Source organism: Pseudomonas mosselii (assembly GCF_003205295.1).
Taxonomy (GTDB): domain Bacteria; phylum Pseudomonadota; class Gammaproteobacteria; order Pseudomonadales; family Pseudomonadaceae; genus Aquipseudomonas; species Aquipseudomonas mosselii_B.
Window position 1 is genome coordinate 1 of record NZ_QJRP01000016.1, and the last position, 57083, is coordinate 57083.

General features: G+C 64.4%; 49 protein-coding genes (1 of these 49 running past the window's edge). 33 read left to right on the forward strand and 16 right to left on the reverse strand.

Annotated features, from left to right (window positions below):
• Positions 1 to 75 (forward strand): IS3 family transposase (locus DMX06_RS26860; RefSeq protein ID WP_375538105.1); only part of this gene is annotated, 75 nt, incomplete at its 5' end.
• A 115-nt stretch (positions 76 to 190) separates the two neighbouring features.
• Here the strand turns inward: DMX06_RS26860 and DMX06_RS16020 are convergent.
• Complete coding sequence (locus DMX06_RS16020; RefSeq protein WP_084942489.1) at positions 191 to 832, reverse strand: TetR/AcrR family transcriptional regulator; 642 nt, start codon at positions 830 to 832, stop codon at positions 191 to 193.
• A gap of 171 nt (positions 833 to 1003) precedes the next feature.
• Here DMX06_RS16020 and DMX06_RS16025 point away from each other — a divergent pair, with 171 nt between their 5' ends.
• Both DMX06_RS16025 and DMX06_RS16030 read left to right on the forward strand, forming a co-directional pair.
• Positions 1004 to 2104, forward strand: coding sequence for an efflux RND transporter periplasmic adaptor subunit (locus tag DMX06_RS16025; RefSeq protein WP_110738381.1), 1101 nt, complete (start codon positions 1004 to 1006; stop codon positions 2102 to 2104).
• Between the two features lie 6 nt (positions 2105 to 2110).
• Positions 2111 to 5176: an efflux RND transporter permease subunit gene (locus DMX06_RS16030; protein WP_110738382.1), complete on the forward strand. Its 3066-nt coding sequence runs from the start codon at positions 2111 to 2113 to the stop codon at positions 5174 to 5176.
• A gap of 65 nt (positions 5177 to 5241) precedes the next feature.
• On the opposite strand, the gene DMX06_RS16035 is transcribed toward DMX06_RS16030, so the two are convergent.
• Together DMX06_RS16035 and plsB are read right to left on the reverse strand one after the other, a co-directional pair.
• Entirely contained in the window at positions 5242 to 5931 is a 690-nt protein-coding gene (locus DMX06_RS16035; RefSeq protein WP_096049485.1) for a DUF4197 domain-containing protein, read from the reverse strand.
• A gap of 65 nt (positions 5932 to 5996) precedes the next feature.
• Positions 5997 to 8486 carry a glycerol-3-phosphate 1-O-acyltransferase PlsB gene (gene plsB / locus DMX06_RS16040; RefSeq protein WP_110738383.1) on the reverse strand — a complete coding sequence of 830 codons (2490 nt, stop codon included), beginning with the start codon at positions 8484 to 8486 and terminating at the stop codon, positions 5997 to 5999.
• A gap of 228 nt (positions 8487 to 8714) precedes the next feature.
• On the opposite strand from plsB, the gene DMX06_RS16045 reads away from it, so the two are divergent.
• A complete protein-coding gene (locus DMX06_RS16045; protein WP_011535295.1) occupies positions 8715 to 8924 on the forward strand; it encodes a cold-shock protein in 210 nt (69 codons plus the stop codon).
• 64 nt (positions 8925 to 8988) lie between these two features.
• Here the strand turns inward: DMX06_RS16045 and DMX06_RS16050 are convergent, their stop codons facing one another.
• From DMX06_RS16050 to DMX06_RS16070, 4 genes are all read right to left on the reverse strand, one after another.
• Positions 8989 to 9366 carry a hypothetical protein gene (locus DMX06_RS16050; RefSeq protein WP_110738384.1) on the reverse strand — a complete coding sequence of 126 codons (378 nt, stop codon included), beginning with the start codon at positions 9364 to 9366 and terminating at the stop codon, positions 8989 to 8991.
• Between the two features lie 17 nt (positions 9367 to 9383).
• Positions 9384 to 10196 carry a putative RNA methyltransferase gene (locus tag DMX06_RS16055; protein WP_110738385.1) on the reverse strand — a complete coding sequence of 271 codons (813 nt, stop codon included), beginning with the start codon at positions 10194 to 10196 and terminating at the stop codon, positions 9384 to 9386.
• Entirely contained in the window at positions 10196 to 11347 is a 1152-nt protein-coding gene (gene dapE, locus DMX06_RS16060; RefSeq protein ID WP_110738386.1) for a succinyl-diaminopimelate desuccinylase, read from the reverse strand. The genes DMX06_RS16055 and dapE overlap by 1 nt, the downstream gene beginning before the upstream one ends.
• A 200-nt stretch (positions 11348 to 11547) precedes the next feature.
• Positions 11548 to 14139 (reverse strand): glycosyltransferase, encoded by a 2592-nt coding sequence (locus DMX06_RS16070; RefSeq protein ID WP_110738388.1) that lies wholly within the window; start codon positions 14137 to 14139, stop codon positions 11548 to 11550.
• A gap of 288 nt (positions 14140 to 14427) precedes the next feature.
• On the opposite strand from DMX06_RS16070, the gene tcdA reads away from it, so the two are divergent.
• Positions 14428 to 15237, forward strand: coding sequence for a tRNA cyclic N6-threonylcarbamoyladenosine(37) synthase TcdA (gene tcdA / locus DMX06_RS16075; protein ID WP_110738389.1), 810 nt, complete (start codon positions 14428 to 14430; stop codon positions 15235 to 15237).
• 88 nt (positions 15238 to 15325) lie between these two features.
• On the opposite strand, the gene DMX06_RS16080 is transcribed toward tcdA, so the two are convergent.
• From DMX06_RS16080 to DMX06_RS16095, 4 genes are all read right to left on the reverse strand, one after another.
• A complete protein-coding gene (locus tag DMX06_RS16080; RefSeq protein ID WP_110738390.1) occupies positions 15326 to 15736 on the reverse strand; it encodes a SufE family protein in 411 nt (136 codons plus the stop codon).
• A complete protein-coding gene (locus DMX06_RS16085; RefSeq protein ID WP_110738391.1) occupies positions 15733 to 16938 on the reverse strand; it encodes a cysteine desulfurase in 1206 nt (401 codons plus the stop codon). Before DMX06_RS16085 ends, DMX06_RS16080 begins: the two co-directional genes overlap by 4 nt.
• Positions 16939 to 17029: 91 nt before the next feature.
• Positions 17030 to 18064, reverse strand: a complete 1035-nt coding sequence (gene dapD, locus DMX06_RS16090) for a 2,3,4,5-tetrahydropyridine-2,6-dicarboxylate N-succinyltransferase (protein ID WP_110738392.1) — start codon at positions 18062 to 18064, stop codon at positions 17030 to 17032.
• A 42-nt stretch (positions 18065 to 18106) separates the two neighbouring features.
• Positions 18107 to 18454: an ArsC family reductase gene (locus DMX06_RS16095; RefSeq protein ID WP_110738393.1), complete on the reverse strand. Its 348-nt coding sequence runs from the start codon at positions 18452 to 18454 to the stop codon at positions 18107 to 18109.
• Positions 18455 to 18734: 280 nt separating this feature from the next.
• On the opposite strand from DMX06_RS16095, the gene DMX06_RS16100 reads away from it, so the two are divergent.
• Positions 18735 to 20381 carry a Na+/H+ antiporter gene (locus DMX06_RS16100; RefSeq protein ID WP_110738394.1) on the forward strand — a complete coding sequence of 549 codons (1647 nt, stop codon included), beginning with the start codon at positions 18735 to 18737 and terminating at the stop codon, positions 20379 to 20381.
• On the opposite strand, the gene DMX06_RS16105 is transcribed toward DMX06_RS16100, so the two are convergent.
• From DMX06_RS16105 to map, 4 genes are all read right to left on the reverse strand, one after another.
• Entirely contained in the window at positions 20382 to 21119 is a 738-nt protein-coding gene (locus tag DMX06_RS16105; protein WP_110738395.1) for a hypothetical protein, read from the reverse strand. It abuts the gene before it with no gap.
• 121 nt (positions 21120 to 21240) lie between these two features.
• Entirely contained in the window at positions 21241 to 22434 is a 1194-nt protein-coding gene (gene dapC / locus DMX06_RS16110) for a succinyldiaminopimelate transaminase (RefSeq protein ID WP_110738396.1), read from the reverse strand.
• A gap of 21 nt (positions 22435 to 22455) precedes the next feature.
• Entirely contained in the window at positions 22456 to 25158 is a 2703-nt protein-coding gene (locus tag DMX06_RS16115; protein WP_110738397.1) for a [protein-PII] uridylyltransferase, read from the reverse strand.
• A gap of 25 nt (positions 25159 to 25183) precedes the next feature.
• Complete coding sequence (map, locus tag DMX06_RS16120; protein ID WP_050704409.1) at positions 25184 to 25966, reverse strand: type I methionyl aminopeptidase; 783 nt, start codon at positions 25964 to 25966, stop codon at positions 25184 to 25186.
• Between the two features lie 350 nt (positions 25967 to 26316).
• Here map and rpsB point away from each other — a divergent pair, with 350 nt between their 5' ends.
• The 23 genes from rpsB (at position 26317) to ispD (ending at position 52386) form a co-directional block, all read left to right on the forward strand.
• Positions 26317 to 27054, forward strand: coding sequence for a 30S ribosomal protein S2 (gene rpsB / locus DMX06_RS16125; protein WP_028690678.1), 738 nt, complete (start codon positions 26317 to 26319; stop codon positions 27052 to 27054).
• Between the two features lie 185 nt (positions 27055 to 27239).
• The gene (tsf, locus tag DMX06_RS16130; RefSeq protein WP_050704410.1) at positions 27240 to 28103 is read left to right on the forward strand and encodes a translation elongation factor Ts; all 864 of its coding nucleotides are present in this window, start codon (positions 27240 to 27242) and stop codon (positions 28101 to 28103) included.
• 177 nt (positions 28104 to 28280) lie between these two features.
• Positions 28281 to 29024 (forward strand): UMP kinase, encoded by a 744-nt coding sequence (gene pyrH, locus DMX06_RS16135; protein WP_028690676.1) that lies wholly within the window; start codon positions 28281 to 28283, stop codon positions 29022 to 29024.
• Positions 29021 to 29578, forward strand: coding sequence for a ribosome recycling factor (frr, locus tag DMX06_RS16140; RefSeq protein ID WP_110738398.1), 558 nt, complete (start codon positions 29021 to 29023; stop codon positions 29576 to 29578). The genes pyrH and frr overlap by 4 nt, the downstream gene beginning before the upstream one ends.
• A gap of 16 nt (positions 29579 to 29594) precedes the next feature.
• Positions 29595 to 30350, forward strand: coding sequence for a polyprenyl diphosphate synthase (gene uppS, locus DMX06_RS16145; protein ID WP_110738399.1), 756 nt, complete (start codon positions 29595 to 29597; stop codon positions 30348 to 30350).
• Positions 30350 to 31165 carry a phosphatidate cytidylyltransferase gene (locus tag DMX06_RS16150; protein ID WP_050704411.1) on the forward strand — a complete coding sequence of 272 codons (816 nt, stop codon included), beginning with the start codon at positions 30350 to 30352 and terminating at the stop codon, positions 31163 to 31165. The genes uppS and DMX06_RS16150 overlap by 1 nt, the downstream gene beginning before the upstream one ends.
• Positions 31162 to 32352 (forward strand): 1-deoxy-D-xylulose-5-phosphate reductoisomerase, encoded by a 1191-nt coding sequence (gene ispC / locus DMX06_RS16155; RefSeq protein ID WP_110738400.1) that lies wholly within the window; start codon positions 31162 to 31164, stop codon positions 32350 to 32352. Before DMX06_RS16150 ends, ispC begins: the two co-directional genes overlap by 4 nt.
• A gap of 42 nt (positions 32353 to 32394) precedes the next feature.
• A complete protein-coding gene (rseP, locus tag DMX06_RS16160; protein ID WP_110738401.1) occupies positions 32395 to 33747 on the forward strand; it encodes an RIP metalloprotease RseP in 1353 nt (450 codons plus the stop codon).
• Between the two features lie 75 nt (positions 33748 to 33822).
• The gene (gene bamA, locus DMX06_RS16165) at positions 33823 to 36183 is read left to right on the forward strand and encodes an outer membrane protein assembly factor BamA (RefSeq protein WP_110738402.1); all 2361 of its coding nucleotides are present in this window, start codon (positions 33823 to 33825) and stop codon (positions 36181 to 36183) included.
• A 44-nt stretch (positions 36184 to 36227) separates the two neighbouring features.
• Positions 36228 to 36731 carry an OmpH family outer membrane protein gene (locus tag DMX06_RS16170; RefSeq protein ID WP_023629834.1) on the forward strand — a complete coding sequence of 168 codons (504 nt, stop codon included), beginning with the start codon at positions 36228 to 36230 and terminating at the stop codon, positions 36729 to 36731.
• A gap of 1 nt (position 36732) precedes the next feature.
• Entirely contained in the window at positions 36733 to 37788 is a 1056-nt protein-coding gene (gene lpxD / locus DMX06_RS16175; RefSeq protein WP_110738403.1) for a UDP-3-O-(3-hydroxymyristoyl)glucosamine N-acyltransferase, read from the forward strand.
• A 112-nt stretch (positions 37789 to 37900) separates the two neighbouring features.
• Entirely contained in the window at positions 37901 to 38341 is a 441-nt protein-coding gene (gene fabZ, locus DMX06_RS16180) for a 3-hydroxyacyl-ACP dehydratase FabZ (RefSeq protein ID WP_003252314.1), read from the forward strand.
• A complete protein-coding gene (gene lpxA / locus DMX06_RS16185) occupies positions 38338 to 39114 on the forward strand; it encodes an acyl-ACP--UDP-N-acetylglucosamine O-acyltransferase (protein WP_028690667.1) in 777 nt (258 codons plus the stop codon). Before fabZ ends, lpxA begins: the two co-directional genes overlap by 4 nt.
• A gap of 1 nt (position 39115) precedes the next feature.
• Complete coding sequence (lpxB, locus tag DMX06_RS16190; RefSeq protein WP_110738404.1) at positions 39116 to 40243, forward strand: lipid-A-disaccharide synthase; 1128 nt, start codon at positions 39116 to 39118, stop codon at positions 40241 to 40243.
• A 1-nt stretch (position 40244) separates the two neighbouring features.
• The gene (rnhB, locus tag DMX06_RS16195) at positions 40245 to 40868 is read left to right on the forward strand and encodes a ribonuclease HII (RefSeq protein WP_110738405.1); all 624 of its coding nucleotides are present in this window, start codon (positions 40245 to 40247) and stop codon (positions 40866 to 40868) included.
• 167 nt (positions 40869 to 41035) lie between these two features.
• Positions 41036 to 44560, forward strand: coding sequence for a DNA polymerase III subunit alpha (gene dnaE, locus DMX06_RS16200; protein WP_110738406.1), 3525 nt, complete (start codon positions 41036 to 41038; stop codon positions 44558 to 44560).
• A gap of 105 nt (positions 44561 to 44665) precedes the next feature.
• Positions 44666 to 45613, forward strand: coding sequence for an acetyl-CoA carboxylase carboxyltransferase subunit alpha (locus DMX06_RS16205; RefSeq protein ID WP_110738407.1), 948 nt, complete (start codon positions 44666 to 44668; stop codon positions 45611 to 45613).
• 156 nt (positions 45614 to 45769) lie between these two features.
• Positions 45770 to 47053, forward strand: a complete 1284-nt coding sequence (gene tilS, locus DMX06_RS16210; protein ID WP_110738408.1) for a tRNA lysidine(34) synthetase TilS — start codon at positions 45770 to 45772, stop codon at positions 47051 to 47053.
• A 270-nt stretch (positions 47054 to 47323) separates the two neighbouring features.
• Positions 47324 to 48952 (forward strand): CTP synthase, encoded by a 1629-nt coding sequence (locus DMX06_RS16215; RefSeq protein WP_110738409.1) that lies wholly within the window; start codon positions 47324 to 47326, stop codon positions 48950 to 48952.
• A 3-nt stretch (positions 48953 to 48955) separates the two neighbouring features.
• The gene (gene kdsA, locus DMX06_RS16220) at positions 48956 to 49801 is read left to right on the forward strand and encodes a 3-deoxy-8-phosphooctulonate synthase (protein ID WP_110738410.1); all 846 of its coding nucleotides are present in this window, start codon (positions 48956 to 48958) and stop codon (positions 49799 to 49801) included.
• A gap of 152 nt (positions 49802 to 49953) precedes the next feature.
• Positions 49954 to 51243 carry a phosphopyruvate hydratase gene (gene eno / locus DMX06_RS16225; RefSeq protein WP_050704422.1) on the forward strand — a complete coding sequence of 430 codons (1290 nt, stop codon included), beginning with the start codon at positions 49954 to 49956 and terminating at the stop codon, positions 51241 to 51243.
• A 157-nt stretch (positions 51244 to 51400) separates the two neighbouring features.
• Complete coding sequence (gene ftsB / locus DMX06_RS16230; protein WP_011535259.1) at positions 51401 to 51682, forward strand: cell division protein FtsB; 282 nt, start codon at positions 51401 to 51403, stop codon at positions 51680 to 51682.
• Positions 51679 to 52386, forward strand: a complete 708-nt coding sequence (ispD, locus tag DMX06_RS16235) for a 2-C-methyl-D-erythritol 4-phosphate cytidylyltransferase (protein ID WP_110738411.1) — start codon at positions 51679 to 51681, stop codon at positions 52384 to 52386. Before ftsB ends, ispD begins: the two co-directional genes overlap by 4 nt.
• Before the next feature lie 103 nt (positions 52387 to 52489).
• Here ispD and DMX06_RS16240 read toward each other — a convergent pair whose 3' ends face one another.
• A complete protein-coding gene (locus DMX06_RS16240) occupies positions 52490 to 53392 on the reverse strand; it encodes a LysR substrate-binding domain-containing protein (RefSeq protein ID WP_110738412.1) in 903 nt (300 codons plus the stop codon).
• Positions 53393 to 53499: 107 nt separating this feature from the next.
• On the opposite strand from DMX06_RS16240, the gene DMX06_RS16245 reads away from it, so the two are divergent.
• The 4 genes from DMX06_RS16245 to truD all read left to right on the forward strand — a co-directional run.
• Complete coding sequence (locus DMX06_RS16245; protein WP_012270857.1) at positions 53500 to 54612, forward strand: S-(hydroxymethyl)glutathione dehydrogenase/class III alcohol dehydrogenase; 1113 nt, start codon at positions 53500 to 53502, stop codon at positions 54610 to 54612.
• A gap of 10 nt (positions 54613 to 54622) precedes the next feature.
• Positions 54623 to 55471 carry an S-formylglutathione hydrolase gene (fghA, locus tag DMX06_RS16250; RefSeq protein ID WP_110738413.1) on the forward strand — a complete coding sequence of 283 codons (849 nt, stop codon included), beginning with the start codon at positions 54623 to 54625 and terminating at the stop codon, positions 55469 to 55471.
• Positions 55472 to 55582: 111 nt separating this feature from the next.
• Complete coding sequence (gene ispF, locus DMX06_RS16255) at positions 55583 to 56056, forward strand: 2-C-methyl-D-erythritol 2,4-cyclodiphosphate synthase (protein WP_028690655.1); 474 nt, start codon at positions 55583 to 55585, stop codon at positions 56054 to 56056.
• Positions 56053 to 57083: the 5' portion of a tRNA pseudouridine(13) synthase TruD gene (gene truD / locus DMX06_RS16260; protein WP_110738414.1), read on the forward strand. The gene runs 28 nt beyond the window's last position; 1031 of the gene's 1059 nt are visible here — the first part of the coding sequence; it begins with the start codon at positions 56053 to 56055; its stop codon lies beyond the right edge, outside the window. Before ispF ends, truD begins: the two co-directional genes overlap by 4 nt.

Sequence of the window (57083 nt, forward strand, 5' to 3'; positions counted from 1 at the left end):
AACCAAGAACGCATCAGTCTCAGACTGAATGGCTTGAGTCCGGTAGAATTCCGAACCCAAGCGCTGGCCGCATAGCGCTACCTGTCCAACTTTCGGGGGTCAGTTCACGTAAAGGCGAAAAGGTGACTAAATGTCGACATCGCCTACGAATTAGCATGCAAAAATCAAAACAATCACCCCCGAACCCGAACTACCCCCTGAAAGCCCGAACAAAAACCCCAACAGCCTCCCGCACATGCGCCTCAGCCTCATCCCCACTCAGCGCCTGCGCACATCCCAGCAACAACCGATAATCCGGCGCCCCCTTCACCAGGCAGAAGAAATGCTCCGCCGCCCGCAACGGGTTGTCGATCCGCAGCAACCCCCGCTGGTCGACACAGTGCAGCAGCGCCGCCATCCCGGCCATCACTCGCTTCGGCCCCGCCTCGTAGAAATACTGCCCAAACCCCGGATCCTGGCTACCGAGGGCAAAGATCAGGCGACTCAGCTTGACCGCCTCGTCACTGCTGATCAGCGCCTGGAACCCCCGGGCAATGTTCAGCAGCACATCCTCCACCGCCACCCCTTCCGGATACTCGAACATCAAGTCAGGCAGCTGGTTCTGGCAGGTGGACATGACCGCCGCGCCAAACAGCGTCTGCTTGTCGGTGAAATGGCTGTAGACGGTGAGCTTTGAAACACCTGCCGCCGCAGCGACCGCATCCATGCTGGTGTTGGCATAGCCAAGGCTGAGGAACAGGTGCTTGGCGGCTTCGAGGATGGCCTCGCGCTTGGCCAGGTCCTTGGGCCGGCCGGGGCCGATGGGTGCGTCGTTGGACATGAGGGACCGCATTCAGTGTGAAAGGGGCACATCTTACCGGGTCGTGAGGCCGTCGGCTGCAGCGTACGTCGCAACGCAAATATGGGTTTTCTCTGAAACGCCCGCTTCCCCGGCAAGGTTCGCTGACTTAATATACTCGTCAGTATAAATATTCGATGCGCCCTCTGCCAAAGGTCATTCATCATGTTGCGTCGTGCGTTGTCCCTCGCCCTGCCGGCAGCCGCCGTGCTCTTGCTTTCCGCCTGCGGCCAGGAGGCCGCGCCACCCGCCGCGCCGCGCCCGGCGCTGGTGGTCCAGCCGCAACCGGCGCAGGCCTCGGCCGACAGTTATCCGGGCGAGGTGCGCGCGCGCTTGGAGCCCGAACTGGCGTTTCGCATCGGCGGCAAGGTCAGCAAGCGCCTGGTGGAAGAGGGGCAGCGAGTCAAGGCCGAGCAGCCGCTGGCCGAACTCGATCCCCAGGATGTGCGCCTGCAACTGGAGGCCAACCGCGCCCAGCTGGCGGCGGCCGAGGCCAACCTGGCGCTAGTGCGTGCCGAACGCGACCGCTATCAGAAGCTGCTGGACCGGCAGATGGTCAGCCACTCCCAGTTCGACAACGCCGAGAACCTCTACCGTGCCGGCCAGGCGCGGCTGAAGCAGGCCAAGGCCGAGTTCGAAGTGGCCGGCAACCAGGCCGAGTACGCGGTGCTGCGTGCGCCCCAGGCCGGGGTGATCGCCAAGCGCCAGGTCGAGGTGGGCCAGGTGGTGGCCGCCGGGCAGACCGTGTTCACCCTCGCAGCCGACGGTGAGCGCGAAGTGGCCATCGGCCTGCCCGAGCAGCAGTTCGCCCGCTTCGCCGTCGGCCAGACGGTGAGTGTGGAGTTGTGGTCGCATCCGAACCGACGCTTCGAGGGCCGCATTCGCGAGCTTTCCCCGGCGGCGGACCCGCGTTCGCGGACCTTTGCCGCACGCATCGCCTTCACCTCCAACGACACGCCGGCCGAGCTCGGCCAGAGTGCCCGGGTGTTCATCGAGCATGCCGAACGCTCGCCGCTGGCGGTGCCGCTCTCGGCGGTGACCGCCGAGGCCGGCCAGGCCTATGTCTGGAAGGTGGGCAAGGACAACCGCCTGGAGCGTGCTCAGGTGCGCCTGGGCGCCTATGGCGCCGACAGCGTGCCGGTGCTCGAAGGGCTGCAGGCCGGCGACTGGGTGGTCGCCGCGGGTGGTCATGTACTGCGCGAAGGGCAACAGGTGCGGCCTGTGGACCGTAGCAACCGTGAAGTGAACCTGGCGGCCAAGGAGTAAGTCCCGATGGGTTTCAACCTTTCCGCCTGGGCGCTGCGCAATCGCCAGATCGTGTTGTTCCTGATGATCCTGCTGGCGGCGATTGGCGCCATGTCCTACACCAAGCTGGGGCAGAGCGAGGATCCACCCTTTACCTTCAAGGCCATGGTCATCCGCACCCTATGGCCCGGGGCGACCGCCGAGGAAGTGTCGCGCCAGGTCACCGAGCGCATCGAAAAGAAGCTGATGGAAACCGGCGAGTACGAGCGGATCGTCTCGTTCTCGCGGCCCGGTGAGTCCCAGGTCACCTTCATGGCCCGCGACTCGATGCATTCCGCGGACATCCCCGAGCTGTGGTACCAGATCCGCAAGAAAGTCGCGGACATCAAGCACACCCTGCCGCCCGAGGCGCAGGGGCCGTTCTTCAACGACGAGTTCGGCACCACCTTCGGCAACATCTATGCCCTGACCGGCGCCGGCTTCGACTATGCGGTGCTCAAGGACTACGCCGACCGTATCCAGATCCAGCTGCAGCGGGTCAAGGACGTGGGCAAGGTCGAGCTGATCGGCCTGCAGGACGAGAAGGTCTGGATCGAGCTGTCCAACGTCAAGCTGGCCACCCTGGGCGTGCCGCTCGCCGCCGTGCAGCAGGCGCTCAGCGAACAGAACGCGGTGAGCACCGCAGGCTTCTTCGAAACCCCTAGCGAGCGCCTGCAGCTGCGGGTCAGCGGGCGCTTCGACAGCGTCGAGCAGATTCGCCAGTTCCCCATCCGCGTAGGTGACCGCACCTTCCGCATCGGCGATGTCGCCGACGTGCAGCGCGGTTTCAACGATCCACCCGCGCCGCGCATGCGCTTCATGGGCGAGGATGCCATCGGCCTGGCGGTGTCGATGAAGGACGGTGGTGACATCCTGGTGCTCGGCAAGGCCCTGGAAGGCGAGTTCGCCCGCCTGGCGCAGAGCCTGCCGGCGGGCATGGAACTGCGCAAGGTGTCTGACCAGCCGGCGGCGGTGAAGGCCGGGGTCGGCGAATTCGTGCAGGTGCTGATCGAGGCCCTGGCGATCGTCCTGCTGGTGAGTTTCTTCTCCCTGGGCCTGCGTACCGGCCTGGTGGTTGCGCTGGCGATTCCGTTGGTACTGGCCATGACCTTTGCCGCCATGCACTACTTCGGCATCGGCCTGCACAAGATCTCGCTGGGGGCGCTGGTACTGGCCCTGGGCCTGCTGGTAGACGACGCGATCATCGCGGTGGAGATGATGGCGATCAAGATGGAGCAGGGCTACGACCGGCTCAAGGCGGCGAGCTATGCCTGGACCAGCACGGCATTCCCGATGCTCACCGGTACCCTGATCACCGCCGCCGGCTTCCTGCCGATCGCCACGGCGGCTTCCAGCACCGGGGAATACACCCGCTCGATCTTCCAGGTGGTGACCATTGCCCTGCTGACCTCCTGGGTCGCCGCGGTGGTGTTCGTGCCCTACCTGGGCGAGCGCCTGCTGCCGGACTTGGCCAAGCTCCACGCGGCCCGGCACGGCACTGATGGGCACGCCCCCGACCCTTATGCCACACCGTTCTACCAGCGCGTCAGGCGGGTGGTGGAGTGGTGCGTGCGGCGGCGCAAGACGGTGATCGTCCTGACCATCGCCGCGTTCGTCGGCAGCATCCTGCTGTTCCGCTTCGTGCCGCAGCAGTTTTTCCCGGCCTCCGGCCGGCCGGAGCTGATGGTCGACCTGAAGCTGGCCGAAGGCGCTTCGCTGAACAACACCGCCGAGCGGGTCAAGCAGTTGGAGGCGCTGCTCAAGCAGCAGGACGGCATCGCCAATTACGTCGCCTACGTCGGCACCGGCTCGCCGCGTTTCTACCTGCCGCTGGACCAGCAACTGCCAGCGGCGAGCTTTGCCCAGTTCGTGGTGCTGGCCAAGTCGCTGGAGGACCGTGAGCGTCTGCGCAGCTGGCTGATCGGCACCCTTGACCAGCAGTTCCCCGACCTGCGCTCGCGGGTCACGCGCCTGGAAAACGGCCCGCCCGTGGGCTATCCGGTGCAGTTCCGCGTCACCGGCGAGCACATCGAGAAGGTCCGCGCCCTGGCCCGCGAGGTGGCGGCCAAGGTGCGCGAGAACCCCCATGTGGTCAACGTGCACCTGGACTGGGAGGAGCCGAGCAAGGCGGTCTACCTGGATATCGACCAGGACCGCGCCCGGGCGCTGGGGGTGAGCACCGCGCACCTGTCGAGCTTCCTGCAGAGCTCGCTGACTGGCAGCAGCGTCAGTCAGTACCGCGAGGACAACGAGCTGATCGAGATCCTTCTGCGCGGCACCCCGCAGGAGCGGCGCGAACTGGGTAGCCTCGGCAGCCTGGCGGTGCCCACCGACAACGGCCAGAGCGTGGCCCTGTCGCAGGTGGCGACCCTGGAATACGGTTTCGAGGAAGGCATCATCTGGCACCGCAACCGCCTGCCCACTGTCACCGTGCGCGCCGACATCTACGACAAGGAGCAGCCGGCGACCCTGGTCAAGCAGATCCAGCCGACCCTGGCCCAGATCAAGAGCGAGCTGCCCGACGGCTACCTGCTGGAAGTGGGCGGCACGGTGGAGGATTCCGAGCGTGGCCAGCGCTCGGTCAACGCCGGCATGCCTTTGTTCATCGTGGTGGTGCTGAGCCTGCTGATGATCCAGCTGCGCAGTTTCTCGCGGATGTTCATGGTGTTCCTTACCGCGCCCCTCGGGCTGATCGGCGTGACCCTGTTCCTGCTGGTGTTCCGCCAGCCGTTCGGCTTCGTCGCCATGCTCGGGACCATCGCCCTGGCGGGGATGATCATGCGCAACTCGGTGATCCTGGTAGACCAGATCGAACAGGATATCGCTGCGGGCATGGAGCGTTGGCAGGCGATCATCGAGGCCACGGTGCGGCGCTTCCGGCCAATCGTGCTGACCGCGCTGGCGGCGGTGCTGGCGATGATTCCGCTGTCGAGAAGCGTGTTCTACGGGCCGATGGCGGTGGCGATCATGGGCGGGTTGATCGTCGCCACGGTGTTGACCCTGCTGTTCCTGCCGGCGCTGTATGCGGCGTGGTTCAGGGTCAGGAAGGACTGAAACATCGCGGGTCAAGCCCGCTCCCATGGTGGGAGCGGGCTTGACCCGCGATCGGAACCGACACCTCAGAGCGCGCCGAACACCTTCTTGGCCAGGCTGGTCGCGGCACCGGCCGGGTTCTGGCGAATGCTTTCTTCCTGCTTGGCGATCATCTCGAACAGCCCGTCCAGGGCTTTCTCGGTCACGTAGCTCTCGATGTTGGCGCTCTTGGCGTCAACCACGCCCAGGCCTGCGGCCTGCCCGGCAAAGTTGTTGTACTGCTGGGCCAGGCCGACCTTGTCGGTGGCCTGCTTGACGATCGGCAGGAACTTGGCACGGATCTGCTCGCGGCTGCTCTTGTTCAGATACTGGGTGGCCGAGTCCTGGCCGCCGCTGAGGATGCCCTTGGCATCGGTCACGGTCATCTTCTTCACCGCGTCCACCAGGATCGCCTGGGCTTGCGGCACCGCAGCCTCGGCGGCCTTGTTCATGCTGGTTTCCAGGGCTTCGACCTGTTCACCCTTGCCGAACATCTTCATGGCCTTGGCGGCCTTGCCGAGGTTGCCCGGCAGTTCGATGCGCACGTCGGGGTTGTTGCTGAAACCGCCGGGGGTGCTCAGTTGCTTGACGGCGATCTGCGCACCTTGGGTGAGGGCGTCCTTCAGGCCGCCGGAGGCGTCGCTCTGGGACAGGTCGCCGAGCGACAGGGCCAGGGCGTTGGCCGACAGCAGCAGGCCGGCGCACAGGGTGGTGAAGCGCAGGGAGGAGCGGATCATGGGGATTTCCTTATGGGCAGAAATGAGCAGGTTCAGCGTACCGGGTAGAGGGTGATTGGGCCAGTTCACTCAGTCGCCCCAGGCTCCGGCGTTTCATCGCGGTGCAAGGCCACCTGGCGGATCGACAGGCGCAGCTCTGCCGACAGCACGCGCTTGGCCACGCCTTCGGCCAGCTCGGCGAGCTTGTCGTGGTAGCCCAGCTTGCCATTGCCGTCCGGCTGCAGCACGCCCTCGCGCACCAGGGTCTGGATGAAGTGGCGGAACAGGGTCTTGTCGAAGAATTCCGGGGCGTTCAGTCCATGCAGGATCGACAGGCGCTGGGCCATCATCACGCACATCTCCTCCAGCTCTTCGGCGCTCAGCGTGTGTTGGCCGCTGTTGAGCAGCAACGAGGTGGCCATGTAGAAGCGCTGCAGGGTCTGGGTGATGGTGCGCGCGAGCAGAGTCAGCAGGACGAACTGCCGCGAGCTGGGTGCTGGACGCATGTAGATGTCCTGCTCCCTGCGCAGCAGCCCCTGCTCGACCAGCGCCGTCAGCCATTGGTCGATCACCTCGTCCAGTTGCTCGGGCGTCCAGCGCAGGAACAGCTCGGCCTGCAGGTACGGATACAGCGCCCGCACGTACTGGCCCAGCAGTTCGCGGCTCATGCGCGAGCTGCTGAGGAAGAAGCTCGCCAGCAGCCCCGGCAGGGCGAAGATGTGCAGTACGTTGTTGCGGTAGTAGGTCATCAGCACCGCGTTGGCTTCGTCCAGGTAGAGGATGCGACCCAGCGCGTCCTTCTGCTCGGCCAGCAGGTCCATGCCCAGCACATGCTCGATCAGCGCCTTGCCGTCGCCATCGGGCAGCGTGGTATGCGGCGAGTAGGGCACCTGGCGCAGCAGGGCCAGGTACAGGTCGAGCACGCGGGTCAGGGCGCGTTCGTCCAGGGCCAGGCGGCTGGTCGACAGCAGGGCCAGGGCCACCAGGTTGACCGGGTTGATCGCCGCGGCTTCGTTCAGGTGACGGGCAACCGTCTCGCCCAGGCGGGTGGTGGTGTCGTTGAGCCAGGCCGGGCGGAACTGCGGGCCGAGCGGCTGATCGCGCCAGCCGGGCTGCTGTTCGTCGAGGAAACTATTGAGGCGGATCGGTTCGCCGAAGTTGACGTAGACCTGGCCGAAGCGCTGCTTGAGCGCGCCGATGACCTTGAAGATGTCGAAGATCGACTCTTTCTTCTTGCTGGCGCCGCGCAGCTCGCCCAGGTAGGTGCGGCCTTCGAGCACACGCTCGTAGCCGATGTACACCGGAACGAAGACGATTGGCGTACGCGAGGAGCGCAGGAAGCTGCGCAGGGTGATCGCCAGCATGCCGGTGCGCGGCTGCAGCATGCGCCCGGTGCGCGAGCGGCCGCCCTCGACGAAGTACTCGACCGGGAAGCCCTTGGTGAACAGGGTGTGCAGGTACTCGTTGAACACTGCGGTGTACAGTGGGTTGCCCTTGAACGTGCGGCGCATGAAGAAAGCGCCGCCGCGGCGCAGCAGGCCGCCGATCACCGGCATGTTGAGGTTGATGCCGGCGGCGATGTGCGGCGGCGTCAGGCCGTTGCGGAACAGCAGGTAGGACAGCAACAGGTAGTCGATGTGGCTGCGGTGGCAGGGTACGTAGATCACCTCGTGGCCGGGGGCGATACCCTGCACCTGCTCGATGTGGTTGACCTTGATGCCGTCGTAGATCTTGTTCCAGAACCAGCTGAGCACCACTTCGAGGAAGCGGATGGCGGTGTAGGTGTAGTCAGAGGCGATCTCGTTGCCGTAGTGCAACGCCTTGGCCTCGGCCTTGGCGTAGGGGATCTTCTCGCGATCGGCCTCGTCGCTGATGGCCTGACGCACCAGCGGGTCATGCACCAGGCCCTTGACCAGGTTGCGTCGGTGCGAGATGTCGGGCCCGATCACCGCGGTCTTCAGGTTGCGGAAATGCACACGCATCATGCGTTGGGCCATGCGCACGGTGCGCTCGTGGCCCTTGTTGTGCTGCACCAGTTCGCGCAGGTGGATCGGCGCGGAGAACTGCACCCGGGTCTTGCGCCCCAGGATCAGCACGCTGAGCAGGCGGCGCAGACGGCCGGTGACGGCCCAGCTGTCGGCGAACAGCAGCTTCCACGGGCTCGACTCGCTGGCGGGGGTCTGGCCCCAGAACACGCTGACCGGGATGATCTGCGCGTCTTCCTCGGCGTGCTGGCTGATCGCCGCGACCAGGCGCTCGAGCGTCGGTGGTGCGCCACGTTTGTCTTGGCGGCCGAGCCAGTCCGGATCGGGGGTCAGGTAGAAGAACGCCGCGGGCTCCTGCAGCGGGCCGACGGCCACCGGCAGCACCGGGCGTGGCAGCCCCGCCTTGGTGCACTCGTGGTCGATCACGGCCAGGTCGGTGAGCGACGGCGAGGAGAGGGCGTAGAACACCGGTCGGCTACGGTCGAGCTTGAGCGTCAGCGAGGATTGGTTGATGGTTTCGGAGCGCACCCACAGGTAGAGAACGCGACGCAGGGCGCCGAAGATGAGGCGGCGCAGGGGGGAACGGGTCATGGGGTGGGGCCCTGGGTGAAAGTTTTCGTGTTTTACAGCCCGTTAGTCTGCCGTATCTGCGTAAGTTCAGCAAAATTCGGCCAATAACGACCCTGTCATGAATTTTTTTTGTTCCCTGTCATATACTCGGCCTGCCGCTTGCAGGATATTCGTGCAAGCTGCGTCGGCGCGGGCGGTGAGCCCGCGCCAGCAAGGCGATCTTCAAAATAAAAATCCGGAGTAGTTCAGATGTCGTCTCGTGAGACTGGGAATGTGAAGTGGTTCAACGATGCCAAGGGTTATGGCTTCATTCAGCGCGAAGGTGGTGCGGACGTGTTCGTCCACTATCGGGCTATCCGCGGTGAGGGGCATCGCACCCTGGTCGAAGGGCAGCAGGTCGAGTACGCCCTCGTGCAAGGCCAGAAAGGCCTGCAGGCCGAGGACGTGGTAGGGCTCTGAGCCTCGCGGCTGCACGCTCAAGCTGCAAGTTGACCGTGGAACTTGCAGCCTGATGCGAACGCCTTCAGTGCGTGCGCCAGGTGATTTCCTGCTCACCGTCGGCGCTGATGCGGATCCAACGATCGGCATCTTCTTCCCCGTCTTCCTCTGTCCAGCTGCCAGGCGCGCAACGCACTTCGACGTTGAGCGCGGCAAATGCCGCGCGGGCGCAGGCGATGTCGTCGGGCCACGGGGTCTGGTCGCTTTCCAGGTACAGGCTGTTCCATTTCCCCACAGCCTTCGGTAACCAGGTGACCGGAATGTTACCGGCCATGCACTTGAAGGTCTGGCCTTTCTGCTTCCATTCGCTGCACGGGCCCAGGGCCTGGGCGAGCCAGTCGGCGATCTGCTTGTGATCGACGTCGTCGTCCTTGAGGTAGATCTCGATATCGGGTTGACGCATGGGGGGCTCCAGTGTGCTCAGTCTTGGCGCACGAAATAGTCATAACGCATGGAAACGGTGACCTCGAAGGGTTCGGGCTGGTCGATCACCCGTGCGCGCTTCTCGGCGCTGGCACGCCAGCCGTGCGGGGTCATGGCCAGCAGGTCGGCGCGGGCCTTGGCGTCGGCCAGGCTCAGGCGGAACTCGAGGATCTCACCGTGGGCGTGGGCCATGCCTTCGGGGACCAGGGCCAGGTGCTTGTCGTCGGCGTACGGGCGCACTTCATCGTAGAGCACCTCGCGCAGCTCCATCAGGTGGCCGCTGGTCGGGCCGACTCGCATGAGGCCGCCGCCGGGCGCCAGCAGGCGCTTGGCCTCCTGCCAGTCGAGCGGGCTAAACACGCTGGCGATGAAGCCGCAACTGGCATCGGCCATAGGCACGCGGGCCATGCTGGCGACCATCCAGGTCACCTCGGGGGCGCGGCGGCAGGCGCGCTTGACCGCCTCGCGGGAGATATCCAGGGCGTAGCCGTCGGCGGCCGGCAGGGCCTGGGCGATCTGCGCGGTGTAGTAGCCTTCGCCGCAGCCGATGTCCAGCCAGGCCTGTGGCTGGCGCTCGGCGGCCAGTTGCGCCAGGCGGCGCGCCACCGGGGCGTAGTGGCCAGCGTCGAGGAAATCGCGGCGGGCTTCGACCATGGCCTGGTTGTCGCCTGGATCGCGGCTGTTCTTGTGCTGCACCGGCAGCAGGTTCAGGTAGCCCTGGCGGGCACGGTCGAAACGGTGGCCGGCAGGGCAGGCCACGCCGTTGTCGAAACGCGCCAGCGGCGCCTGGCAGAGAGGGCAGGCGAGCATCAGGCGAGCAACCGCACCAGGGTCTGGTAGTAGATCTCGGTCAGCAGGTCGAGGTCGCTGGCCAGGATGCGTTCGTCCACCTGGTGGATGGTGGCGTTGACCGGGCCGAGCTCGACCACCTGGGTGCCCATGGTGGCGATGAAGCGGCCATCGGAGGTACCGCCGCTGGTGGATGGGCGGGTTTCGCGACCGGTGACCGCCTTGATGCTCGACGACACCGCATCGAGCAGCTCGCCCGGTTCGGTGAGGAAGGGCAGGCCCGACAGCGCCCAGTCGATGCTCCATTCCAGCTGATGCTTGTCGAGGATCGCTGCGACGCGCTGCTGCAGGCCCTCGACCGTCGATTCTGTGGAGAAGCGGAAGTTGAACAGCGCGGTCAGCTCGCCCGGGACCACGTTGGTGGCGCCGGTGCCGGAGTTGAGGTTCGAGATCTGGAAGCTGGTCGGCGGGAAGAACGCGTTGCCTTCGTCCCAGTGCTCGGCGGCCAGTTCCGCCAGGGCCGGCGCGGCTAGGTGGATCGGGTTGCGCGCCAGGTGCGGGTAGGCCACGTGGCCTTGCTTGCCGCGCACCGTCAGCTTGGCGCCGAGTGAGCCGCGACGGCCGTTCTTGACCACGTCCCCGAGCAGGGTGGTGCTGGACGGCTCGCCGACGATGCACCAGTCCAGGCGTTCGTTGCGTGCCTTGAGGCGCTCGACCACGGCCTTGGTGCCATGGTGGGCCGGGCCTTCCTCGTCGCTGGTGATCAGAAAGGCGATCTTGCCGCGGTGATTCGGGTAGTCATGCACGAAGCGCTCGCTGGCCACCACCATCGACGCCAGGCTGCCCTTCATGTCGGCGGCGCCGCGGCCGCAGAGCATGCCGTCGGCATCGATCAGCGCCACGAACGGTTCATGCTGCCACTGCTGCACCGGGCCGGTGGGGACCACGTCGGTGTGGCCGGCAAAGCACAGTACCGGGCCGTCCTGGGTGCCATGGCTGGCCCAGAAGTTATCGACGTCCTCGATGCGCATCGGCTCGAGCTGGAAGCCGACGGCGCCCAGGCGGTTCATCATCTGGGTCTGGCAGTCGGCGTCGACCGGGGTGACCGAGGGGCGACGGATCAGGTCGCAGGCCAGTTGCAGGGTAGGCGAGAGCTCGGCTGGGGCCGTCATTGAGGGACTCCGGGGCAAGGCAAGGCGGGGAAACTGAGGGGCGTTATCTTATATCAAACTGACAGGCCAATGGGGCCGCTGTGCGGCCCTTTCGCGACACAAGGCCGCTCCCACAGGAGTTGCACAGGCCTTCTGGGCTGCGGTAATCCTGTAGGAGCGGCCTTGTGTCGCGAAAGGGGCGCAACGCGCCCCCGGCGATCTCAAGCCTGTTGTGGCGCTGCAACCTTCTCCACCGGCTTGGGCAACGACGACAGCAACGCCATCACCAGCGCCGCCAGGTACGGCAACGACTGCACCAGCAGCATCGCCACCCAGAAGCGCATGTCGGAACTCGGCAATCCTTGCACCAGGTAGATCCCCAGCGCCGCGCCCCACAGCAGCAACATGATGAACAGCTCTTCGCGTGCTTCGGAGATCGCCACCAGCACACCGTGGCTGTCGGCATTCTTCGGCGTGCGGAAGAACGGCATGCTGCTGGTGAAGAACCCGTACAGCACCGCCTTGGCGATGGTATGCGACAGCGCCAGCCCCGCCAGCGCTGCGGCGAAGGCATCTTTCATGTTGACCCCCACCGCGCGGCGGTAGAGGAAGACGATCTTGCCGACCTTGAAGAAGAACAGCGCCAGCGGCGGAATGGCGAACATCATCAGCGGCGGGTCGACCCGGTGCGGCACGATGATCATCGCCGCCGACCACAGCAGCGCGCCGACGGTGAAGAAGATGTTCATGCCATCGGCAATCCACGGCAGCCAGCCGGCCAGGAAGTGGTAGCGCTGGCCACGGGTCAGCTCGCTGCCCTTGCCACGCAGCAGGGCGCCGGCGTGGTGCTTGATGATCTGGATGGCGCCATAGGCCCAGCGGAAGCGCTGCTTCTTGAAGTCGATGAAGGTGTCGGGCATCAGGCCCTTGCCGTAGCTGTTGTGGGCATAGGCCGCCGACAGACCCTTCTCGAACACGCGCAGGCCAAGCTCGGCATCCTCGCAGATGCACCACTCGGCCCAGCCCAGTTCCTCGAGCACGCTGCGCCTGGTCATGGTCATGGTGCCGTGCTGGATGATCGCGTCACGGTCGTTGCGGGTGACCATGCCGATATGGAAGAAGCCCTTGTACTCGCTGTAGCACAGCTTCTTGAAGGCGCTCTCGTGCTGGTCGCGGTAGTCCTGGGGCGATTGCACCACGGCGATCTTCGGGTCGGCGAAGTGCGGCACCATGTGCTTGAGCCAGTTGCGATCGACACAGTAGTCCGAGTCGATCACCGCGATCACCTCGGCGTCCTTGGCAGTGTGCGGGATCAGGTAGTTCAGCGCGCCACCCTTGAAACCGGCCAAGGGCGCGACGTGGAAGAACCTGAAGCGCTCGCCGAGCTTTTCGCAGTGGGCCTTGAGCGGCTCCCACACGGCCGGGTCCTTGGTGTTGTTGTCGATCACCAGCACTTCGTAGTCTGGGTAGTCCAGCGCGGCGAGGGCGTCCAGGGTCTGCTTCACCATCTCCGGCGGTTCGTTGTAGCACGGCACATGTACCGATACTTTGGGCCGGTAGGCGCTGTCGCCTTGCACGGGCAGGAACTCCCGCCGTCGCTTGTGAATCCAGACCGCCTCGGCCAGTTCGTGGGCCTCGGTCAGCAGCACGATGAACACCCCGAGCGCGCCCAGCGCCAGCAGCACGCCCACGGTGAGGCTGAACCAGGTGCTGTACTGCTGGCTGTAGTCATAGGCGATCCACACCAGCACCGACCCGCACAGGAAGGTGATGAAGGTGAGGAAGGTGCGCCCGCGCTGGCGCAGGGCCGAGCCGTCGATCAGCAGGATGGCCAGGGCGATCATCGCCAGCACCACCGAGGCCACGGCCAGGGCGCGCCATTGCGGGATTGCCACGATCGGGCCTTCGAAGTTGAATTTCTGCTGGCGCTCGGCGTTGTACACGCCCCAATAGGCGCCCACCGAGCCTTCGTCGCTGGCCTTCCACGGCTGATCGTAAGCTTCGATGACGAAATAGTTGTAGCCGCGGCGGTTGAGGGTGTTGACCAGGGTGCGCAGGTAGATGGCCTGGTCGGCCTGGGTGGCGTCGGCGCCGCCGCGCATGCGGCCGTTGCTTGGCCAGCCGACCTCCGAGAGCAGCAGCGGCTTGCGCGGGAATTGCTTGCGTAGCTCCCGGGCACGGTCGAGGACGAACTGCACCGAGTCCTTCATGGGCACGAACTCCCAGTAGGGCAGGATGTGCGCGGCGACCAGGTCGACGTGTTTCGCCAGTTCCGGGTGCTCCTTCCAGATGTGCCACTGTTCACTGGTGGTCACCGGCACCTTCACCGCGGCGCGGACCCGGTCCAGATAACCGATCAGCTGCTCGGCGGTGACTTCCTCGCGGAACAGCGCTTCGTTGCCGACCACCACCCGTACCACGCTGCGCGAGGTATTGGCCAGGCCGATGGCTTTTTCGATCTCCCGCTCGTTGCGTTCCTGGTCGTTGCTGATCCAGATCCCCAGGGTGACGCGCAGGCCAAGCTCCTCGGCCAGGCGCGGCACCTCGGCCTGGGTACCCTCGACGGTATAGATGCGGATGTTGTCGGTCAGCTTGTTCAGTTGCTCGAGGTCCTGGCGGATCTCGTCCTCGCTGGGGTACTGGCCCTTCTGCGGGCTCTGGCCGAGACGGAAGGGCGAGTAGGAGAAACCGGAAATCTGTTCCGGCCAGGCGGGGGCGGATACCGGGCGATTGATCAAGGCCCAGAACCCGGTGAACAGCGCGGCGATGGCCAGGACCACCACCAGGTTGAGACCGAATTTGCGTGAAGACATAGGTGTTCGAGGTTCCGAAGAGGGGCGCGAGGCGTCGCCGCTGGGGCGTGGGTCCCACGGATTCCGGGGAAGGTAACCCGTTGGATTGTCGACAGGGGATGTAGTTCTCAGTCCACCTGCCTGTCGTCCAGATATAGTTACTTGATAGGACATTAAAGCAGGCTTGGTAGGACTTTTTCCAACCCGTGGCCGCTCTGGCATGCCCGGGCGGCATGATCGGGTGGTGCGCTTTGCCCGCGAACCCATGGCTTGGCCTATAATGCGCGCCGGTTTTTTCGGGGTATCAGCATGAGCACAGAAGATCCACGCTTCGCCGGCGTTGCCCGGCTCTACGGCGACGACGGCCTGCAGCGCCTGCGCCAGGCGCATGTGGCCATTGTCGGCATTGGCGGGGTCGGTTCGTGGGCGGCCGAGGCCCTGGCCCGCAGCGGCGTGGGCGAAATCAGCCTGTTCGACCTGGACGATGTCTGCGTGAGCAACACCAACCGCCAGGCCCACGCCCTTGAAGGCCAGGTCGGCCGGGCCAAGGTCGAGGTGATGGCCGAGCGCCTGCGGGCGATCAACCCGGCGTGCACGGTTCATGCGGTGGCCGATTTTGTCACCCGCGAGACCATGGCCGAGTACATCACCGAGCAGATGGACTGCGTGATCGACTGCATCGACAGCGTGATGGCCAAGGCGGCGCTGATTGCCTGGTGCCGCCGCCGCAAGATCGCCATCGTCACCACCGGTGGCGCCGGCGGGCAGATCGATCCGACCCAGATCCAGGTCGGCGACCTCAACAAGACCTTCAACGACCCGCTGGCTTCACGGGTGCGCTCGACCCTGCGCCGCGACTACAACTTCTCGCGCAACACCAGCCGCAACTATGGTGTGCCGTGCGTGTTCTCCAGCGAACAGCTGCGCTACCCCAAGGGGGATGGCAGCGTGTGCCTGCAGAAAAGCTTCGTCGGTGAAGGCGTGCGCCTGGACTGCGCCGGTGGATTCGGTGCGGTGATGATGGTGACCGCGACCTTCGGCATGGTCGCGGCGAGCAAGGCCGTGGAAAAACTGGTGGCCGGCGCGCGCCGGCCTTCAGAGCGGATCAAGCCTGAATAAATGGGGCCCTTCGCGGGTAAACCCGCTCCCACAGGTCTTGCACACTTCCTGTGGGAGCGGGTTTACCCGCGAAGAGGGCAGCACCGATTCAACGGTTAGACACCAGCTCCGCCATCTTCAGCAACACCGCATGTAGCCCATTGCTGCGCGACGGCGACAGCTGCCGCTCCAGCCCCAACCGGGTAAACCAGGCGCTCAGGTCCAGCCCCATCAGTTGATCGCTGGCCAAGCCTTGCACCCGCACCAGCAGAAGCGCCAGCAAGCCCCGCAGCATCCGCGCATCGCTGCCGGCCTTGAACCGCCACTGGCCGTCATCTTGCACCGCCACCAGCCATACCAGGCTTTCGCAACCGTGCACGCGGTTGTCCTCGGTCTTCTGCGCATCCGTCAAAGGCTCAAGGCGATCCCCCCACTGCATCAGCAACCGCGCCCGCTGCTCCCACCCGCGCGCCTGCTCGAAACTCTCCAGCGCCTGGCTGGCCTCGGCCGACAGGCTCATCGCAGCAGCTCCAGGCCCTGGTCGAGCGCCTCGAAGAAACGTTGCAGGTCGTCGCTGTCCGAATAGAGCCCCAGCGACACGCGGATAGCGCCGTCCAGACCCAGGTGCCTGAGCAACGGCATGGCGCAATGATGCCCGGCGCGCACGGCGATGCCCTGTTCGGTCAGCAGATGGGCAATATCGGCGTTGTGCACCCCATCAATGACGAAACTGGCGAGCGCCGCCTGCGGTGAGCCAAGCAGGCGAACGCCCTCGCGATCAGCCAGGCCGCGCACCAGGTGTTGGTGCAGGGTGGCTTCATGGATGGTCACCGCATTGGCGTCGAGGCTTGCCAGGTAATCCAGGGTAGCGCCTAGGCCGATGACACCGGCGATCGGCGGCGTGCCGGCCTCGAAACCCAGCGGTGCCGGGCGGAAGCTGGCCTCCTGGTAGTCCGCCAACTGCACCATCTCGCCGCCGTACTGCCAGTGGCGCAACAGTGCCAGCGCCTGCTGGCGGCCGTACAGCACCCCCACGCCATCCGGGCCGTAGAGCTTGTGGCTGGAAAACACATAGAAGTCGCAGTCCAGTTGCTGCACATCGTGGCGACCATGGACCACGCCCTGGGCGCCATCGACCACACTCAGCGCGCCCTGGGCTCGGGCATGGGCTAGCAATGGCGCCAGCGGCTGCCAGGTTCCCAGTACATTGGACAACTGGCTGATCGCCAGCAAGCGGGTACGCGGGCCGATCAGTTGCAGGGCCTGTTCCAGGTCGACATGCCCCAGGTCGTTCACCGGCAGGATCACCAGGCGCAGCTGGCGCCGGTGCGCCAGTTGTTGCCAGGGCAAAAGGTTGGCGTGGTGTTCCAGGGCGCTGACGGCGATTTCGTCACCGGCCTCGAAGCGGTGCTCCAGGCCATAGGCCAGCAGGTTCAGGGCCGAGGTGGCGCCGTGGGTGAAAACGATCTGCCGCGCGTCGGCGGCATTGAGCCAGGCGGCGACCTTGTCGCGGGTACCCTCGAAGGCCTGGGTGGCCAGGGCGCCGGGCAGGTGCTGGGCGCGGTGAACATTGGCGGCGCCATGGCCATAGTAATGGCTCAGGGCATCGAGCAGAACCTGGGGCTTCTGGGAGGTGGCGGCGCTGTCCAGGTAGGTCTGGTGCTGCCGTTGCAGGGCGGCGATGGCGGGAAAATCGGCACGCCACGGGGAGGGCTGGAACATGTTAGCGGGGCCTGGAAAGAAAAATCGGGTCTGCCCACAGGCAAAACCTGGGAGCAGACCCGATCTTATCACTTCAAACCCAGGCAGGTTCTCAGTTGTGCGCGTGCAGCGCCTCGTTCAGCTCGATGGCCGACTTGTGGGTCTTGCACTCCACCGCGCCGTTGAGCGAGTTGCGGCGGAACAGCAGGTCGGTCTGGCCGGCCAGGTCGCGGGCCTTGACCACCTTGACCAGCTGGTTGTTCTCGTCCAGCAGGTTCACCTTGGTGCCAGCGGTGATGTACAGGCCGGCCTCGACGGTGTTTCGGTCGCCCAGCGGAATGCCGATGCCGGCGTTGGCGCCGATCAGGCAGCCTTCGCCGACCTTGATGACGATGTTGCCGCCACCGGACAGGGTGCCCATGGTCGAGCAGCCGCCGCCAAGGTCGGAACCCTTGCCGACGAACACGCCGGCGGAGACGCGGCCTTCGATCATGCCCGGGCCTTCGGTGCCGGCGTTAAAGTTGACGAAGCCCTCGTGCATGATGGTGGTGCCTTCGCCGATGTAGGCGCCCAGGCGCACGCGGGCGGTGTCGGCGATACGCACGCCTGCCGGCACGACGTAGTCGGTCATCTTCGGGAACTTGTCCACCGAGAACACTTCCAGCAGTTCGCCTTTGAGGCGCGCTTCCAGTTGCAGCTCGGCCAGCTCGGCCAGGTCGACCGCGCCCTGGTTGGTCCAGGCGACGTTCGGCAGCAGCGGGAAGATGCCGGCCAGCGATACGCCGTGCGGCTTGACCAGGCGATGCGACAGCAGGTGCAGCTTGAGGTAGGCCTCGGGGGTGGAGGTCAGTGCGCCGTCTTCTGCCAGCAGGGTGGCGACCAGCGGCTTGTGGCTCTCGGCCAGGCGGGTCAGCAGCGCGGCCTGGGCGGCATCGATGCCCTTGAGCGCGTCGGCCAGCTGGGCGGCCTGGGCGGTGGTGAAGGCGATGGCCTGGTTGCCCCCTTCATAGCCCAGCACCGGCGCGATGGCCGCGACCAGTTCGGCGGACGGCTTGAGCACTGGCTGTGCGTAGAAGACTTCCAGCCAGGCGCCCTGGCGGTTCTGGGTGCCGACACCGAAGGCCAGGCTGAACAGCGATTGAGACATGCGATTACCTCGTACGAAAAGGGGATGGAGCGTAATGCGGAATCAGGCCAGCGCCGCGGCGTACAGGTCGGGCTTGAAGCCGACCAGCGTGCGCTCGCCGAGGTCGAGCACCGGACGCTTGATCATCGACGGTTGGGCGAGCATCAGTTCGACGGCCTTGGCCTGGTCGAGGTTGGCCTTGCTGGCGTCGTCGAGCTTGCGGAAGGTGGTCCCGGCGCGGTTCAGTACGACTTCCCAGCCGTGCTCGTCGCACCAGCGGTTCAGGCTGTCGCGGTCGATGCCCTGGGTCTTGTAGTCGTGGAAGTCGAAGCCGATGGCCTTGTCTTCAAGCCAGGTGCGGGCCTTTTTCATGGTGTCGCAGGCTTTGATGCCGTAGAGAGTGTAAGCCATTGAATGCCTGGGGCAGCCTGGTCGGGCCGGGCGTCCCCGATGCTCCTTGAAGATTGGGTGGGCCGATTATGCGGCATCGATGGGGCTGGCGCCACGGCTGCGGGCTGGAAGGCCACGCCGATGTGTTTCACCGCTTCTCGCGTAGCATTGTGTTACATATTCCTGGCCAGGCTGCGACTATCGTGCAGCGGTCCACAATAGCGCATCCTCGCTAACATATTGTTTCAATGGCGATGTTTCGCCTCGCTGTGGTTTCTCCGATCAAACAGGAAGCTTGCCGATGCAGTCAGCCTATACCGTTCTAATCCTGCTGATGCTGGTGAGCGTGTCGAAACTGGTCGGGCGGGTGCTGCCGCTGCCCCTGCCGCTGGTGCAGATCGGCGCCGGCGCCTTGCTGGCCTGGCCGACCCTGGGGCTGCACGTGGCGCTGGACCCTGAGCTGTTCCTGTTCCTGTTCCTGCCGCCGCTGCTGTTCGCCGACGGCTGGCGCATGCCCAAGCGCGAACTGTGGCGCATCCGTGGACCGGTGGTGGCGCTGGCGGTGGGGCTGGTGCTGTTCACCGTGGTCGGTGCCGGTTACTTCATCCACTGGCTGTTGCCGAGCATTCCGTTGCCGGTAGCCTTCGCCCTGGCGGCGGTCCTGTCGCCCACCGACGCCGTGGCCGTGTCGGCCATTGCCCAGGACCGTCTGCCGACACCGCTGATGCATATGCTCCAGGGCGAGGCACTGATGAACGACGCCTCGGGCCTGGTGACCTTCAAGTTCGCCCTGGTGGCGGCGATCACCGGGGTGTTCTCGTTGACCGAGGCCAGCCTGACCTTCGTCCTGGTCGCCCTTGGCGGGCTGGCGGTGGGAGTGGCGCTGAGCTGGCTGGTCGGGCGCCTGCGCATGTGGATGATCACCCGTGGCTGGGACGACCCGGCCACCCACGTGGTGTTCATGCTGCTGCTGCCCTTTGCCGCCTACGTTCTGGCTGAACGGCTCGGCGTATCCGGCATTCTCTCGGCGGTGGCCGCCGGGATGATGCAGAGCTGGCTGGACCTGCTGCCCCGGCAAACCAGCACCCGGCTGCTCAACCGCAGTGTCTGGTCGCTGCTGGAGTTCGCCTTCAATGGCCTGATCTTCCTGCTGCTGGGCCTGCAACTGCCGGACATCATCAAGGCGGTGGTGAGCGACGAGGCCGCCGCGTGGCCGACCCTGGCCTGGCGCTGCCTGGACGTGGTGGCGATCTTCGCCGCGCTGGTGTTGTTGCGGTTCATCTGGGTGCAGAGCATCTGGCGGGCTATTGGCGTGGTTAGACGCTGGCGCGGCAAGCCCGCGCTGGTGCTGATGCCGACCGCGCGCTCCTGCTGGTTGCTGACCCTGGGCGGCGTACGCGGCGCGGTGACTCTGGCGGGCGTGATGTCGGTGCCGCTGCTGATCGGCGCGGGCAAGGCGTTTCCCGAGCGCGACCTGCTCATCTTCATTGCCGCCGGGGTGATCCTGCTGTCGCTGGTCAGTGCCTGTATCGCCCTGCCGATCCTGCTGCGCGGCGTGACCAAGAGTCCGGACGAGCGTTTGCACCAGGAGGTGCAGGAGGCCTGGCGGCGTACCGCCGAGGCGGCAATTCATGCGCTCGAGGCCGAAGAGGTGATCGATACCAAGGCGCCGCAGGATGCCGCCCAGGCGACCCTGGCCACTGAGCTCAAGGCGCGGCTGATGGCCGAGTACCGCGATGAACTGGACAGCTACAACGACAGCGCCGAAGCCAGGGCGCTGGCCGAGCAGATGGATCAGCTCGAGCGTCGCCTGCGCCTGCGCGCCCTGCGTGCACAGCGGCTGGAGTTGTACGAGCTGCATCGCCAGCACCTGGTGGGGGATGAAGTGGTCCGCCAGGTGCTGGGCGAACTGGACCTGAGCGAGGCCAACCTCGGGCAGGTCCGCTAGCTATTTGCACGAAGCCGGATAGGCCAGGCGCATGAAGCGCTTGTCCTTCTTGCTGATTTTCAGGTTATGGCTGCGCTTGAAATCGTGGCGCGTGTGTTTCTGCCTGATGCGGTAATGCATGATCGACCGCTTGTCATAGGGCAGGATGAGCAGGTCGCCGTTGTCGGGCAGTGGCAGGAATTGAATGGCGAGGTCCTCTTCGATCAGGTCGGCGAGCTCATCCGGGCTGTTGGCCTCGTCGGCCAGGACCGCCGCCAGCAACTGACGCACCGCGTCCAGATCCCAAGGGATGTTGGCTCGTGGGTGTTGGTGCTCGTGCTCCATGCCCAGTGCGTGCCCGAACTCATGCAATACGAACGACTCGAACAGCGGGTCGGACAGTTTGCTTCCCAAGGCCATGGTTGGGCCATCCACCTCCTGGGCCCAGGTTCCCAGGAAACTGAAATTCACGCCTTCCTGCACATCGGTCTGGATGCGGATCTCGGCTTCTTCGACATCGTTGTCGAGGAGTTCGAATTTCAGATTGGCGTATTTCAGCCATTGGCATGCGGTGTCGAAAATCGATTTCTTGAGCCATGGGCATGGCGTGCCGATGAACGAGATCCTGAGCGTCTGGCCTGGGCGCCAGAACATGGAATGATCGGCCACCGAGCGTTTCTTGCGCGGCTTCATCGCTTGGGGCAGTTGCAGCTTCTGGCGTAGGCGGAAGATCGCGTTTGCCACGAGTACATCGGACATCGTTGTGCACCTTCAGGGGTTGAGAGGTGCCAACTATCGGTCGCCAGCGTTCTGCACCGACGTTACTTAATGCTTGCCTCGATTGAGATTGCGCCCCCCCTGTGAGGAGGGGCGCCTGCCATCAGCGGCCCAGGAACGCGCGAATCCGCTCGGCCGCCTCGATGCACTCGGCCAGCGGCGCGACCAGCGCCATGCGCACGCGCCCGGCACCCGGATTGACCCCGTCCACCTCGCGGGACAGGTACGAACCCGGCACCACGGTCACATGCTCGGCCTCGAACAGGTCGCGGGTGAAGTCGGCGTCGCTGCCCGGCACCTTGGCCCACAGGTAGAAGCTGCCGTCCGGGCGTTGCACGTCGAGCACCGGCTGCAGGATGTCGAGCACGGCATCGTACTTGGCACGGTACTGGTCGCGGTTGTCGCGCACATGGGCCTCGTCCTGCCAGGCGGCGATGCTGGCCAGCTGGGTCTGCACCGGCATGGCGCAACCATGGTAGGTGCGGTACAACAGGAACGGTTTGATGATCTCGGCATCGCCGGCGACGAAGCCCGAGCGCAGTCCCGGCAGGTTGGAGCGCTTGGACAGGCTGTGGAACACCACGCAGCGCTTGAAGTCATTTCGGCCCAGCTGCGCGCAGGCGCTGAGCAGGCCCGGTGGTGGCGCGTCCTCGTCGAAGTACAGCTCGCTATAGCACTCGTCGGCGGCGATCACGAAGTCGTGCTCGTCGGCCAGGGCGATCAGCTTTTTCAGGGTGTCCATTGGCACCAGGGCGCCGGTGGGGTTGCCCGGGGAGCACAGGAACAGGATCTGGCAACGCTTCCATACCTCGGCCGGCACGGCGTCGAAGTCGGGGTTGAAACCGTTGTTTTCCAGGCAGGGCAGGTAGTGCGGGGTGGCGCCGGCCAGCAGGGCCGCGCCTTCGTAGATCTGGTAGAACGGGTTGGGGCTGACCACCAGGCCGTCCGCAGCGCGATCGACCACGGCCTGGGTGAAGGCGAACAGCGCCTCGCGGGTACCGTTGACCGGCAGGATATGGCGGTCGGCGTCCAGCCAGTCGGCCGGTACGCCAAAGCGCCGCTCGCACCACTGGCCGATGGCCTGGCGCAGGGCCGGCAGGCCCAGGGTGCTGGGGTAGACCGCCAGCTTGTCGAGGTTGTCAGCCATTGCCTTGGCGACGAAGGCCGGCGATTCGTGCTTCGGCTCGCCGATCGACAGGGCGATCGGACGTTTGTCCGCCGCCGGCTTCACGCTCCCCAGCAGGGCACGCAGTTTCTCGAACGGGTAGGGCTGGAGCTGGGTCAGTGCTGGGTTCATTGGCGCAAGGTCTCGTTATCGTCAAAAGGTCATGCGGGTGGGGCTGGCATCGCTGGCCTGGCCGGCCTGCAACTGCTGGACGATGGCCTCCTGCAGGCGGCTGCACAGCTGCGGGTCGGACAGCGGCTGGTTGTCGGCGTCGGTGATGAAGAACACGTCCTCCACGCGCTCTCCGAGGGTGGCGATCTTGGCGTTCTGCAGCGAGATGTCGAACTCCAGGAAGATCCGCCCGATCCGCGCCAGCAGGCCGGGCCGGTCCGGGGCGGTGATCTCGAGGATGGTCACCGGGCGCTGGGCATCGTTGAGAATGGTCACCTGCGGTGGGAAATCGAAGTGCTTGAGCTGGCGCGGGACCCGGCGCTGGATGATCGCCGGGTAGTCCTCGGGGGTGCGCAGCGCTTCGGTCAGGCCGTCGCGGATCTGCCTGACCCGCTGCGGGTTGTCGCCGATCGAGCCGCCGTCGTTGTCGAGCACGATATAGGTGTCGAGGGTGAACTGGCTGCTCGAGGTGATGATCCGGGCGTCGTGGATGTTCAGGTTGAGCTGGGCCATGGCGGCCACGGTCACGGCGAAGAAATCGTGCTGGTCGGGGGCGTAGATGAAGATCTGCGTGCCGCCCTCGAACTCGCGCTGGGTGGTTTCCTTGATCAGCACCAGCGGCCCGCCGTCGGCCGGCTGCTGGAGGATCGCGTCGCTGTGCCAGGCCACGTCGGCAGCGTTGTGCTTGAGGAAGTAGTCGTCACCCAGTTGCGACCAGAGTTGCTCGACGTCGTCCGGGTCGGTGCCTTCGCGCACCAGGATGTCGAGTGCGGCGCTCTGGGTCTGGCGGATCTGCTCCTCGCGGTCCAGCGGGTTTTCCAGGCCCCGGCGCAGGGCGCGCTTGGTCTCGGTGTAGAGCTGGCGCAAGAGGCTCGCCCGCCAGGAGTTCCACAAGCTGGGGTTGGTGGCGTTGATGTCGGCCACGGTCAGCACGTAGAGGTAGTCCAGGCGCGTTTCATCACCCACGTGCAGGGCGAAGTCGTTGATCACCTGCGGGTCGGAAAGGTCCTTGCGTTGGGCAGTGGTGGACATTACCAGGTGGTTCTGCACCAGCCAGACGATCAGCCGGCTGTCCCAGGCCGGCAACTGATGGCGCGCGCAGAAGGCCTGTGCGTCCACTGCGCCCAGCTCGGAGTGGTCGCCCTGGCGACCCTTGCCGATGTCGTGGTAGAGGCCGGCAAGGTAGATCAGCTCGGGCTTGGGCAGGCGGCCCATGAGCTTGCTGGCCAGCGGGAATTTCTCGGAAACCGGGGTGTACTGCAGCTTGCGCAGGTGCTTGATCAGGTTGAGGGTGTGCGCGTCGACCGTGTAGATGTGGAACAGGTCGTGCTGCATCTGCCCGACGATCAGGCCGAACTCCGGCAGGTAGCGGCCGAGGATGCCGTAGCGGTTCATCCGCCGCAGGTTGCGGTGGATGCCGATCTCGCACTTGAACAGCTCGATGAACAGGCTGGTGTTGCGGATATCGTTGCGGAACCTGTCGTCGATCAGGTGGCGATGCTCGCGCAGCAGGCGCACGGTGTCGGCGCGCACACCCTTGATCTCGGGGTGCTGGGCCATCAGCACGAAGATCTCCAGCATGGCGAACGGGGTGCGCCGGAAGACGTTCGGGTTGACCGCTTCTATATAGCCGTCGTGCAGGCGGAAGCGCGCGTTCAGCGGCTGGGTGGCGCCGCTGTCGTCATCGGCGAGGATCACTTCCTCGAAGTGCTGGATGATCAGGTCGCACAGCTGGCTGATGCTCATCACCACCCGGTAGTACTGCTGCATGAACTGTTCGATGGCGCGCTTGGGGTTGTCGTCGGTGTAGCCCAGCAGCGCGGCGATGCTGCGCTGGTGGTCGAACAGCAGGCGATCCTCGGCGCGTCCGGCGAGCATGTGCAAGGCGTAGCGCACGCGCCAGAGGAAGGCCTGGGAGGAGGCCAGCAGTTCGTTCTCGCTTTCCAGCAGAAAATCTTCGCCGGCCAGGGCGTGCAGATTGAGGGTGCCGTACTGGCGCCGGGCCACCCAGAGCACTGTCTGGATGTCGCGCAGGCCGCCCGGCCCGCCCTTGACGTTGGGCTCGAGGTTGTACTCGGTGTCGTTGTACTTGTGGTGGCGGGCCTTGAGCTCGGCGCGCTTGGCCAGGAAGAACTCCTTGCTCGGCCACATATGAGCGGTGCTGGTGGCGTCGAGCATGCGTCGGCGCAGTGACTCGGGGCCGGCGATGGTGCGGCTTTCCATCAGGTTGGTGATGACCGTAAGGTCGGCCCGGGCCTGCTCGGCGCATTCGTCGACGGTGCGCACGCTCTGGCCGACTTCCAGGCCGATGTCCCACAGCAGCGTGAGGAAGCGCTCGATGGCGTCGCGGTACTGCTCGTGCTCGGCGGCGTCGAGCAGGATCAGCAGGTCGATGTCCGAGAACGGGTGCAGCTCGCCGCGGCCATAGCCGCCCACCGCCACCAGGGCGATGCCGTCCGGCGCGCCCCAGCTGAACTGGTGCCAGGCCTGTTGCAGGATGTTGTCGACGAACCAGGCGCGGTCCTCGATCAGCCGGCGGATCTCGCGGCCTTCACGGAAACGCTTGTCGAGCACCTCGCCGGCCATGCGGATGGCCTTCTTGAAGGCGGCGATGGGGCTTGCCTTGAGGGCCAGTTCCGCCTGGAACTGGCCGCGGTCGAACAGCTCGGGATCCACCTGGGGCATCGAGTCGCGTTCCTGTTAGTCAGTATCAGGCCGAGGTGCGCGGGATGGTGTCGTCCTTGCGCAGGGTGAAGATCTCGTAGCCGCTGGCGGTCACCACCAGGGTGTGCTCCCACTGGGCCGAGAGTTTGCGGTCCTTGGTGATGGCGGTCCAGCCGTCGCCCAGCACCTTGGTGTCGGCCTTGCCCTGGTTGATCATCGGCTCGATGGTGAAGGTCATGCCTTCCTTGAGTTCCATGCCGGTGCCGGCGCGGCCGTAGTGGAGGATTTGCGGCTCTTCGTGGAACACCTTGCCGATGCCGTGGCCGCAGAACTCGCGCACCACCGAGAAACCGTTCTTCTCGGCGTGTTTCTGGATCACTTCGCCGATGTCGCCCAGGCGGCAGCCGGGCTTGACCAGCTCGATGGCCTTGTACAGGCACTCCTGGGTGACCTTGGACAGGCGCTCGGCCCACGGCGCGACGGTGCCGACATGGAACATGCGGCTGGTGTCGCCGTGGTAGCCGTCCTTGATCACGGTCACGTCGATGTTGATGGTGTCGCCGTCCTTGAGCGCCTTGTCATTGGGAATGCCGTGGCAGACCACATGGTTGATCGAGGTGCAGATCGACTTGGGGAAGCCCTTGTAGTTGAGTGGCGCAGGGATCGCCTGCTGGACGTTGACGATATAGTCGTGGCACAGGCGGTCGAGCTCTTCGGTGGTGACGCCGGGCTTGACGTGCTCCTCGATCATTTCCAGCACTTCGGCGGCCAGGCGGCCAGCGATGCGCATCTTCTCGATGTCTTCTGCGGTCTTGATGGTGACGGTCATGAACAGGCTCTCTACGGCGCCCTGCGTGGCGCGAACAAACGGGAAAGACCGGATTCTACCAGAGCGCGGCGGCGATCTGTCGGGAGAGTCTCCCGTGGATCCGCTGGTCTATTGAAGGCATTCTGGCCGCAAAGCGCGGGGGCTGCAAAAGCCGCTGACGGACGAAGCATGATCCGGGTTCCGTTCGGGCTCGGCCTGTGGTATAAAATGCGCCGCTTTCGGGGGATGTCCTCCGTCAGCTCAAACCCACACACGTGTCGACACGATGGCCTGGGTGCCCGGTTTCCCTGGAAACACGGGTTGGTCATTGGGATACGTGGAGGCCCAACCCGACTTATCAAGGAACTATCATGTCCCAAGTCAACATGCGCGATATGCTGAAGGCCGGTGTGCACTTCGGCCACCAGACCCGTTACTGGAACCCGAAAATGGGCAAGTACATTTTCGGCGCGCGTAACAAGATCCACATCATCAACCTGGAAAAAACCCTGCCAATGTTCAACGAAGCTCTGTCCTTCGTAGAGCGCCTGGCCCAGGGCAAGAACAAGATCATGTTCGTCGGCACCAAGCGTTCCGCCGGCAAGATCGTCGCCGAGCAAGCTGCTCGTTGCGGTTCGCCATACGTTGATCACCGTTGGTTGGGCGGCATGCTGACCAACTACAAGACCATCCGCGCCTCGATCAAGCGTCTGCGCGACCTGGAAACCCAGGCCGAAGACGGCACTTTCGCCAAGCTGACCAAGAAAGAAGCCCTGATGCGTTCGCGCGATCTGGAAAAACTGGACCGCAGCCTGGGTGGTATCAAGGACATGGGCGGCCTGCCTGATGCCCTGTTCGTGATCGACGTCGACCACGAGCGCATTGCCATCACCGAAGCCAACAAGCTGGGCATCCCGGTCATCGGCGTTGTCGATACCAACAGCAGCCCGGAAGGTGTTGACTACATCATCCCAGGTAACGATGACGCCATCCGCGCCATCGAGCTGTACATGACTTCGATGGCTGACGCCGTCATCCGCGGCCGCAACAACGTTGCCGGCGGCACTGAAGTCTACGCTGAAGAAGCGGCTGCACCTGCTGCTGAGTAATTGACGCCTGGCGTCTACTTGGCACGCAAAAAGGGGGCTTGGCCCCCTTTTTGCCACCTTGAAATCCTGCTGTCAGCAACGGCCCCGCATCATGGGCGAGCTGATATAAAGGCAGCGATTTGCAGAATTTAACGCCCGTGACGAGCGGGTGGAATGGTTGAAAAACTTTCCAAGAGGATTTTGAAATGGCAGCAATTACTGCGGCGCTGGTCAAAGAACTGCGCGAGCGTACCGGCGAAGGCATGATGGATTGCAAAAAGGCCCTGGAAAAGGCCGGCGGCGACATCGAGAAAGCCATTGACGACATGCGTGCCTCGGGCGCCATCAAGGCCGCCAAGAAGGCTGGCAACGTCGCTGCTGAGGGCGCTATCGCCGTCAAGACCGACGGTAAATCCGCCGTTCTGCTGGAAGTGAACTCGCAGACCGACTTCCTGGCCCTGCAAGACGACTTCAAGAACTTCGTTGCCGAAAGCATCGAAGAAGCCTTCGCCCAGAAGCTGACCGACGCAGCTCCGCTGATCGCCTCGCGTGAAGCCGCTCGTGAAGCCCTGGTTGCCAAGTGCGGCGAGAACGTCAACATCCGTCGCCTGGTGCGCGTTGAAGGCGACGTTGTCGGTGCCTACCTGCACGGCAACAAGATCGGTGCCGTTGTTGTCCTGAAAGGCGGCGACGTCGATCTGGCCAAGAACATTGCCATGCACGTTGCAGCCTCGAACCCAGAGTTCCTGGATGCGTCGGAAATCTCCGCCGAGGCCATCGAGCGCGAGAAGAACGTCTTCCTGCAACTGAATGCCGACAAGATCGCCGGCAAGCCGGAAAACATCGTTGAAAACATGATCAACGGTCGTATCTCCAAGTTCAAGGCCGAAGCCTCGCTGAAAGAGCAAGCCTTCGTCATGGATCCGGAAGTCAAAGTTGGCGCGCTGGCCAAGAAAGCCGGTGCTGAAATCGTTTCCTTCACCTACTTCAAGGTCGGCGAAGGCATCGAGAAGCCGGTCGACGACTTCGCTGCCGAAGTTGCCGCCCAGGTAGCTGCCGCCAAGCAGTAAGACGGATTCGTCTGTCGCCCCGAAGAGGCTGCCCGCTTACGCGCGCAGCCTCTTTGTCAAAGCGGCAGCGGTTCACGAGACCGTTGCTCGCTGACGCATGAAGTGCGTCACGCTAGAGTTACGCGCAGGCTGAAACAGCCCGCCAGATTTTTACAAACGCCGCAGGAGAGATTCGCAATGGCTCAGCAGGGCAGTGGTCATCAGGCTCGCTATAAACGCATTCTACTCAAACTTAGCGGCGAGGCCCTGATGGGCTCGGAAGAGTTCGGGATCGACCCCAAGGTCCTGGATCGCATGGCGCTGGAAGTCGGCCAGCTGGTCGGCATTGGCGTCCAGGTCGGCCTGGTGATCGGTGGCGGCAACCTGTTCCGTGGCGCGGCGCTCAGTGCAGCCGGCATGGACCGCGTTACCGGCGACCACATGGGCATGCTGGCCACCGTGATGAACGGCCTGGCCATGCGCGACGCGCTGGAGCGGGCGAACATCACCGCCATCGTCATGTCGGCCATCTCCATGGTCGGTGTGACCGATCATTACGATCGGCGCAAGGCCATGCGTCACCTGAATTCCAAGGAAGTCGTGATCTTCGCTGCCGGTACCGGCAACCCGTTCTTCACCACCGACTCCGCCGCTTGCCTGCGCGCCATCGAAATCGATGCCGACGTGGTATTGAAGGCAACCAAGGTCGATGGTGTATACACTGCAGATCCATTCAAGGACCCGCATGCCGAGAAGTTCGATCATCTGTCCTACGATGAAGTGCTGGATCGCAAGCTGGGCGTAATGGACCTGACGGCAATCTGCCTTTGCCGCGATCACAAGATGCCGCTGCGCGTCTTCAACATGAACAAGCCCGGCGCCCTGCTGAACATCGTGCATGGCGGCGCGGAAGGAACTCTGATCGAGGAAGTTCAAAAATGATCAACGAAATCAAGAAAGACGCCCAGGCGCGCATGCAAAAGTCGCTGGAGTCGCTGATCCACGCATTTGGCCAGATCCGCACCGGCAAGGCGCATCCGAGCGTCCTGGGCAGCGTGATGGTGCCTTACTATGGCACCGACACCCCGCTGACCAGTGTCGCTAACGTGACCGTCAAGGACAACCAGACCCTGCAAGTCGTGCCTTTCGAGCGCAACATGCTGGGCGCCATCGACAAGGCCATCGGCAGCGCTGGCTTGAATCTCAATCCGACCAACCTGGGCGAGTTGCTGCTGGTCAATATGCCTCCGCTGACCGAAGAGACCCGCAAGGGCTTCACCAAGCAGGCTCGCGCCGCGGCTGAAGATGCGCGTGTTGCCGTGCGCAACATTCGTCGTGATGCCATGGGTGACCTGAAGAAGCTGTCCAAGGACAAGGAAATCAGCGAAGACGAAGAGCGTCGTGCCAGTGCCGACATCGACAAGCTGATCAAGGATATCGAGGCGCAGATCGCCAAGGCCACCGAAGCCAAAGAAAAGGACCTGATGGCCATCTAAGGGTCAGGACGCCTTCATGGAAAAGACCAAGCAGACTGTGCCCTCCGTGGTGCCGCGTCACGTGGCGATCATCATGGATGGGAATAATCGCTGGGCGAAGAAACGCTTTATGCCCGGCATTGCCGGGCATAAAGCGGGTGTCGATGCGGTGCGCGCCGTGATCGAAGTGTGCGCCGAGGCGAAGGTCGAGGTGCTCACGCTTTTTGCGTTCTCCAGTGAGAACTGGCAGCGACCGGCGGACGAAGTCAGTGCCCTTATGGACCTGTTCTTCAAGGCGCTGCGCCGCGAGGCCAAGCGCCTGAACGACAATAACATCAGCCTGCGTATCATCGGCGACCGCTCGCGCTTCCATCCGGAGCTCCAGGCTGCCATGCGTGAGGCTGAGGCCGCGACCGCCGGGAGCAATCGTTTCATCCTGCAGATCGCCGCCAACTACGGTGGCCAGTGGGATATCGCCCAGGCTGCCCAACGCCTGGCGCGTGAAGTGCAGGCCGGCCATCTGCGGCCGGACGACATCACGCCGGATCTGTTGCAGACCTGCCTGGTAACGGGCGAGCTGCCATTGCCCGACCTGTGCATCCGCACCGGTGGCGAGCACCGCATCAGCAATTTCCTCCTGTGGCAGCTGGCCTACGCCGAGCTGTACTTCTCCGACCTTTATTGGCCGGACTTCAAACACGAGGCCATGCGCAACGCGCTGGCCGATTTCGCTTCGCGCCAGCGCCGCTTCGGTAAGACCAGCGAGCAGGTCGAAGCCGGAGCCCGTGCTTAATGCTTAAACAACGCATCATTACCGCGCTGATCCTGCTGCCGATCGCGTTGGGTGGTTTCTTCCTGCTCAACGGCGGGGATTTCGCCCTGTTCATCGGCTTCGTGGTAACGCTCGGCGCCTGGGAGTGGGCGCGTCTGGCCGGCCTGGTGGCGCAGCCGCTGCGCATCGCTTACGCCGCCGTGGTGGCGGGCGGCCTGATGCTGCTCTACCTGATGCCCGACCTTGCGCCCTGGGTGCTGGGCGCCTCGGTGATCTGGTGGGCCCTGGCCACCTGGCTGGTGCTGACCTACCCGCGTAGCGGCGAGCTGTGGAGCAGCGCCGCCTGTCGCCTGCTGATCGGCCTGTTGGTACTGCTGCCTGCCTGGCAGGGCCTGGTGCTGCTCAAGCACTGGCCGCTGGGCAACTGGCTGATCCTGTCGGTGATGGTGCTGGTCTGGGCTGCCGACATTGGCGCGTACTTCTCCGGTCGGGCCTTCGGCAAGCGCAAGCTGGCGCCGCAGGTCAGTCCGGGCAAGAGCTGGGAGGGCGTCTATGGCGGTCTCGCGGTCAGCCTGCTGATCACCCTGGCCGTGGGTTTCGCCCGCGACTGGAGTATTGGCCAGGTGCTGCTGGGTCTGCTGGGGGCTGTCGTTGTAGTGATGTCCTCGGTGGTCGGCGACCTGACCGAGAGCATGTTCAAGCGCCGTGAAGGCATCAAGGACAGCAGCAACCTGCTGCCGGGTCATGGCGGCGTGCTCGATCGCATCGACAGCCTGACCGCGGCGATTCCGATGTTTGCCGTGCTGCTGTGGGCGGCTGAGTGGGGTGTGATGTGAGTGCCGTGCAACGCATAACCGTGCTGGGGGCCACCGGCTCCATCGGCCTGAGCACGCTGGACGTCATTGCCCGACACCCTGACCGTTACCAGGTGTTCGCGCTGAGCGGCTATTCGCGCATTGACGAACTGCTGGCCCTGTGCGAGCGTCATCGTCCGGCGTTTGCCGTGGTGCCGAACGCCGAGGCGGCCGCGCGCCTGCGTCAGGGGCTGGCCGCAGCGGGCTGTGCCACCGAGGTGCTCGAGGGTGAGGCCGGGTTGTGCCAGGTGGCCGCTGCGTCAGAGGTGGACACCGTGATGGCGGCCATCGTCGGCGCTGCTGGCCTGCGCCCGACCCTGGCTGCGGTCGAGGCGGGCAAGAAGGTGCTGCTGGCCAACAAGGAGGCCCTGGTGATGTCCGGGGCCCTGTTCATGGATGCGGTGCACCGCAGCGGTTCGGTATTGCTGCCGATCGACAGCGAGCACAACGCGATCTTCCAGTGCATGCCCGGCGATTACGCCCGTGGCCTGGGTGCTGTCGGCGTGCGCCGGATCCTGCTGACTGCATCCGGCGGGCCATTCCGCGAAACCCCTGCCGAAGTGTTGCTGGATGTAACTCCGGAGCAGGCCTGCGCGCACCCGAACTGGTCAATGGGCCGCAAGATCTCGGTCGATTCGGCCAGCATGCTGAACAAAGGCCTGGAGCTGATCGAGGCCTGCTGGCTGTTCGATGCCAAGCCGTCCCAGATTGAAGTGGTGGTGCACCCGCAGAGTGTCATTCACTCGCTGGTGGATTACGTCGATGGCTCGGTGCTTGCCCAGCTGGGCAATCCGGACATGCGCACGCCGATCTCCAATGCCCTGGCCTGGCCGGAGCGGATCGATTCGGGCGTCGCGCCGCTGGACCTGTTCGCCATCGCCCGTCTGGATTTCCAGGCGCCCGACGAACAGCGCTTCCCATGCCTGCGCCTGGCGCGTCAGGCTGCCGAGGCGGGCAACAGTGCGCCAGCGGTGCTCAATGCCGCCAACGAAGTGGCCGTCGAGGCGTTTCTCCAGCGGCGTATCCGCTTCCCGGAGATCGCGGGTATGATCGAACAGGTGCTCGACCAGGAGCCCGTGGTGGCATTGCCCACCCTCGAGGCGGTATTCGCCGCCGACCAGCGTGCCCGGGAGCTGTCCCGGGAGTGGCTGCGACGCCACGGCCGCTGAAGCCTGCGGCCGACTCCGCCGAATGTCACCCGGAGATTGGACATGACTGCGCTCTACATGATTGTCGGCACCCTGATTGCCCTGGGTGTGCTGGTTACCTTCCACGAGTTCGGCCACTTCTGGGTGGCGCGGCGTTGCGGGGTCAAGGTCCTGCGTTTTTCGGTGGGCTTCGGCACGCCACTGGTGCGCTGGCATGACCGCCACGGCACCGAGTTCGTCGTCGCCGCGATTCCCTTGGGCGGCTACGTCAAGATGCTCGACGAGCGCGAGGGCGAGGTCCCGCCAGCGCTGGTCGAGCAATCTTTCAATCGCAAGTCGGTTCGCCAGCGCATCGCCATCGTGGCCGCAGGCCCCATCGCCAACTTCCTGCTGGCCATCCTGTTCTTCTGGGTGGTGGCCATGCTGGGCTCGCAACAGGTGCGTCCGGTCATCGGTGGCGTCGAGGCCGGCAGCCTGGCGGCCAGCGCCGGTCTGACCGTCGGCCAGGAAATCGTTTCCATCGATGGCGAACCGACCAATGGCTGGTCGGCGGTCAACCTGCAACTCGTGCGCCGCCTAGGCGAGAGCGGCACGTTGCGGATCGGGGTGCTCGATGAGGGGGCGACGGCCGAGCGCCAATTGAATGTTTCCCTGAATCAATGGCTCAAGGGCGTCGACGAACCCGAGCCGATCCAGTCCCTTGGCCTGCGCCCATGGCGTCCGGCTGTGGTGCCGGTACTGGCAGAGATCGATCCGAAAGGGCCGGCGGCCGCGGCCGGGCTCAAGACCGGTGACAAGCTGCTGGCGCTCGACGGCGTGGAACTGGCCGACTGGCAGCAGGTGGTCGACGCGGTCCGTGCCCGTCCCGAGAAAAAGGTCAGCCTGCGCATCGAGCGCGACGGTGCACCGCTCGAGGTTGTCGTCACCCTGGCGCGAAAGGGCGAGGGCCAGGCGTCCGGCGGCTATCTCGGCGCCGGGGTCAAGGCCGCCGAATGGCCGGCGAAGATGCTCCGCGAAGTCAGCTATGGGCCGCTCGAGGCGGTAGGCGAGGGGCTTTCGCGTACCTGGAACATGAGCGTCCTGACCCTCGAATCGCTGAAGAAAATGCTGTTCGGAGAGCTCTCGGTAAAAAACTTGAGCGGACCGATAACCATTGCTAAAGTGGCGGGCGCTTCAGCCCAGTCGGGCGTTGGGGATTTCCTGAATTTCCTGGCCTACCTGAGCATAAGCCTGGGGGTTCTGAACCTGCTGCCCATCCCGGTACTGGATGGGGGGCATTTGCTGTTCTACCTGATCGAGTGGGCGCGCGGTCGTCCGCTCTCGGATCGGGTGCAAGGTTGGGGGGTCCAGATCGGTATCAGTTTGGTCGTCGGGGTGATGTTGCTCGCCCTGATCAACGATCTGGGTCGACTATAAAAGCTTCGCTCAATCGCGAAACCTGCCGCCTTGTCGCGGCGGGTTGTTTATTGCCAGTTGGAATAAAAGGACTTCATGAAACGTCTGCTGCTAACTGCGGTGCTCTCCGCACTGATGATCGCTGAAGTTCACGCCGAGTCCTTCACCATCTCCGATATTCGTGTCAACGGCCTGCAGCGGGTATCCGCCGGCAGCGTGTTCGGCGCGTTGCCGCTGAACGTCGGTGACCAGGTCGACGACCGCCGTCTGGTCGACTCGACTCGCTCGCTGTTCAAGACCGGCTTCTTCCAGGACATTCAGCTGAACCGCGACGGCAATGTCCTGATCATCAACGTGGTCGAGCGCCCCTCGGTGTCGAGCATCGAGATCGAAGGCAACAAGGCGATCAGCACCGAAGACCTGATGAAGGGCCTGAAACAGTCGGGCCTGGCCGAAGGCGAGATCTTCCAGCGCGCGACGCTTGAAGGCGTGCGTAACGAATTGCAGCGCCAGTACGTGGCCCAGGGCCGCTACTCCGCCGAGGTCGACGCCGAAGTCGTGCCGCAGCCGCGCAACCGCGTCGGCCTGAAGATCAAGATCAACGAAGGCACCGTGGCCGCGATCCAGCACATCAACGTGGTGGGCAACACGGTCTTCGACGACGAGACCCTCGGCCAGCTGTTCGAGCTCAAGACCACCAACTGGCTCTCGTTCTTCAAGAACGATGACAAGTACGCCCGGGAAAAGCTCTCCGGTGACCTGGAGCGCCTGCGTTCCTACTACCTGGACCGCGGCTACATCAACATGGACATCGCGTCCACCCAGGTGTCGATCACCCCGGACAAGAAGCACGTCTACATCACCGTCAACATCAACGAGGGCGAGAAGTACACCGTCCGCGACGTGAAGTTGTCCGGTGACCTGAAAGTGCCGGAAGACCAGGTCAAGTCGCTGCTGCTGGTGCAGCCGGGCCAGGTGTTCTCGCGCAAGGTGATGACCACCACCTCGGACCTGATCACCCGTCGTCTGGGCAACGAAGGCTACACCTTCGCCAACGTCAACGGCGTGCCGCAGCCGAACGACCAGGATCACACCGTCGACATCATGTTCGTCGTCGATCCGGGCAAGCGTGCCTACGTCAACCGCATCAACTACCGTGGCAACACCAAGACCGAAGACGAAGTGCTGCGCCGCGAAATGCGTCAGATGGAAGGTGGTTGGGCCTCGACCTACCTGATCGATCAGTCCAAGACCCGCCTCGAGCGCCTGGGCTTCTTCAAGGAAGTCAACGTCGAGACGCCGCCGGTGCCGGGCACCGACGACCAGGTCGACGTCAACTACAGCGTTGAAGAGCAGGCCTCCGGCTCGATCACCGCCAGCGTCGGTTTCGCCCAGAGCGCCGGCCTGATCCTGGGTGGTTCGATCAGCCAGAACAACTTCCTCGGTACCGGTAACAAGGTCTCCATCGGCCTGACCCGTTCCGAGTACCAGACCCGCTACAACTTCGGCTACGTCGATCCCTACTTCACCGCCGATGGCGTGAGCCTGGGCTACAACGCCTTCTACCGCAGCACCGACTACGACGACCTCGACGTCGACGTGGCCAGCTACGCGGTGGACAGCCTCGGTGCCGGTGTCAGCCTCGGCTACCCGATCAGCGAGACCTCGCGCCTGACCTACGGCCTGACCGTGCAGCAGGACAAGATCAAGACCGGCCGCTACACCGTCGATGAGATCTTCAAGTTCCTCCAGGACGAAGGCGACAACTTCCTGAACTTCAAGGCCTCGATCGGCTGGTCCGAGTCGACCCTGAACAAAGGCGTGCTGGCCACCCGCGGTCACTCCCAGAGCCTGACCCTGGAAACCACCGTGCCGGGCAGCGACCTGTCGTTCTACAAGCTCGACTACCGCGGCCAGCTGTTCAAGCCGATCAACAACGACTACACCCTGCGCCTGCACACCGAACTGGGCTATGGTGATGGTTTCGGCTCGACCTCCGGCCTGCCGTTCTATGAAAACTACTACGCGGGCGGTTTCAACTCCGTGCGCGGCTTCAAGGACAGCACCCTGGGCCCACGCAGTACCCCGAGCCGTGGCGCCGCGGTGACCGGCAACCAGGGCACCATCGCCGACCCGGATCAGGATCCGCTGCCGTTCGGCGGCAACGTCCTCGTCCAGGGTGGCGTGGAGCTGCTGTTCCCGCTGCCGTTCGTCAAGGATCAGCGCTCGCTGCGCACGTCCGTGTTCTGGGACGTGGGTAACGTGTTCGACACCAACTGCGGCTCCAAGCCCGATTGCACCAAGGTCGGTTTCTCGGACATGGCCAGTTCGGTCGGTCTGGGCGTGACCTGGATCACCGCGCTGGGCCCGTTGAGCTTCAGCCTGGCGATGCCGATCAAGAAGCCGGACGACGCCGACACGCAAGTGTTCCAATTCTCTCTGGGCCAGACCTTCTGAGGTCGGCCCTTGCATAACGACAACGGATTATCCAGGAGTGCATCGTGCGTAAGTTGACCCAACTGGCCCTCGTGGCCGCGGCGCTGGTCGCCACCCCGGCTTTCGCCGAAATGAAAGTTGCCGTGCTGAACTATCAGATGGCCCTGCTGGAATCCGACGCGGCCAAGAAATACGCCGTTGACGCCGAGAAGAAGTTCGGCCCGCAACTGACCAAACTCAAGGGCCTGGAAAGCAGCGCCAAGGGTATCCAGGACCGCCTGATCAAGGGCGGCGACAAGATGCCTCAGCCTGAGCGTGAACGCCTGGAGCTCGAGTTCAAGCAAAAAGCCCGCGACTTCCAGTTCCAGTCCAAGGAACTCAACGAAGCCAAGGCCGTGGCCGACCGCGACATGCTCAAGCAGCTCAAGCCGAAGCTCGACGGCGCTGTCGAGGAAGTGATCAAGAAGGGCGGTTTCGACCTGGTTCTGGAGCGTGGCGCGGTCATCGATGTCAAGCCGCAGTACGACATCACCCGCCAGGTCATCGAGCGCATGAACCAAGCCCGTTGATATGACCGTGACCATGACGCTCGGCCAGCTGGCCGAGGCCCTCGGGGCCGAACTCAAAGGCCCCGAGGCGCTGGAGATCACCGGGCTGGCCACCTTGCAGGAGGCCGGTTCCGGGCAGTTGAGCTTCCTGGCCAACAAGCAGTACCGCAAGTTCCTGGACGACTCCTCGGCCAGCGCGGTATTGCTCAAGGCCGAGGACGCCGAAGGTTTTGCCGGCAACGCCCTGATCGTTGCCGACCCTTACCTGGCCTATGCACGCATTTCGCACCTGTTCGATCCGAAGCCCAGGGCTGTGGCGGGAATCCATCCCAGCGCCGTGGTTGCCGAGGATGCCCAGGTGGATGCCAGCGCCAGCATCGGCCCGTTCGCGGTGATCGAGAGCGGCGCGCGCATTGGCGCCAATGTGACGGTCGGCGCGCACTGCTTCGTCGGTGCCCGCTGCGTCATCGGCGAGGGTGGCTGGCTGGCTCCGCGGGTCACGCTGTATCACGACGTGACCATCGGCAAGCGCGTGGTCATCCAGTCCGGCGCGGTGATCGGTGGCGAGGGCTTCGGCTTTGCCAACGAGAAGGGTATTTGGCGCAAGATCGCGCAGATCGGCGGCGTCACCCTGGGTGATGACGTGGAGATCGGCGTGAACACCGCGGTAGACCGCGGCGCGCTGTCGGACACCCGCATCGGCGATGGCGTCAAGCTCGACAACCAGATCCAGATCGCCCACAACGTGCAGGTCGGCGACCACACGGCGATGGCGGCCTGCGTCGGGATTTCCGGCAGCACCCGCATCGGCAAGCATTGCATGATTGCCGGCGGCGTCGGGATGGTCGGCCACATCGACGTCTGCGACAATGTCTTCGTTTCCGGCATGACCATGGTGACCCGTTCGATTACCGAGCCGGGTGGCTATTCTTCCGGTACGGCCATGCAACCCTTGGCCGAGTGGCGCAAGAGCGCCGCTCGCATTCGCCAGCTGGACGAGATGTCCAAGCGTCTCCAGCAGCTGGAAAAGCGTGTCGACACCGTGACCTCAGGTGGCCAGCCGACATCAGAAGGCTGATACCATTTACTGAGCGAGCGTTACAGTCGCTAGCTGGCTCCTCTTTGGATCTGCAAAAGGAGCGTGTGGTCAGCACCTGCGCTCCCTATTCTTATACAGGCTTCCCCCCGAAATGATGGACATCAACGAGATTCGCGAATACCTGCCTCACCGTTACCCGTTCCTGCTGGTGGACCGTGTGACGGACCTGGACTTCGAGGCCCAAAGCATTCGTGCCTACAAGAATGTCAGCATCAACGAGCCGTTCTTCAATGGCCATTTCCCGGCGCATCCGATCATGCCGGGCGTGCTGATCATCGAGGCGATGGCCCAGGCGGCCGGGATTCTCGGATTCAAGATGCTCGACGCCAAGCCGGCGGACGGCACTCTTTACTACTTCGTCGGCTCCGACAAGCTGCGCTTCCGTCAGCCGGTGCTGCCAGGTGACCAGCTGGTGCTGGAAGCCAAGTTCCTCAGCCGCAAGAGCATGATCTGGAAGTTCGAGTGCCGCGCCCTGGTGGACGGCAAGCCGGTCTGCTCGGCCGAGATCACCTGCGCGGAACGCTCCCTATGAGTTCGATTGACCCAAGGGCGATCATCGACCCCTCGGCCAAATTGGCCGAGGGCGTCGAGGTCGGCCCCTGGTCGATCGTAGGCCCCGATGTGGAAATCGGGGAGGGCACCGTCATCGGTCCGCACGTGGTGCTCAAGGGGCCGACCCGCATCGGCAAGCACAATCGTATCTACCAGTTTTCCTCGATCGGCGAAGACACCCCTGACCTGAAGTACAAGGGTGAGCCGACGCGTCTGGTGATCGGTGACCACAACGTGATCCGCGAGGGTGTCACCATCCACCGCGGCACCGTGCAGGACCGTTCGGAAACAACCCTGGGCGATCACAACCTGATCATGGCCTATGCCCACATCGGCCACGACAGCGTCATCGGCAACCACTGCATCCTGGTCAACAACACCGCGCTGGCGGGCCATGTGCATGTCGGCGACTGGGCGATCCTGTCCGGCTACACCCTGGTTCACCAGTACTGCCATATTGGCGCCCACGCGTTTTCCGGCATGGGCACCGCGATCGGCAAGGACGTACCGGCCTACGTCACCGTGTTCGGCAGCCCGGCCGAGGCGCGCAGCATGAACTTCGAAGGCCTGCGCCGTCGCGGTTTCAGCGACGAAGTGCTGCACGCCCTGCGACGCGCCTACAAGATCGTCTACCGCCAGGGCCTGACCGTCGAAGAAGCGCTCAAGGAGCTGGATGAGCTGGTCACGCAGTTCCCTGAAGTCGACCTGTTCCGCCAATCGATCGCCAATTCCGCCCGCGGCATCACCCGCTGACATGGCCCGGCTCTGCGTGGCGCTGGTCGCGGGCGAGGCCAGCGGCGATATTCTTGGTTCCGGCCTGATGCGCGCCATCAAGGAACGCCATCCCGACGTACGGTTCATCGGTGTTGGCGGTCCCTTGATGGAAGCCGAGGGCATGATCTCCCACTTCCCGATGGAGCGCCTGGCCGTCATGGGCCTGGTCGAAGTGCTCGGACGCCTGCGTGAACTGCTCAAGCGGCGCAAGGAACTGATCCAGACACTGATCGGCGAAAAGCCCGACGTGTTCATCGGCATCGATGCTCCCGATTTCACCCTCAATATCGAACTCAAGCTGCGCCAGGCCGGGATCAAGACGGTGCATTACGTCAGCCCGTCGGTCTGGGCCTGGCGGCAGAAGCGCGTGCTGAAGATTCGCGAGGGTTGCGACCTGATGCTCACCCTGTTGCCGTTCGAGGCGCGCTTTTATGAAGAGCAGGGCGTGCCGGTGCGTTTCGTCGGCCATCCGCTGGCGGACACTATCCCCCTGGAGGCCGACCGTGGCGCGGCGCGTGCCGAACTGGGCCTGGACGCAGGCCCGGTGATCGCGTTGATGCCTGGCAGCCGGGGCGGTGAGGTGGGGCGCCTGGGGGCCTTGTTCCTCGATGCCGCCCAGCGCCTGTGCGAGCTGGTGCCCGGCGTGCGCTTCGTGCTGCCGTGCGCGAATGCCGCCCGGCGTGCCCAGGTCGAGCAGATGCTCGAAGGGCGCGAGTTGCCGCTGACCCTGCTGGACGGTCGCTCGCACCAGGCGCTGGCCGCCTGTGACGCGGTGCTGATCGCGTCTGGCACCGCCACCCTGGAAGCGATGCTTTACAAGCGACCAATGGTGGTGGCCTACCGCCTGGCGCCGCTGACCTACTGGATCCTCAAGCGCATGGTCAAGAGCCCGTACGTGTCGCTGCCCAACCTGCTGGCCCAGCGCCTGCTGGTACCGGAACTGCTGCAGGACGCCGCCACCAGCGAAGCCCTGGCCCAGACCCTGGCGCCGCTGGTCAAGGACGGCTCGCAACAGACCGACAGCTTCGACCAGATTCACCGCACCCTGCGCCGCGACGCCTCCAACCAGGCGGCCGACGCGGTGCTCGCCCTGTTGAAGGACCGCTGACATGCAGATGGGACTGGATTTCAACCTGGTTGAAGAACTGGTGGCCGGCGTCGATGAAGTGGGCCGTGGCCCGCTGTGCGGCGCGGTGGTCACTGCGGCGGTGATTCTCGACCCGCGCCGACCGATCCTCGGCCTGAACGACTCGAAGAAGCTCACCGAGGCCAAGCGCGACGCGCTGTTCGACGAGATCCGCGAAAAGGCCCTGAGCTTCTGCATCGCCCGGGCCGAAGTCGAGGAAATCGACCGTCTGAACATCCTCCAGGCCACCATGCTGGCCATGCAGCGCGCGGTCGAAGGGCTGCACATCACGCCGAAACTGGCGCTGATCGACGGCAACCGTTGCCCGAAGCTGGCAGTGCCGGCTGCGCCCGTGGTCAAGGGTGATTCCCAAGTGCCGGCGATCGCGGCGGCCTCGATCCTGGCCAAGGTCACCCGTGACCGCGAGATGAGCGCGTTCGAGCTGATCTATCCGGGTTATGGAATGGGTGGGCACAAGGGGTATCCGACCCCCGTTCACCTCGAGGCCCTGGCCCGTCTTGGGCCGACGCCCATTCATCGGCGTTCGTTCGCGCCTGTTCGGGCCGCATGGGAAGCCCGTGAAGGCATTTCCACCTCGCTGATCTGATCGGCTCCATTCATCGCGGGGCAAGCCCGCTCCCACGCCGAGCTGTGTGGGGGCGGGCTTGCCCCGCGATGCATTCTGCAACCAACCGCTGACCTGCAGGCGAGGCAAGCGAAGAGCAATACGCTACAATCCCGCCCTTGTCGTTCAGCACTGCTACAGGATCCTCCATGTCGGTCTCCTTCGTTCACCTTCGCGTGCACTCCGAATTCTCCCTGGTCGACGGCCTGGTGCGGATCAAGCCGCTGGCCAAGGCCCTGGCCGGGATGAGCATGCCGGCGGTGGCAATCACCGACCAGAGCAACATGTGCTCGCTGGTGAAGTTCTACAAGACCGCCATGGGCGCCGGCATCAAGCCGATCTGCGGCGCCGACCTGTGGCTGGCCGGGGCCGACCCCGAGGCGCCGCTGTCGCGCATTTGCTTCCTGGCGATGAATCCCAAGGGTTATCGCAACCTCACCGAGCTGATCTCCCGTGGCTGGACCGACGGCCAGCGCAACGGCCTTGTGATCATCCAGCGTGACTGGATCGCCCCGGCCAGCGAAGGGTTGATCGCCCTGTCCGCGGGCAAGGAAGGCGATATTGGCATGGCGCTGATGACCGGCCGTCAGGACGAGGCCGAAGCCTTGCTCGGCGACTGGATGGGCATGTTCCCGGACCGTTTCTATGTCGAGGTGCAACGGACCAACCGCGCTGGTGATGAAGAATACGTGCACGCCGCCGTGGCCCTGGCCGACAAGCTTGGCGCACCGCTGGTGGCGACCAACGACGTGCGTTTCATCAAGCAGTCGGACTTCGATGCCCACGAGACCCGCGTCTGCATCGGCGAGGGCTGGACCCTGGACGACCCGCGCCGCCCGCGCGGCTACAGCGACCAGCAGTACCTCAAGTCGCCCGAAGAGATGGCCGAGCTGTTCAGCGACCTGCCGGACGCCATTGCCAACACCGTCGAGATCGCCAAGCGCTGCAACATCACCGTGCAGCTGGGCAAGTACTTCCTCCCCGATTTCCCGACGCCCAACGGCATGGGCATCGACGACTACCTGCGCCATGTCTCTCATGAAGGTCTGGAAGAGCGCCTGGCGGTGCTCTGGCCGAAGGAGACCACGCCCAATTACGAAGAGAAGCGCCAGGTCTACCTGGACCGCCTGAAGTTCGAGCTGGATATCATCATCCAGATGGGCTTCCCCGGTTACTTCCTGATCGTTATGGACTTCATCAAGTGGGCCAAGAACAACGACGTGCCGGTCGGGCCGGGCCGGGGCTCGGGTGCCGGCTCGCTTGTGGCCTATGTACTCAAGATCACCGACCTCGACCCCCTGGCCTATGACCTGCTGTTCGAGCGCTTCCTGAACCCTGAACGTATTTCCATGCCCGACTTCGACGTCGACTTTTGCATGGATGGTCGCGACCGCGTGATCGACTACGTGGCCGAGGCCTACGGGCGCAATGCGGTGAGCCAGATCATCACCTTCGGTACCATGGCCGCCAAGGCGGTAGTGCGAGATGTGGCGCGGGTGCAGGGCAAGTCCTACGGCCTGGCCGACCGCCTGTCGAAGATGATCCCGTTCGAAGTGGGCATGACCCTGGAGAAGGCCTACGAGCAGGAAGAGATCCTGCGTGATTTCCTCAAGAGTGACGAGGACGGCCGCGAGATCTGGGACATGGCCCTCAAGCTCGAAGGTGTCACTCGTGGTACCGGCAAGCACGCCGGTGGCGTGGTGATCGCGCCGACCAAGCTCACCGATTTTTCGCCGATCGCCTGTGACGAAGAAGGCGGCGGCCTGGTGACCCAGTTCGACAAGGATGACGTCGAGGCGGCGGGCCTGGTGAAGTTCGACTTCCTCGGCCTGCGGACCCTGACCATCATCAAGTGGGCGATGGAGATCATCAACCGCGAGCAGGCCAAGAAGAACCTGCCCGACGTCAACATCGACTTCATCCCGCTGGACGACCGCAAGACCTACGAGCTGCTGCAAAAAGCCGAGACCACCGCGGTGTTCCAGCTCGAATCCCGTGGCATGAAGGAGCTGATCAAGAAGCTCAAGCCCGACTGTCTGGAAGACCTCATCGCACTGGTGGCGCTGTTCCGTCCAGGGCCGCTGCAATCGGGCATGGTGGACGACTTCATCAACCGCAAGCACGGCCGGGCAGAGCTGGCCTACCCGCACTCCGACTACCAGTACGAAGGCCTCAAGCCGGTACTCGCGCCGACCTACGGCATCATCCTGTACCAGGAACAGGTGATGCAGATCGCCCAGGTGATGGCCGGCTACACCCTCGGTGGCGCCGACATGCTGCGCCGGGCCATGGGTAAGAAAAAGCCCGAGGAAATGGCCAAGCAGCGTGGTGGTTTCATCGAAGGCTGCGTGGCCAACAACATCGATGCGGACCTGGCCGGTAACATCTTCGACCTGGTAGAGAAGTTCGCAGGCTACGGCTTCAACAAATCCCACTCCGCCGCCTACGGCCTGGTGTCGTACCAGACCGCCTGGCTGAAAACCCACCACCCGGCGCCGTTCATGGCCGCGGTGTTGTCGGCGGATATGCACAACACCGACAAGGTGGTGGTGCTGGTCGAGGAAGTGCGCAGCATGAAGCTGCGCCTGGACGCGCCGGACGTGAACTTCTCGGACTTCAAGTTCACCGTCAACAATGACGGGCGCATCGTCTATGGCCTGGGCGCGATCAAGGGCGTGGGCGAGGGGCCGGTGGAGGCGATCGTCGAAGCCCGCGCCCAGGGCGGGCCGTTCAAGGACCTGTTCGACTTCTGCGAGCGGATTGACCTCAAGCGGGTCAACAAGCGCACCCTCGACGCACTGATCCGCAGTGGTGCGCTGGACCGCCTGGGGCCGCACTTCCATGACGAGATCAAGGCCTACCAGGCCAACATCGACATCAACCGTGCAACCTTGCTGTCGGCGCTGGGCGAGGCCGTGAAGGCTGCCGAGCAGGCCGCCCATACCGCGGACAGTGGCCACGTCGACCTGTTCGGCGGCATGTTCGATGAGGCGGATGTCGACGTCTACGCCAACCATCGCAAGGTGCGCGAGCTGACGCTCAAGGAACGCCTCAAGGGCGAAAAGGATACCCTTGGGCTGTACCTGACCGGCCACCCTATCGACGAATACGAGACCGAGATCCGCCGTTTCGCCCGCCAGCGCATCGTCGACCTCAAGCCGGCGCGGGACACCCAGACCATCGCCGGCATGATCATTGCCCTGCGGGTGATGAAGAACAAGAAGGGTGACAAGATGGGCTTTGTCACCCTGGATGACCGTTCCGGGCGCATCGAGGCCTCGCTGTTCGCCGATGCCTTCATGGGCGCCCAGGCACTGCTGCAGACCGACGCCATGGTGGTGGTGGAAGGGGAGGTGAGCAATGACGACTTCTCCGGCGGCCTGCGCCTGCGGGTCAAGACCGTGATGACCATGGAGGACGCCCGGACCAAGCTGGCCGAGAGCCTGCGTCTGAAGGTCGGCCATGATGCGCTCAAGGGCGATCGTTTGAAATGGCTGGGCGAGCTGATCACCCGTCACCGCGGCGGCTGCCCGATCACCCTGGAGTACACCGGCAGCGACGCCAAGGCCATGCTGCAGTTCGGCGACCAGTGGTCGATCGACCCGGCCGATGGCCTGATTCAGGCACTGCGTGACCAGTTCGGGCGTGAGAACGTCTTCCTGCAATACCGTTGAAACGACGCATTTTAATCTCGACCTTTATGCGCCTGATCCCTTAAGGTAGGGCGCCAAACGGATCAACCGGCCGGCCGCCTGGCCGTAGACCCAAGACGGAAGCCTATGAACCCGAATTTCCTCGATTTCGAACAGCCGATTGCCGACCTGCAAGCCAAGATCGAAGAGCTGCGCCTGGTGGGCAACGACAACTCGCTGAACATCAGCGATGAAATTGCCCGTCTGCAGGACAAGAGCAGCACCCTGACCGAGAGCATCTTCGGCAACCTGACCAGCTGGCAGATCGCCCGCCTGGCCCGTCATCCTCGCCGTCCGTACACCCTCGACTACATCGACCATATCTTCACCGAGTTCGAGGAGCTGCACGGCGATCGCCACTTCGCCGACGACGCCGCCATCGTTGGTGGCACCGCGCGCCTGAACGACAAGCCGGTCATGGTCATCGGCCACCAGAAGGGCCGTGAAGTGCGCGAAAAGGTACGCCGCAACTTCGGCATGCCGCGCCCTGAAGGCTACCGCAAGGCCTGCCGCCTGATGGAAATGGCCGAGCGCTTCAAGATGCCGATCCTGACCTTCATCGACACCCCGGGCGCCTACCCGGGCATCGACGCCGAAGAGCGCAACCAGAGCGAGGCCATCGCCTGGAACCTGCGCGTGATGGCCCGCCTGAAGACGCCGATCATCGCCACCGTTATCGGTGAAGGCGGTTCCGGCGGCGCACTGGCCATTGGCGTGTGCGACCAGCTGAACATGCTGCAGTACTCGACCTACTCGGTGATCTCGCCGGAAGGTTGCGCCTCGATCCTGTGGAAGACCGCCGACCGCGCGGCCGATGCCGCCGAGGCCATGGGTGTGACCGCCGAGCGCCTGAAGAGCCTGAACATCGTCGACAAGGTCATCGCGGAGCCGCTGGGCGGTGCTCACCGTGATCCGGCGAAGATGGCGGCCAATGTTCGCGCCGACCTGATCGAACAGCTGGACATGCTTGGCAAACTCGACAACGACGCGCTGCTCAAGCGCCGTTACGATCGCCTGATGAGCTACGGCCTCTGATGGATTCCGGGGGCCGCATCGCGGCCCTTTCGCGACACAAGGCCGCTCCCACAGGATGGCGCCAGTTTCGATTACTGCGCGATCCTGTGGGAGCGGCCTTGTGTCGCGAAAGGGGCGCAAAGCGCCCCCGGCGATCTCAAGCCCTGTGAGGCCCTGATGCTCAACCTCACCCTCTGGCTCAACGCCCCCACCTGGTACGTCGCCTTCTCCGGCGGCCTGGACTCCACCGTCCTCCTGCACCAGCTCGCCGACTACACCCGCAACCACCCCGCGCCTTCCTTGCGCGCCATCCATGTCCATCACGGCCTGCAAGCCGCCGCCGATGCCTGGCCCGATCACTGCCGAGCGGTGTGCGCCGCCCTGGGTGTCGAACTCGACGTGATCCCTGTCCAGATCGCCCCCGGCGCCAGCCTCGAACAAGCGGCCCGCAATGCCCGCTACGGCGCCTTCGAAGCGCGGCTTGGCGCGGGCGAGGTGCTGTTCACCGGGCAGCACCGTGACGATCAGGCCGAAACCCTGCTGTTTCGCTTGCTGCGCGGCGCCGGCTTGCGTGGGTTGTCCGCCATGCCGCAACAGCGGCCGCTAGGGCAGGGCAGCCTGGTGCGGCCATTGCTGGGGCTGTCGCGCCAACAGTTGCAGACCTACGCCGACATGCACGGGCTGGTATGGGTCGACGACCCTTCCAATAGCGATACGGCCTTTGCCCGCAACTTCCTGCGCGGCGAGGTCTTCCCAATCCTGCGCCAGCGCTGGCCACAGGCCGAAGCCAATTTGGCACGCAGCGCCGAACACCTGGGCGAGGCACTGGGCCTGCTGGACGAGCTGGCCGATAGCGACCTGGCGAGTGCCTGCGACAATGCGCCGCTGCACTGGCTGGGGTTGGATTCACTCAGCCTCGAGGCGCTCACCGCACTGTCCCCAGCGCGCCAGCGCAATGCCTTGCAGTTCTGGCTCAGCCAACGCACCCGCCTGCCCGACAGCCGCCACTGGGTCGGCTGGAACGACCTGCGCGACGCGGCGGCCGATGCCTGCCCGGTCTGGCGTCTGACCGACGGCGAACTACATCGCAGCCATGGACGTATCTGGTGGCTGAGTGGCGATTGGCTGGCTGCGGTGTCGGGCGATTACCCCTGGCTGGACAGCGGGAAACCGTTGCGCCTGCCGGGTAATGGCAGCGTTCGCCTGATGTCGGGCCTGCCAGGTGAAGGCCTGCATATCCGCTACCGCCAGGGCGGCGAGGTCATGCAACCGCCCGGCCGCGGCCGGCGCGATCTCAAGCGCCTGCTCAACGAGCTGCAGGTCCCGCAGTTCGTGCGCCCGCGCCTGCCGCTGCTGTATCGTGGCGAGCAGTTGCTAGCGGTGGCCAACCTGCCCGAGCTGGCGCAGGCGGATTGCCAGTTGCACTGGCTGCCGCCGACGAGCGTGCAAGGTTTGAGCTGAAGGGTACATTCCGGTAGACTACCCTCCCTTCTTGATACAACTTCTGTGGGTTGCGCAAAAACACAGGAGTTGCCGATTACCAAGCAGTTTTTTGCTGGGCTGATTTCTTAAAATGACGAGCGAGCTCCATGCCGGGGATACCCCTGGTCTGTACAGACGCGGCAGTTTTTCGAGATGCACTGTGATTGACGCAGGTGATCGGGGGCTTCGGCCTTCCTTCGCTTTCTCCGGCGGCCCATGCCGCCTTAACGCAGACTTCTAGGGTTTTTCATGACGCGCTACATATTCGTCACGGGCGGTGTTGTTTCTTCATTGGGGAAAGGCATTGCCTCGGCTTCCCTGGCGGCCATCCTGGAAGCGCGGGGGCTCAAGGTCACCATGCTCAAGCTGGACCCGTACATCAACGTCGACCCGGGCACCATGAGCCCGTTCCAGCACGGTGAGGTGTTTGTCACCCACGACGGCGCCGAGACCGACCTTGATCTTGGCCACTACGAGCGGTTCATCCGCACCACGATGACCCAGAACAACAACTTCACCACCGGTCGTATCTACGAGCACGTGCTGCGTAAAGAGCGCCGTGGTGATTACCTGGGCGCGACCATCCAGGTCATCCCGCACATCACCGACGAGATCAAGCGCCGCATCATCAAGGGCGCCGGCGATGCCGACGTCGCGCTGGTCGAAATCGGCGGCACCGTGGGCGACATCGAGTCGCAACCGTTCCTCGAGGCGATCCGCCAGCTGCGCGTCGAAGTGGGCTCCAAGCGCGCCATGCTGATGCACCTGACCCTGGTCCCGTACATCGCCACCGCCGGCGAGACCAAGACCAAGCCGACCCAGCACTCGGTGAAGGAGCTGCGCTCCATCGGCCTGCAGCCCGACGTGCTGATCTGCCGCTCCGACCACCCGGTCGATGCCTCGTCGCGTCGCAAGATCGCGCTGTTCACCAACGTCGAAGAGCGTGCGGTGATCTCGCTGGAAGACGTCGACACCATCTACAAGATCCCTGGCGTGCTGCACGCACAAGGCCTGGACGACTTCGTCGTCGAGCGCTTCGGCTTGCAGTGCAACAGCGCCGACCTGTCCGAGTGGGACAAGGTCGTCGACGCCAAGCTCAACCCTGAGCAGGAAGTGACCATCGCCATGGTCGGCAAGTACATGGAGCTGCTGGACGCGTACAAGTCGCTGATCGAAGCGATGAGCCACGCCGGCATCACCAACCGCACCAAGGTCAACCTGCGCTACATCGACTCCGAAGACATCGAGAACCAGGGCACCAGCCTGCTCGAAGGCGCCGATGCCATCCTGGTCCCGGGCGGTTTCGGCCTGCGTGGCGTAGAAGGCAAGATTACCGCGGTGCAGTACGCCCGTGAGAACAAGGTTCCGTACCTGGGCATCTGCCTGGGCATGCAGGTGGCCGTGATCGAGTTCGCCCGTAACGTGATGGGCTGGAAAGACGCCAACTCCACCGAGTTCGACCGCAACAGCGGGCACCCGGTCGTCGGCCTGATCACCGAGTGGGCCGATGCCACCGGCGCGGTCGAGACCCGTACCGAAGCCTCCGACCTGGGCGGCACCATGCGCCTGGGCGCGCAGGACTGCCAGCTGGCGTCCGGCTCCAAGGTCCACGACTGCTACGGCAAGGACGTGATCACCGAGCGTCACCGTCACCGCTACGAAGTCAACAACGTCCTGCTGCCGCAGCTGGTCGATGCCGGCCTGGTGGTTTCCGGCCGTTCCGAAGACGGCGCGCTGGTCGAAGTGGTCGAGTCCAAGGAGCACCCATGGTTCGTCGCCTGCCAGTTCCACCCGGAATTCACCTCGACCCCGCGTGACGGCCACCCGCTGTTCAGCGGCTTCGTCAAGGCGGCCCTGGCACAGAAGAACAAGGCCTGATCCATGACTCAGAAGATCATTCGCGTCGGTAACATCGAGATCGCCAACGACAAGCCGTTCGTCCTGTTCGGCGGCATGAACGTCCTGGAGTCCCGTGACCTGGCCCTGAAGGTCTGCGAGGAGTACGTGCGGGTGACCGAGAAGCTCGGCATCCCGTACGTGTTCAAGGCCAGCTTCGACAAGGCCAACCGTTCGTCGGTCAACTCGTACCGTGGCCCCGGCATGGAAGAAGGCCTGAAGATCTTCGAAGAGATCAAGCAGACCTTCAATGTGCCGGTGATCACCGACGTGCACGAGCCCTACCAGTGCGAGCCGGTGGCCAAGGTCTGCGACATCATCCAGCTGCCGGCCTTCCTGTCGCGTCAGACCGACCTGGTCGTGGCAATGGCCAAGACCGGTGCCGTGATCAACATCAAGAAGGCGCAATTCCTTGCGCCCCACGAGATGAAGCACATCCTCGCCAAGTGCGTCGAGGCCGGCAACGACCAGCTCATCCTCTGTGAGCGCGGCTCGAGCTTCGGCTACAACAACCTGGTCGTGGACATGCTCGGCTTCGGCATCATGAAAGCGTTCGAGTACCCGGTGTTCTTCGACGTGACCCACTCGCTGCAGACCCCGGGTGGTCGCGCCGACTCTGCCGGCGGCCGTCGCGCCCAGGTCACCGACCTGGCCAAGGCCGGTATGAGCCAGGGCCTGGCAGGCCTGTTCCTCGAGGCCCATCCGGATCCGGACAACGCCAAGTGCGACGGTCCGTGCGCCCTGCGCCTGGACAAGCTGGAGCCGTTCCTGGCCCAGCTCAAGCAACTGGACGACCTGGTGAAAAGTTTTCCGACGGTAGAAACCGCGTAAAGCTCGTTTCTCGGGTAAAGTACCGCCCGTTCCACCCCTGACCTTTCGGTCAGGGGCTCCCTTCGCCAGGCCTGCCCGTGCCATGTCGCCTGGTGAACGGCAAGAATTCCCAAAGCTGCGTTGTTTTCGTCAATTCTGGAGTGCTTACAACAATGGCAAAGATCGTCGACATCAAAGGTCGTGAAGTTCTCGATTCGCGTGGCAACCCCACCGTGGAAGCCGATGTACTGCTCGACAACGGCATCATCGGCAGCGCCTGCGCGCCGTCGGGTGCCTCCACTGGCTCGCGCGAAGCGCTGGAGCTGCGTGATGGCGACAAGAGCCGTTACCTGGGCAAGGGCGTGCTGAAGGCCGTCGGCAACATCAACGGTCCGATCCGCGACCTGCTGCTGGGCAAGGACCCGGCCGACCAGAAAGCCCTGGACCGCGCCATGATCGAGCTGGACGGTACCGAGAACAAGGCCAAGCTGGGCGCCAACGCGATCCTGGCCGTGTCCCTGGCCGCCGCCAAGGCCGCCGCCCAGGACCTGGACCTGCCACTGTACGCCCACATCGCCAACCTCAATGGCACCCCGGGCCAGTACTCCATGCCGGTGCCGATGATGAACATCATCAACGGCGGCGAGCACGCCGACAACAACGTCGACATCCAGGAGTTCATGGTGCAGCCGGTTGGCGCCAAGACCTTCTCCGATGGCCTGCGCATGGGCACCGAGATCTTCCACCACCTCAAGGCCGTGCTGAAGGCCCGTGGCCTGAACACCGCCGTCGGTGACGAAGGTGGCTTCGCGCCGAACCTGGCGTCCAACGAAGACGCCCTGGCAGCCATTGCCGAAGCCGTCGAGAAGGCCGGCTACAAGCTGGGTACCGACGTGACCCTGGCCCTGGACTGCGCGGCTTCCGAGTTCTATGAAGACGGCAAGTACAACCTGTCCGGTGAAGGCAAGTCGTTCGACGCCGAAGGCTTCGCCGACTACCTGAAGGGCCTGACCGAGCGCTTCCCGATCATCTCGATCGAAGACGGCCTGGACGAGTCCGACTGGGCCGGCTGGAAGATCCTGACCGACAAGATCGGTGCCAAGGTGCAACTGGTCGGCGACGACCTGTTCGTGACCAACACCAAGATCCTCAAGGAAGGCATCGAGAAGGGCATCGGCAACTCGATCCTGATCAAGTTCAACCAGATCGGCTCGCTGACCGAGACCCTGGAAGCCATCCAGATGGCCAAGGCCGCCGGCTACACCGCGGTGATCTCGCACCGTTCCGGTGAAACCGAAGACTCGACCATCGCCGATCTGGCCGTGGGCACTGCCGCCGGCCAGATCAAGACCGGTTCGCTGTGCCGTTCCGACCGCGTCAGCAAGTACAACCAACTGCTGCGCATCGAAGAGCAACTGGGCGCCAAGGCTGTATATCGCGGCCGTGCCGAGTTTCGCGGCTGAGCAAGAGATGGTAAAAAGGCAGCAGCCGGGGCCGACTGAACGTTCGTACTGATCGTTCGGTTGTCTCCACGGGTTTCTGTCGACGAAGCCTGGCCTCGGCCAGGCTTCGTGCTATCGGAAGCTCGCTGCGGCGGCCTTTTTTACCCTGGATATCTTCATGCGCAGTCCCTATTGGTTGTTCCTCGTCCTGCTCCTGCTGCTCGGCGGCCTGCAATATCGCCTTTGGGTAGGTAATGGCAGCCTGGCGCAAGTGACCGAACTCAAGCAGCAGATCGCCGACCAGCATGCGGAAAACGAGCGCCTGCTGGAGCGCAATCGCGTGCTCGACGCTGAAGTCCTGGAGTTGAAGAAAGGTATGGAGACCGTGGAAGAACGGGCTCGTCATGAACTGGGGATGGTCAAGGAGGGTGAAACCCTCTACCAGCTGCCGCAGAAATGACAAACCAACTGCCGGCCTTCTGGGCTGTGATTCCTGCCGCGGGCGTCGGTGCCCGCATGGCTGCCGACCGTCCCAAGCAGTATCTGCAATTGGGCGGGCAGACGATTCTCGAGCATAGCCTCGACTGTTTCCTCGACCATCCCATGCTCAAGGGCGTGGTGGTCAGCATTGCTGAACAAGACCCTTACTGGCCCGGCCTGCGCTGCGCCACCGATCCGCGCATCCAGCGCGCCCCGGGCGGTAGCGAGCGCGCCGACTCGGTGCTCAACGCACTGTTGCTGCTGCATGCCCAGGGCGCGTCGGATGACGACTGGGTACTGGTGCACGACGCCGCGCGGCCGAACCTGGCGCGTAGCGATCTGGACAAGTTGCTGTCAGCCCTGGCTGAAGATCCCGTCGGTGGATTGCTCGCCGTTCCCGCCCGGGACACCCTAAAGCGTGCCGATGGCGAGGGCAGGGTGGCGGCCACGGTTGATCGCAGTACTGTCTGGCAGGCCTATACCCCGCAGATGTTCCGTCTCGGCATGCTGCATCGGGCGATGGCCGAGTGCCTGGTGTCCGATGTGGCGGTCACCGACGAGTCGTCCGCCATCGAATGGGCCGGCTATGCGCCGCGCCTGGTCGAAGGGCGCAGCGACAACATCAAGGTGACCCGCCCGGAAGACCTGGAGTGGCTGCGCCAGCGCTGGGCCGGGCGCCGCTGAGCGCCGACCTGGCACTGTCCCTGTAGGAGCGGGCTTGTCCCGCGAACACTGGCAAAGCCGGTGCCATGCGACGCGGCGCCTGCTTCGCGGGGCAAGCCCGCTCCTACAGGGGAGAGGTGCGATACTCCGGCAACTGCGCCAACCCTTCCTTCAGGTAGTCGACCAACCTGCGCACCTTTGGCGACAGATGCCGCTGCTGCGGATACAGCGCCCACACTGCCGTATTCGGCGGCTGATGCCCCTCCAGCAACGACACCAGCGCCCCGCTGTGCAAATGCTCGAGCACGTAGTAGTCCGGCAACTGGCACAGCCCCATGCCTTGCAGGGCTGCATCCAGCACCGCCTGGCCGCTGTTGCAGCGCCAGTTGCCCAGCACCCGCTGGCTGATTTCGCGACCCTCCTGTTGCAGCGCCCACTGGTCCGAACTGCCGACCAGGCAGTTGTGCCGCGCCAGCTCCGACAGGCTGTGTGGCCGTCCATAGCGCTCCAGGTAGGCCGGCGACGCGCACAGGTACATGCGTCGCGGCGCCAGGCGCGTGGCTACCAGCCGTGAGTCCTGCAAACGCCCCAGGCGAATCGCCAGGTCCATGCCTTCGTGCAACAGGTCGAGGGTACGGTTGCTCAGTTCCACTTCGACCCGCAACTGTGGGTACTGCGCCATGAAGCGCGTCACTAGCGGCACGATGAAGCGTTCGCCATAGGCCACCGCGCAGGTCATGCGCAGCAGGCCCTTGGGCTCGCTGGCCAGGTCGCCCATGGCCCGCAGCGCCTCCTCGCGGCCATCCTGCAGGCGCTGGCAGTGCTGGAGAAAGGTCTGCCCGGCTTCGCTCAGGGTCACCCGCCGGGTGCTGCGGTACAGAAGACGCGTCTGCAGGCGTTCCTCCAGGCGGGCGATCTGCCGACTGATGTGCGAGGACGACACCCCAAGGCGTTCGGCGGCGGCGGTGAACTGACCCGATTCTGCCACCGCGACAAACTCGTCGATACCCTCCCAGCGACTGTTCATGGATTATCCCTGTGTGGCAATAATGTTTTGTTAGTGGCTGGATTATTCATCAAAACATGGTGAATTACACTGGCAGCCAGTAATCGACACCTTTCTGGAGACCTTTGATGATCAAGTCCCGCGCTGCCGTTGCCTTCGAGGCCAAGAAACCCCTGGAAATCGTCGAGGTGGATGTGGCCATGCCCAAGGCCGGCGAAGTGCTGCTGCGCGTTGTTGCCTCGGGTGTCTGCCACACTGACGCCTACACTCTGTCCGGCGCCGATCCGGAGGGTATCTTCCCGTCGATCCTCGGCCACGAAGGCGGGGCGATCGTCGAGGCGGTGGGCGAGGGCGTCACCTCGGTGGCGGTCGGCGACCATGTGATCCCGCTGTATACCCCGGAATGCGGCAAGTGCAAATTCTGCCTGTCGGGCAAGACCAACCTGTGCCAGGCCATTCGCGCCACCCAGGGCAAGGGCCTGATGCCCGACGGCACCACTCGCTTCAGCTACAAGGGCCAGCAGCTGTTCCACTACATGGGCACCTCGACCTTCTCCGAGTACACCGTGCTGCCGGAAATCTCGGTGGCCAAGATCCAGAAGGAAGCCCCGCTGGAGAAGGTCTGCCTGCTCGGTTGCGGCGTGACCACCGGTATCGGCGCGGTACTCAACACCGCCAAGGTCAAGCCGGGTGACACGGTGGCCATCTTCGGCCTCGGCGGCATCGGCCTGTCGGCAGTGATCGGCGCGGTCAAGGCCAAGGCTTCGCGCATCATCGCCATCGACATCAACCCGGCCAAGTTCGAGATCGCCCGCCAACTGGGCGCCACCGACTGCGTCAACCCGAAAGACTACGATCGCCCGATCCAGGAAGTGATCGTCGACCTCACTGACGGCGGGGTCGATTTCTCCTTCGAGTGCATCGGCAACGTGCAACTGATGCGTGCGGCGCTGGAGTGCTGCCACAAGGGCTGGGGCGAGTCGGTGATCATCGGCGTGGCCGGTGCTGGCCAGGAAATCGCTACCCGTCCGTTCCAGTTGGTCACCGGTCGCGTCTGGCGCGGGTCGGCCTTCGGCGGCGTGCGTGGCCGCAGCGAGCTGCCGAGCTACGTCGAGATGTCCGAGAAGGGCGAGATCCCGCTGGACACCTTCATCACCCACACCATGGGCCTGGAAGACATCAACAAGGCCTTCGACCTGATGCACGAAGGCAAGAGCATCCGCAGCGTGATCCACTTCTGAGGGCCTCGCCATGACCCTGGAAAACCTCTCCTGCCAGAAGAGCTTCGGCGGCTGGCACAAGCGTTACCGGCACACTTCCAAGGTGCTCGGCTGCGACATGGTGTTCGCCGTCTACCTGCCGCCCCAGGCCGAGCAGGGCGAGAAGCTGCCGGTGCTGTACTGGCTCAGCGGCCTGACCTGCACCGACGAGAACTTCATGCAGAAGGCCGGTGCCCAGCGCCTGGCCGCGGAGCTCGGGCTGATCATTGTCGCCCCGGACACCAGCCCGCGTGGCGAGCAGGTGCCGGGCGATCCGGATGGGGCCTGGGACTTCGGCCTGGGCGCGGGGTTCTACCTCAATGCCACCCAGCAGCCGTGGGCCCAGCATTACCGGATGCACGACTACGTGGTGCAGGAGTTGCCGGCCCTGATCGAGGCGCACTTCCCGGCGTCCGACCAGCGCAGCATCAGTGGTCACTCGATGGGCGGACACGGCGCGCTGGTCTGCGCCCTGCGCAACCCCGGGCGCTATCGTTCGGTGTCGGCGTTCTCGCCGATCAGCAACCCGATGGATTGCCCCTGGGGCGAGAAGGCGTTTTCCCGCTACCTGGGGGAGGACCGTGCGTGTTGGCGGGAGTGGGACGCCAGCGTGCTGCTGGCCGAGGCAGGGGAGTGCCCGCCGTTGCTGGTGGACCAGGGCGATCGCGATGACTTCCTCGACAAGCAGCTCAAGCCGCAAGCGCTGGAGCAGGCGGCGCGCAAGGGGGAGCATGCGCTGACCCTGCGCCTGCAGCCGGGCTATGACCATAGCTACTACTTCATCGCCAGCTTCATCGAGGAACACCTGCGTCATCATGCGGTGGCGCTGGGCAGGGTCTGACAGCGCCTGCAATTTCTGTGGGAGCCGGCTTGCCGGCGATGGGCTGCGAAGCAGCCCCAATACCTCAAAAGCAGGTAGAATCACGCCCTGACTCAATCAGGGCGTTTTTCTATGCGTATTGGCCACGGCTACGATGTCCACCGTTTCTGCGACGGTGATTTCATTACCTTGGGCGGGGTGCGTATCCCCCACAAGTTCGGCCTGCTGGCCCACTCCGACGGTGACGTGCTGCTGCACGCCCTGAGCGATGCCCTGCTCGGCGCTGCGGCGCTGGGCGACATCGGCAAGCATTTCCCCGATACCGACCCCCAGTTCAAGGGCGCCGACAGTCGCGTGCTGTTGCGTCATGTGGTCGCCGTCGTGCGCGACAAGGGCTGGAAGGTCGGCAATGTCGACGCCACCATCGTCGCCCAGGCGCCGAAGATGGCCCCGCATATCGAGACCATGCGCCAGCAGATCGCCGCAGACCTGCAGGTCGAGCTCGACCAGGTCAACGTCAAGGCCACCACCGAAGAAAAGCTGGGCTTCACCGGCCGCGAGGAGGGCATCGCCGTGCATGCGGTCGCCCTACTGCTGCCAGCATGACCGAACTGGAACTGCTGGGCCCTCGGGCCTCGGGCGATGCATTGGGCACCGCAGTGCTCAAGGCGGTGGCCGAAGACTTCCAGGTTGATGAAGTCCTCGATATCCCGCTGTCCGGCCAGGGCGAGCACCTGTGGCTGTGGGTCGAGAAGCGCGACCTCAACACCGAGGAGGCGGCCCGCCGCCTGGCCCGCGCCGCCGGCGTGCCAGTGCGCGCCATCAGCTATGCCGGCCTCAAGGATCGCCAGGCCCTGACCCGCCAGTGGTTCAGCCTGCACCTGCCGGGCAAGGCCGACCCTGATCTATCCCGCGCCGAGGACGACACCCTACGGGTGCTCAAGCAGGTGCGCCACCAGCGCAAGCTGCAGCGTGGCGCACACTCGGCCAATGGTTTCACCTTGCGCCTGACCGCGCTGCAGGCCGACCGCCCCGCCCTCGATGCCCGCCTGGAGCAACTCAAGCAGCAGGGTGTGCCCAATTACTTCGGCACCCAGCGTTTCGGTCATGCCGGCGGCAACGTGCACGACGCCCAGGACTGGGCCGCACGCCAGGCATTGCCCGAGCAGCGCAACGTGCGCTCGCGGCTGTTGTCGGCCGGGCGCAGTTACCTGTTCAACCAGGTGCTGGCCGCCCGGGTGGCCGACGGCAGTTGGCAGCGTGCCCAGGTCGGCGACCTGCTCGCGTTCACCGACAGCCGCAGTTTCTTCCCGGCGGAGGAGGCCGAGTGCAGCGATCCGCGCCTGGCCATTCTCGACCTGCACCCCACCGGCCCGCTGTGGGGCGAGGGGCAATCGCCGTGCGCTGGCGCGACCCAGGCGCTCGAGAGCGAAGCCGCCGCCCGCCATCCGGCGTTGTGCCAATGGCTGGCGCGAGCGGGCATGGATCACGAACGGCGCATCCTGCGGCTCCCTATTGGGCGTCTGTCGTGGCATTATCCCGAGCCTGATATCCTGCAACTGGAATTCGTCCTTCCGGCCGGATGCTTCGCCACCGTGGTGGTGCGCGAACTCGTCGATCTGGTGCCGGCAGG

Excerpts from the sequence above, each read along its gene's own strand:
- DMX06_RS16020 (WP_084942489.1), bottom strand. The coding sequence starts at position 832 with ATGCGGTCCCTCATGTCCAACGACGCACCCATCGGCCCCGGCCGGCCC.
- DMX06_RS16025 (WP_110738381.1), top strand. The coding sequence starts at position 1,004 with ATGTTGCGTCGTGCGTTGTCCCTCGCCCTGCCGGCAGCCGCCGTGCTC.
- DMX06_RS16030 (WP_110738382.1), top strand. The coding sequence starts at position 2,111 with ATGGGTTTCAACCTTTCCGCCTGGGCGCTGCGCAATCGCCAGATCGTG.
- DMX06_RS16035 (WP_096049485.1), bottom strand. The coding sequence starts at position 5,931 with ATGATCCGCTCCTCCCTGCGCTTCACCACCCTGTGCGCCGGCCTGCTG.
- plsB (WP_110738383.1), bottom strand. The coding sequence starts at position 8,486 with ATGACCCGTTCCCCCCTGCGCCGCCTCATCTTCGGCGCCCTGCGTCGC.
- DMX06_RS16045 (WP_011535295.1), top strand. The coding sequence starts at position 8,715 with ATGTCGTCTCGTGAGACTGGGAATGTGAAGTGGTTCAACGATGCCAAG.
- DMX06_RS16050 (WP_110738384.1), bottom strand. The coding sequence starts at position 9,366 with ATGCGTCAACCCGATATCGAGATCTACCTCAAGGACGACGACGTCGAT.
- DMX06_RS16055 (WP_110738385.1), bottom strand. The coding sequence starts at position 10,196 with ATGCTCGCCTGCCCTCTCTGCCAGGCGCCGCTGGCGCGTTTCGACAAC.
- dapE (WP_110738386.1), bottom strand. The coding sequence starts at position 11,347 with ATGACGGCCCCAGCCGAGCTCTCGCCTACCCTGCAACTGGCCTGCGAC.
- DMX06_RS16070 (WP_110738388.1), bottom strand. The coding sequence starts at position 14,139 with ATGTCTTCACGCAAATTCGGTCTCAACCTGGTGGTGGTCCTGGCCATC.
- tcdA (WP_110738389.1), top strand. The coding sequence starts at position 14,428 with ATGAGCACAGAAGATCCACGCTTCGCCGGCGTTGCCCGGCTCTACGGC.
- DMX06_RS16080 (WP_110738390.1), bottom strand. The coding sequence starts at position 15,736 with ATGAGCCTGTCGGCCGAGGCCAGCCAGGCGCTGGAGAGTTTCGAGCAG.
- DMX06_RS16085 (WP_110738391.1), bottom strand. The coding sequence starts at position 16,938 with ATGTTCCAGCCCTCCCCGTGGCGTGCCGATTTTCCCGCCATCGCCGCC.
- dapD (WP_110738392.1), bottom strand. The coding sequence starts at position 18,064 with ATGTCTCAATCGCTGTTCAGCCTGGCCTTCGGTGTCGGCACCCAGAAC.
- DMX06_RS16095 (WP_110738393.1), bottom strand. The coding sequence starts at position 18,454 with ATGGCTTACACTCTCTACGGCATCAAAGCCTGCGACACCATGAAAAAG.
- DMX06_RS16100 (WP_110738394.1), top strand. The coding sequence starts at position 18,735 with ATGCAGTCAGCCTATACCGTTCTAATCCTGCTGATGCTGGTGAGCGTG.
- DMX06_RS16105 (WP_110738395.1), bottom strand. The coding sequence starts at position 21,119 with ATGTCCGATGTACTCGTGGCAAACGCGATCTTCCGCCTACGCCAGAAG.
- dapC (WP_110738396.1), bottom strand. The coding sequence starts at position 22,434 with ATGAACCCAGCACTGACCCAGCTCCAGCCCTACCCGTTCGAGAAACTG.
- DMX06_RS16115 (WP_110738397.1), bottom strand. The coding sequence starts at position 25,158 with ATGCCCCAGGTGGATCCCGAGCTGTTCGACCGCGGCCAGTTCCAGGCG.
- map (WP_050704409.1), bottom strand. The coding sequence starts at position 25,966 with ATGACCGTCACCATCAAGACCGCAGAAGACATCGAGAAGATGCGCATC.
- rpsB (WP_028690678.1), top strand. The coding sequence starts at position 26,317 with ATGTCCCAAGTCAACATGCGCGATATGCTGAAGGCCGGTGTGCACTTC.
- tsf (WP_050704410.1), top strand. The coding sequence starts at position 27,240 with ATGGCAGCAATTACTGCGGCGCTGGTCAAAGAACTGCGCGAGCGTACC.
- pyrH (WP_028690676.1), top strand. The coding sequence starts at position 28,281 with ATGGCTCAGCAGGGCAGTGGTCATCAGGCTCGCTATAAACGCATTCTA.
- frr (WP_110738398.1), top strand. The coding sequence starts at position 29,021 with ATGATCAACGAAATCAAGAAAGACGCCCAGGCGCGCATGCAAAAGTCG.
- uppS (WP_110738399.1), top strand. The coding sequence starts at position 29,595 with ATGGAAAAGACCAAGCAGACTGTGCCCTCCGTGGTGCCGCGTCACGTG.
- DMX06_RS16150 (WP_050704411.1), top strand. The coding sequence starts at position 30,350 with ATGCTTAAACAACGCATCATTACCGCGCTGATCCTGCTGCCGATCGCG.
- rseP (WP_110738401.1), top strand. The coding sequence starts at position 32,395 with ATGACTGCGCTCTACATGATTGTCGGCACCCTGATTGCCCTGGGTGTG.
- bamA (WP_110738402.1), top strand. The coding sequence starts at position 33,823 with ATGAAACGTCTGCTGCTAACTGCGGTGCTCTCCGCACTGATGATCGCT.
- lpxD (WP_110738403.1), top strand. The coding sequence starts at position 36,733 with ATGACCGTGACCATGACGCTCGGCCAGCTGGCCGAGGCCCTCGGGGCC.
- fabZ (WP_003252314.1), top strand. The coding sequence starts at position 37,901 with ATGATGGACATCAACGAGATTCGCGAATACCTGCCTCACCGTTACCCG.
- lpxA (WP_028690667.1), top strand. The coding sequence starts at position 38,338 with ATGAGTTCGATTGACCCAAGGGCGATCATCGACCCCTCGGCCAAATTG.
- lpxB (WP_110738404.1), top strand. The coding sequence starts at position 39,116 with ATGGCCCGGCTCTGCGTGGCGCTGGTCGCGGGCGAGGCCAGCGGCGAT.
- rnhB (WP_110738405.1), top strand. The coding sequence starts at position 40,245 with ATGCAGATGGGACTGGATTTCAACCTGGTTGAAGAACTGGTGGCCGGC.
- dnaE (WP_110738406.1), top strand. The coding sequence starts at position 41,036 with ATGTCGGTCTCCTTCGTTCACCTTCGCGTGCACTCCGAATTCTCCCTG.
- DMX06_RS16205 (WP_110738407.1), top strand. The coding sequence starts at position 44,666 with ATGAACCCGAATTTCCTCGATTTCGAACAGCCGATTGCCGACCTGCAA.
- tilS (WP_110738408.1), top strand. The coding sequence starts at position 45,770 with ATGCTCAACCTCACCCTCTGGCTCAACGCCCCCACCTGGTACGTCGCC.
- DMX06_RS16215 (WP_110738409.1), top strand. The coding sequence starts at position 47,324 with ATGACGCGCTACATATTCGTCACGGGCGGTGTTGTTTCTTCATTGGGG.
- kdsA (WP_110738410.1), top strand. The coding sequence starts at position 48,956 with ATGACTCAGAAGATCATTCGCGTCGGTAACATCGAGATCGCCAACGAC.
- eno (WP_050704422.1), top strand. The coding sequence starts at position 49,954 with ATGGCAAAGATCGTCGACATCAAAGGTCGTGAAGTTCTCGATTCGCGT.
- ftsB (WP_011535259.1), top strand. The coding sequence starts at position 51,401 with ATGCGCAGTCCCTATTGGTTGTTCCTCGTCCTGCTCCTGCTGCTCGGC.
- ispD (WP_110738411.1), top strand. The coding sequence starts at position 51,679 with ATGACAAACCAACTGCCGGCCTTCTGGGCTGTGATTCCTGCCGCGGGC.
- DMX06_RS16240 (WP_110738412.1), bottom strand. The coding sequence starts at position 53,392 with ATGAACAGTCGCTGGGAGGGTATCGACGAGTTTGTCGCGGTGGCAGAA.
- DMX06_RS16245 (WP_012270857.1), top strand. The coding sequence starts at position 53,500 with ATGATCAAGTCCCGCGCTGCCGTTGCCTTCGAGGCCAAGAAACCCCTG.
- fghA (WP_110738413.1), top strand. The coding sequence starts at position 54,623 with ATGACCCTGGAAAACCTCTCCTGCCAGAAGAGCTTCGGCGGCTGGCAC.
- ispF (WP_028690655.1), top strand. The coding sequence starts at position 55,583 with ATGCGTATTGGCCACGGCTACGATGTCCACCGTTTCTGCGACGGTGAT.